The following is a 57,671-nucleotide window of genomic DNA, read 5'->3' on the forward strand; positions in this document are numbered from 1 at the left end:
GAACCGGGCTGGACCGGCGGGATCGTGTTCGCCGTCGCGCAGCTGGCGCTGCTGCCCAACCTGGTGCTGTGGGCGATCGCCTGGCTAGCGGGCCCGGGTTTTGCCATCGGTGAGGGGACGAGCTTCACGCCGTTCGGGACGATCTCCGGCCCGCTGCCCGCCATCCCGCTCCTCGGGGCGCTGCCGGGGGAGGACTGGGCCAACCCGATCAGCGCCTGGGCTCCCGTGCTCGTGGTCGCGTGCGGGGTGGTGGCGGGCCTGTTCGTGTGGCGCCGGCTGGAGCCGTCGCTGGTTCGCTGGTCCGACGTCGGCTGGGTGCTGGGCGGCATGGTCCTCACCCCGGCCGTCGTCATGCTACTCGGGCAGTGGATGGCGGCGGGTGCGGGTGGGCCGGGCCGGCTGGCCGACGTCGGCGCGAACGCGCTGCTGACCGCCGGCCTGGTGGCCGCTGAGGTCGGCGGGGGAGCGGCCGCGGTGCTGCTCGGCGCCAAGCTGGACGCCGTCGGCCTGCCCGCGCGCCTGCGGGACCGGGTCGAGGAGGCGGGGAGGGAGCCCGAGAGCTCAGTGGTCGACCTGCTGCATGACGAAGGTGCCGACGATGTCCCCGAACGGTCCGACGGATCCGGCGAGCCCGACCGACCCGAGCACGACGGGCCCGAGCCCGACGGAGCCGACGAGTCGGCAGTGCCTGACCGATCCGAGCAGTCCGACCGGCCAGACGAGGGCGCGGGCGGCGCATCGACCGACGGTTGGGCCCGCGGACCGCTGTCCACGTAGGCTGGTCGGCGTGCAGACGCCCTCCGGTCACCCCGTCGAGTCCAGTTCCGCCAAGCGCCTGGTGGTGCTCGCCTCGGGTGGTGGATCCAACCTCGCCGCGCTCCTGGCCGCGCACGACGACGCCGCCTACGGCGCGCGCGTGGTCGGCCTCGTGACGGACCGTCCGGACGCCGGCGCCCTCGATCTCGCGCGCGACGCGGGGGTGGCTTCCGCGGTCGTCGCGATGAAGGACTTCGAGGACCGCGCGGCCTGGAACGACGGCGTGCTCGAGGCTGTCTCGGTGTTTCAGCCGGACTACCTGGTCCTGGCCGGGTTCATGCGCATCCTCGCGCCGAGTGTCGTGCGGAAGTTCGAGGGACGCATGATGAACACGCACCCTGCCCTCCTACCGAGCTTCCCCGGCGCGCACCCCGTCCGTGACACGCTCGCTCACGGCGTCAAGGTCACCGGCAGCACGGTGCACCTGGTGGACGACGGCGTGGACACCGGCCCGATCATCGCGCAGACGGTGGTGCCGGTCCTCGACGACGACGACGAGCCGACCCTGACCGAACGGATCAAGGTCGCCGAGCGGGCGCTGCTCGTCGAGACCGTAGGCCGGATCGCCCGCGAGGGCCTGTACGTCGCAGGTCGGAAGGCCTCGATCGGCCGCTGAGCCGGTTCTCGCCCCCTCCCGGTCCGGCAGGATCGACCAGCCGAGACGCGGACATTTCACCCGCTCGACACACCTGACCACTACGTTGTGCGGCGTGATCGCAGAGACCCGGACGGCCGGGGCCGAACCCGCGCAAGAGGTTCCGCTCCGGCGCAACCGTGCCTACCTGCTCCTGACCACCGGACGGTTCGCCCAGGCGATCGGGGCGGGCGTCGGCACGTTCGCGGTGCCGCTGCTGGCGTTCGAGCTCACCGGTTCGGTGGCGCAGGCCGGCTTGATCAGCGGGATCGGCCAGGTCGGCGCGCTGGTGGCGACCCTGCCGGCGGGCGTCGTCGCGGACCGGATGGACCGCCGTCGGCTGCTGGTGCTCGCCGCCACCGCGGGAACGGCCCTCTGGGTGACGGTGCTGGTGGCCGGCCTCGCCGGCGCCCTGAGCGGCTGGCACCTCGCGGCGGTGCTGTTCGGCTCCTCGATGGTGAGCGCGTTCGTCAACCCCGCGTCGGGGGGTGCGCTGCGCGCTGTCGTGCCGCCTGCCCAGATGGCGAACGCCATGGCCGTGAACCAGGGGCGGATGGCGGCGGTCGGGCTGTTCGCGGGGCCGATCGGGGGACTGCTCTACGGCATGGCCCACGTGCTCCCGTTCGTGGCCTCCGTCGTCGGGCACGCGATCGAGGCGGTAGCGGTCTCGCTGGTGCGTCAGCCGCTCAACCGCGAGCGGACCGAGCTGAGCCATCCGCTGGCCGACCTGCGCGAGGGGCTGCGCTTCGTGGCCGCCGTGCCGCTCTTTCGTGCGGTGCTGGTGCTGATCACGCTGCTGAACCTGACGGCGATCGCGCTGATCGTGGTCGTCAACCTGGAGCTCGTCCGGACCGGCACCGATCCCCGGCTCATCGGGCTGGTGGACGCGTGTGCTGGCATCAGCATGCTCGTGGGAGCCGTCGTCGCCGGACCGATCGTGCAGCGCACCAGGGTGGGCCGGTTCGGGCTCCTGACCATCGGCCTGCTCGCCGTCGCACTGGCCGTCATGGCGCTCGTGCCGACGTACTGGGTCTTCGTCTCGATGCTGGCGTTCGGGGTGTTCCTCTACCCGGCACTCAACGCGGGCTTCACGGGCTACCTCACGGTGATCGTCCCGGACCGGATGATGGGCCGCGCCACGTCCCTGCTCGGGCTGACCGGGCTGATCGCCGCACCGGCCGCGCCCGTCCTGGGCAGCGCGCTGCTGGAAGGTTTCGGCATCGGCACCAGCCTGTGGGTGATGGTGGTGGCGATGGCGTGCGTTCTCCTGGCGCTCAGCCTCACGCGGCCGCTCATGCGGATCGGCAAGCCGGACACCTGGGCGGCCGACGCGGTCGACCGGTACGGTGGAGTGGATACCTCTGGAGTTGTCACAAGTCGGTAAGGATTCACCCTCACAACGGGCGGTCGACGGATCGCGGCATAACAGATCGTTAGCGTGAACAATTCCAATTGCCTAGGAGATATCCAAAGCGAAAGGCATTACATGTCTGACGACCAGAACACGGTCACGAAAGATGCTCCCGAACGTGCAACACCCAGGCGCAAGCTGATACCCGCGCCGCGGGTCTTCTACCCGGCAGCCGGCCTTCTGCTCGCCTTCGTGGTGATCACCGCGATCATCCCGGAGCAGATGGGCAACCTCATCGCCACGGCGAACGCGACCGTCGTGCAGGACCTGGGCTGGTACTACATCGGCCTGGTGGCGGCATGCGTCTTCTTCGCCATCTGGCTCGCGGTGTCGCCGATGGGCAGCATCGTGCTCGGCAAGGACCCCAACGACGAGCCGGAGTTCAAGCTCGGCTCATGGTTCGCCATGCTGTTCGCGGCCGGTATGGGAATCGGCCTCGTCTTCTGGGGAGTCGCCGAGCCGCTCAACCACTTCAGCGCGACGCCACCGGGAGCCGACGGCAGCACGCCCGCCGCGGCGGCTCGCTCGGCCATGGACATCACGTTCCTGCACTGGGGCCTTCATGCCTGGGCCATCTACGTGGTCGTCGGCCTCGCGATCGCGTACTCCGTGCACCGCATGGGCAACCCGGTCTCGATCCGCTGGGCACTCAAGCCGCTCCTCGGGGACCGGATCAAGGGTTTCTGGGGCGATGTCATAGACGTGATCGCCGTGCTCGGCACGCTGTTCGGCGTCGCGACCTCGCTCGGCCTGGGCGTCACCCAGATCGGCGCCGGCCTCGGCTACCTCGAGGTGATCGACGAGCCGAGCACCTGGTTGCTCGTCGCGCTCATCATCGTCATCACGGCGCTCGCCGTGACATCGGTGATCACGGGTGTGGACAAGGGCATCAAGTGGCTGTCGAACATCAACATGGGCCTCGCCACGGCGATCCTGGTGTTCGTGCTGATCGCGGGCCCCACGGTATTCATCCTGAGCGACTTCGTCACCCAGATCGGCTCGTACCTGCAGAACTTCTTCAACCTCACGTTCAATGCCCGGCCGTTCCAGGAGGAGGGCGCTACGTGGCTCGGCGGCTGGACCACGTTCTACTGGGGTTGGTGGATGAGCTGGGCGCCGTTCGTCGGCGTCTTCATCGCCCGTATCTCGAAGGGCCGCACGATCCGCCAGTTCGTGACGGGTGTGCTGCTGGTGCCCACGCTGGTGACGTTCCTGTGGTTCTCGGTGCTGGGAGGTACGGCGCTGTACCGGGAGGTCTTCGGCAGCGGTGGCCTGATCGCCGAGGACGGCACGGTCGCCACCAACACGGCGCTGTTCCAGCTGTTCGACACACTGCCCGGTGCCGCGATCCTGAGCGTGCTCGGAATCCTGCTGATCGTGATCTTCTTCGTCACGAGCTCGGACTCGGCGTCGTTCGTGGTGGACATGCTCTCCTCGGGCGGTGACCCGAACCCGCCCAGGTGGAGCCGCGCGTTCTGGGGCGTCGTCGAGGGCGCGGTCGCGGCCGTGCTGCTGGTCGTGGGTGCCCAGGCGGTGGCGGCGAACCCGGGGGCGGACATCAATCCGCTGGCCGCGTTGCAGACCATGGCGATCCTGTTGGCGCTGCCGTTCAGCGTCGTCATGGTGCTGCTGGCCGTCTCCACGGCCAAGGCCCTCCTGAGGGAGCAGAAGGTGCGGCAGCAGAAGCAGCGCGAATGGTTCGCGGAGCGGGTCGCCGAACACATCGAGAGTCGCTCCTGACGGACCCCGCGTGTCAGGCCCTCAGGTCACTCGAGTGACCTGAGGGTCTGACACCTTGGCGGCGGGATGGATCAGACGGCGGACCAGCCGCCGTCCGAGGCGATGATCGCGCCGTTGAGGTTCACCGAGTCCGTCGACAGGAGGAACGTGATGGAGGCGGCGAGCTCCTCGGCCATGGCCAGGCTCGGGATGTTGCCCTGGTAGGGCCGCAGGACGCCGGCGCCGAAGTCTGCGGCGCCGGGCACCGGGATGCCCGTGGCGACGCCGCCGGGCGCCACGGCGTTGGTGCGGATACCGCTCTTCGCGTACATCACGGCGGACGACTTGGTCAGGCCGACGACCGCGTGCTTGGAGGCGGTGTAGGCGACGCCGGCGGCCGAGCCGCGCAGCCCGGCCTCGGAGGCGACGTTGACGATGCGTCCCTCTTTCGCCGCCAGCATGCCCGGCACGACGGCGCGGGTCAGGCGCATCGTGCCCTCCAGGTTCACGCGCAGCACGCGCTCCCACAGGTCGTCGCTGACCTCGTGGATCGCGGACATGTCGTCCATGATCCCGGCGACGTTGGCCAGCGCGTCGATGCGGTCGCCCGCTGCGAGGACCACGCGCTCGACGTCGCCCTGGTCGGAGATGTCGCCGGCGACGGGGATCACCTCTGCCCGGGCCGGGAGGCCGGTCAGGGTGGCCGCGAGCTCGTCGAGCCTCTCCTTGGAGATGTCGGCGGCGACGACCCGGCCGCCCTCGCGTGCCACGCGGATGGCGACGGCCCGGCCGATGCCGGACGCCGCACCCGTCACGATCACCGTCTGGCCGGCGAAGCGGCCGGGGGTGAGCTGCTCGACCCAGCCGGTCGGCTGCTCGCTGCCGGTGTCTGCCTGGGCGGCCTCCTCGGGCGCCGCTTCCCGGTAGGCCCCGACCAGAGCGTCGAGTGCCTCGGCGGGGAACTTGCCGCCGGACATGGCGACGAGCTGTCCCAGCGGCAGGCCGCGGGCGGGAGCCAGCGAGTTCGCCGTCGCGCCGCCCTGCGCGAGGAAGCCGGCGAGGATCTGACCACCGACCGGGTGATCGAGCCATTCGCCGACGGTGGAGTGAACGGTCAGTGCCATGGTGCGCTCCTGGGACGGGGACGATACCGGACAGTGTTGTCCGGTATCTAGGATAGCGCCATGACCGGTGTACTTCGTGACCCTCGGCGCGGCGACGTCCCGCACGTACCCGCGCGCCGCGGGGGAGTGCCCAACCTGGGGCCGCGCGCCGCGGCGGGCAACCGTGCCGCGCTGCTGGCGGCGGCTCGTGAGGTCTTCGGGGCCGCCGGGACCGGCGCGCCGCTGAGCGCGGTCGCCAAGCGTGCGGGCGTCGGGCAGGGCAGCCTCTACCGGCACTTCCCGGAGCGGATCGATCTCGTGGTCGCCGTCTTCGAGGAGCAGGTGGCCGTTGTGGAGGAACTCGCGGCGACCCCCGGCGTCGGGCTGCCCGACCTGCTCGGGATGGTCACACGACATGCCGTCGAGTCGGTCGGGTTCGTGGACCTGGTCCGGTCAGGCGTGCCCGACGGGCGGCTGGCCGGTCTGGGCGACCGGGTCGTCGCCGCGCTGGGGACCCGGCTCGAGGACGCGACGGCGGCCGGCGACGTCCCGCCCGGGACGACGTCGGATGACCTGCTGCTCGCCGTCTCGATGGTGGCCGGCGGGCTGTCCGGGGTCGGTGCGGCCGACCGGGTCCCCCGGGCGGCGCGCGCCTGGGAGATGCTGGGGTTCGAGGTGCGGATCCCGGCCTGAGCGCTACGCGCTCCGGGCCGGCGTACCGGTGCGTCGGAACGTGCTCGGGCTGACGCCGCGGACCCGCTTGAACGCCACGCTGAAGGCGAACGGGTCGGAATAACCGACGACGCGGGCGACCTCTGCGACGGTCGCGCTCTCGCGTTCGGTCAGCAGGTCGGCGGCGAGCGTCATGCGCCAGCCGGTGAGGTAGGTCAGTGGCGGTTCGCCGACCAGGTCGCTGAACCGCTTGGCCAGGGTGGACCGGGACACCCCTGTCCGGGCGGCCAGCGTGGCGACCGACCAGGGCGCCGCCGGCTCGGCGTGCAGGAGGCGCAGGGCGTCACCGACCACCGGGTCCCGCTGGGCGACGTACCAGGCCGGGGGCTCGCCGCCGGGCCGGTCGAAGTAGTCGCGCACCGCGCAGACCAGCAACCAGTCCAGCAGGCGGTCCAGGACCACCTGCTGCCCCGGGGTGTCAGCGGCGACCTCGGCGGCGAGGTGGTCTAGCACGGCGTCGCTCGCGCCGCCCGCGCCGACGCGCAGCACCACGGGCAGCGCGTCCAGCAGCCGCCGGCTGATCTCCCCTCGCACCGGGTAGGCGCCGACGACCAGCGTCGTCGCGCCGTCGCCGCAGTCGCTCCAGCCGCGGCGGTACGTGGTACCGCCCTGTTCGGGCACCGTGCAGTGCTCGCCGCACGCCACCGGTTCGGCGGTCGTGCCGACCTCGTCGACGAACAGGAACGGCGCGGGGCCGCGCACGACCGCCGTCTCGCCGGCGCGCAGCCGTACCGGCGGCCGGCCCTCGGTGACTATCCAGCCCGCGCCGCTGATGACCGCGCACAGGGTCAGCGGCGCGCCGTCGACGAAGTCCAGCGCCCAGGGCGGCGACAGCGTCGAGCTGCCGAACAATGAGCCCTGGGCGCGCATCCCGCGGAAGAGGTCACCGAACGAGTCCATCCACCGAGGCTAGACGATCACAAAGGCAATCCGGTTGATCACCCATGGATTCGTCCCGCCCGACCGCGTTGAATCGCCGTCATGACCAACAGCACGAGCCTGACCGCCGAGGACCTCGAGTTCCTCGCCCGCCCCCTGCACGGGTTCCTGTCCGTCGCCGGCGGGACGCAGCCGCCACAGCCCCGGCCTCTCTGGTTCGAGGCAACGACCGAGGGCACCGTCCAGCTCATCACCGAGCCGGGTGCCCTCAAGGTGCGCCGGCTGGCCCGCGACCCGCGCGCCTCGCTGGTCGTCGCCGCACCGGTCGGCGAACGCGAACGCTGGATCTCCGTCGCGGGCCGCACCACGGTGGAGACCGAAGGGGCGCACGACCTGAGCTCCCGGCTCGCCGCACGCTACTGGGACCTCACCGACCCGACCCGGGCCGCGCAGCTCGCCGGGATCCTCGCCACCGAGCAGGTCCGCGTCGTCATCCACCCGGAGACCGTCCACCGCTACGCGTACTGACGTCCGGCTACACTTCTGGTGGCCGTGACTGGCGAGGGTGGGTCACCACCGGGGAGCGGCCGAGCGACCCGTGATGCGCGCCGCCCGCCTGGGTGCCAGGGTTTTCCGCGAAGCTAACTCCGAGGAGAACCGCCATGTCCGGCGCCCCATCCGTACCCGACGTTCAGCTCACCGACGACTCGCAGCGCCCCGTCCGGCGCGCCCTGCTCAGCGTCTACGACAAGACCGGCCTGATCGAGCTCGCGACCGCCCTGCACGACGCAGGGGTCGAGCTGGTCTCCACCGGCTCCACCGCGTCGCGGATCGCCGACGCCGGGATCCCCGTCACCCCCGTCGAGCAGCTCACCGGGTTCCCCGAGTGCCTCGAGGGCCGGGTCAAGACCCTGCACCCCCGCGTACACGCCGGCATCCTCGCCGACACCCGCAAGCAGGACCACCTCGACCAGCTCGTCGAGCTCGAGATCGCGCCGTTCGAGCTGGTCGTCGTGAACCTCTACCCGTTCGCGGCCACCGTCGCGTCGGGCGCCGGGCCGGACGCCGTCGTCGAGCAGATCGACATCGGCGGACCGTCCATGGTGCGCGCCGCGGCGAAGAACCACCCGTCGGTAGCCGTCGTCGTCGACCCGGCGCGGTACGACGACGTCGTCACCGCCGTGCGGGCCGGCGGCTTCACCTACGCGCAGCGCAAGGCGCTCGCGGCGGCGGCCTTCGTGCACACCGCCACGTACGACGTCGCCGTGGCGTCCTGGATGGGCTCCGTGCTCTCGCCCACCGACACGGTGGACGGCGCAGAGGGCCCGGTGTCCACAGGCTTCCCGGCCTGGGCCGGCGGCACCTGGGAGCGCGCGGACGTGCTGCGCTACGGCGAGAACCCGCACCAGCGCGCCGCCCTCTACACGCGCGGCGACGGGGTCAAGGGCCTGGCCCAGGCCGAGCAGCTGCACGGCAAGGCCATGAGCTACAACAACTACGTCGACGCCGACGCCGCGTGGCGGGCCGCCTGGGACCACGAGGGCCCGGCGGTGGCGATCATCAAGCACGCCAACCCGTGCGGCATCGCCGTCGGCGCCGACATCGCGGAGGCGCACGCGCGGGCCCACGCGACCGACCCGGTCAGCGCGTTCGGCGGCGTGATCGCCGCCAACGGCGTGATCTCGGCGGCCGCGGCCGCGCAGATCGCCCCGGTGTTCACCGAGGTCGTCGTGGCGACCGGCTTCGAGCCGGAGGCGCTGGAGATCCTGCGGGCCAAGAAGAACATCCGGCTGCTGGTCGTCCCGGAGGCGCCGTCGGGCGCCGTCGAGACCCGGCCGATCTCCGGCGGCCTGCTCATGCAGGCGACCGACCGGTTCCAGGCTCCTGGGGACAACCCGGAGGAGTGGACCCTGGCGACCGGCGAGGCAGCGGAGCCCGAGGTCCTCGCCGACCTCGCCTTCGCCTGGAAGGCCGTGCGGGCCGCCAAGTCGAACGCGATCCTCCTGGCCAAGGACGGTGCAGCCGTCGGCATCGGCATGGGCCAGGTGAACCGTGTCGACTCGTGCCGCCTCTCGGTCGAGCGCGCCAACACCCTGGCCGACGGCGAATCGGGCCCTGTCGAGCGTGCCCGGGGCGCCGTCGCGGCGTCCGACGCGTTCTTCCCGTTCGCGGACGGCCTGCAGGTGCTGCTCGACGCCGGCGTCACCGCCGTCGTGCAGCCGGGCGGCTCGATCCGCGACGAGGAGGTCATCAAGGCGGCAGAGGCGGCGGGCGTGACGATGTACCTCACGGGCACCCGCCACTTCGCCCACTGACCCACCCGCCGAGGTGGAGCGTCTGTCCGGACAGGCGCTCCACCTCGGCGAACTGGGTCAGACGACGGTGTCCTTCAGCTTCGTTGCCGGGTTTCGGGCGCGGTCCAGGTCCAGCTCCAGCGGGACGCCGCGGTTCATCAGCTTGCGGACCTGGCCCACCTCGCGCGGGGAGTCGACCAGCAGCACGGCCCGGACGGTCGCCACCCGGTGGCCGTCCGTGGTCTGGCGAGGATGGCGGTCCAGTGCGTTCTCCAGGTAGAGCGCGGCCCAGCCGCCCGACGCCGCGGGGTCGCCCCGCAGCACCACCTCGTCGAACGGCGACGGCGCGCCGAACAGCGCCAGGTCGTGCCCCAGCTGCTGCGAGAAGACGTACGGCGCGTGCGCCGGGATCGGTGCGAGCCCGAGCCGTGCGCGCACCCGCTCCGGCTCGGCGGCGCGCTCGTCGAGTCCGAGCAGGGCACGGACCGTCACGTCGGGGTCGTGCAGGGCCGCCGACCAGTGCCCGCCGGGGACCGGCCCGAACACCGGGTGCTCCCGCGTCGCGATGTCGCCCACCGCCCAGACCCGGCGCAGCGCGTCGAGGTGCAGCCCGCCCGCGGGATCGGTGGGGGAGCGCAGCCCCATGAACCGGCCCGCGCGGTTGACCCGCAGCCCGCCGTTCGACTCGCGCGGCAGGGAGCCGGCGAGCCAGCCCGACGCCGGCCGCGCACCGACCGCCGCCAGCACCAGGTCCGCCTCGAGCACCTTGCCGTCGGCCAGCGTCACGCGCGCGCCGTCCCGCGTACCCTCGTGCGACCCGGACAGCACCTCGTCGACGGCGACGCCCGTGACCAGGGTGACCCCGGCGGCGTCGTACCAGGGGGCGACCAGACCGCCCACCCGGCGGCCGAGCTGCCGCTCCAGCGGTACCGGACCCGCCTCCACCACGGTGACGCGGGCGCCGGCGCCCGCGGCGACGCCCGCGACCTCCGCCCCGATCCAGCCCGCACCCACCACGACGAGCCGCATCCCCGGCACGAGGGCCGCGCGCAGCCGCTCGGCGTCCGCGGCGGTGTGCAGGGTGACGGCGGCGTCCCAGCCCGCCGGCCGGACGGGTTCGCTGCCGAGGGCGAGCACGACGACGTCGGCCGTCACGTCGTCGCCGGACGCCGTCCGCACCACCACGCGCTCCCGGTCCACCGTGAGCCGGACCGCCGGGTCGGCGAGCCGGAGGTCGTCGGTGAGGGCGTCCAGGTCGATGCCGAGGTCGTCGGCGAGCCAGAGCGGCTCCGTGCGCTTGAGCAGCTCCTTGGACAGCGGCGGCCGGTCGTAGGGCGGCACGCCCTCCGCGCCGAGCAGCGTCACGTGACCCTCGAAACCGTGCTTCCGCAACGCCGCGGCGGTTTGCGCGCCGGCCAGTCCCGCACCCACGACGACGACGCTGCTGGGAACCTGTGCTGAAGGCGTGGGCATAGACCTCACGGTAGTCGGGAGGGCCGTCAACCTGGGAACGGACTGGTATTCAGGTTGCAAGCAGGTCACGGCTCTGCAGAATCGCGACGTTTCGGTTGTAGTCTCGTGCCGTGGATCTCAGTGAGACGCGGACTGCCTCCGGCGCACCGGGTGGCGCTACGGCGCTCCTCGAGCCGGTCACCGCCGGAACGGCTACGCTCGAACGAACCGGAGAGGTACGTCTGACGACTACCACCACGACGACCAGCCAGGAGCTCGACCGCAGTGAGCCCTCCAGCGGCGAGGCATCCGACATGACGTCACCCGAGCCCCAGCGCAGCAATCTCGCGATCTGGCTCGTGCTGCTCGGCGTCGCCCTCTCGGTGCTGCTCGGTATGACCGCCGGGGCACGCGTCGGGGCGATCGGTATCGGCGTGGTCCTCGTGGTCTGTGCGATCTTCCGCGCGGTGCTCGACAGCCCGGTCGGGCTCGTCATCCGCACGCGGACCGTCGACATAGTGCTGTACGGCGCGACAGCGGTGCTGATCGGCGTCCTCGCCGTGGCGACGCCCAGTATCTGACGCCGTTCCGCCGGGCAGCCGTCCCGCCGGGCGGCGGGTGCCGCCCGGCGTGCGTCAGCGAGCCGCGCCCTTGAGGGAGCCCGTCACCGGCTGCTCCGACTCGACGACGCACAGGATGCGGCGGTCGCCCTCGGCCCAGCTCTCCTCCGACGGCGCGATCGGCCAGTACAGCAGCTCCGACCTGGCCCACCGCATGCCGACGAACTTCGTGAACTCCGGGTAGCAGTACGCGTCGGCGGCATCCCAGAGCGCCTGCTGCGTCGGCGCGGAGCCGTTCCGCGCGAGGCTGTCGGGCGCCGTCGTCTCGGCGTAGATCTCGCCGCCGTGCGCGGTGCTGCAGGGGACCACCGGAACCCGGTAGAGCGTCGTCTGGCCCGACGTCGCTGACGTGTCGAAGCAGTCGCCCACCGCGAGGTCGGGGATCTCCGCCCCGGCCGTGGCCGTCTCGTCCGCCTCCGGGATCGGTTCCCCGGCGAGATCCGTCTGGTCGTCGGCCTCGGGCGTCTCTCCGAGGTCGTCCGCCGGGACGTCCGCGTACGGGTCGGTGGCCGACGGGTCCGGGTCGAGAGGGACGGCATACGGGTCGCTCGGGTCGGGGGACGACGTCGGCGCGGCGACCTCAGGACCGTCGTCAGGCAGGGTGATGCCGAGCGGGCCGGCCAGCGCCGGCGGGACGAAGGACCGGACCGCCGAGACGAACCCCGCCGGGAGCGACGACGCGTAGGTGGGGGCGGCGACGATGCCGACCGCCAGCCCGACGATGCCGAGCACACCCAGCGTGACGGCGCCGAGGGCGAAGTCGAGCGTACGGACCGAGGACTTCTCCGCCCGGCGGACGTTCCCCGTGCCGTTGGCCTCGGCGGTCCGCATCGACAGCACGAGCGCCGGGATCGCCAGCGGCCAGAAGAGCAGGAACGCGGCGACCACCCAGCCGACCCGGGTCGGGAAGGGGCCGGTGGGCCGCTCGTCGGCGTCGGCCTCGTCGGCCTCGTCGGCGCCGTCGGCCTCGGCCTCGTCGGCGCTGGAGCTCGCCGGCTCGGCGTCAGCCAGGGCGGGCGTCACCTCCGCAGCATCGTCCGCGACGTCGTCTGCCGGGTCGTCTTCTGCGGCGTCCGTCGCGCCGTCCGCTGCGCCGTCCGCTGCGTCGTCCGTCGTGTCGGCGGCGAGGTCGGCGGCGAGGTCGTCGGCGGGGTCGTCCGTCTCGGGTTCCGTAGCCGGCTCCGGCTCGTCACCGGGGGTCTGCTTCTTGTCGGCCATGATCCGCGATCGTAGCGCCGGGGAGAGCTGACCCGGCAAACGGCTGCCGATCGACGCACGGTCTGCACAGTGCCCGCACGACGCCGGGGCCGCACCTCCCGTACGGAAGGTGCGGCCCCGGCGTCGTGCAGGTGCTGCGGTGGATCAGGCCTTGTCGTCGGCCTTCTTCGCGGGCTCGGGCGTGACCGCCTCGTCCTCGGTCTCCGCCTCCGCCTTGGCGGGGGTCTCCGCTGCGACGATCTCCGTCTCCTCGACCACTACGACGTCGTCGTCATCGAGATCGTCGTCGTCCTCGTCGAGGTCCAGCTCCTCCGTCTCCTCGGTCTCGTTCGAGCCGAACGCGCGGTAGAAGAGGGCGGCCAGGGCGGCGCCGACGAGCGGGGCGACCCAGAACAGCCAGAGCTGGCCCCACTCGCCCGCGAAGATCGCGGCGGCGGTCGAGCGAGCAGGGTTCATGCCGGTGTTGGTGATGAACCACGAGATCAGGGTCAGCGCGGCGATGGCGCTACCGACGGCGAGCGGACCGTAGCCGAGCGGGCGGCGCGGGTCGTTGGCGCCCAGGTACACGCCCACGAGCACCGCGGAGATGATGACCTCGACCAGCAGCGCCGGGAACCAGTCGAACTGGGCCCCGCCCTGCGTCTGCAGGTAGAGCGGGGAGAGCTCCCCGAAGCCGTTCACCGCCGAGCTGAAGACGCCCTGCGTGTCCTCCTTGCCGAGCAGCTCGACGAGGGCGCGGGGAAGCGTCGTGAAGAGCACGGCAGCGGCCAGGATGGCGCCGACGAGCTGCGCACCCCAGTAGCTGAACATGCTGCCGACCGAGATACGCCCACCGAGCCAGGCGCCCAGCGAGATCGCCGGGTTGAAGTGCGCGCCGGAGATGCGACCGACGGCAGCGGCACCCGCGATGTACGCGAAGGCACCACCGAGCGCGATGCCGAGCGCCTGGGCCGAGTTCAGCGGGCCGTAGACGAGCATCCCCACGATCACGAGCGTCAGCAGGAACGTGCCGAACGTCTCGGCGAGCAGGCGAACGAGCAGGCTCGGAGACCGCTCCTCGACCTCGGTGACGCCGCGGGTCGCGGCGAGGTCCTGGGACATGAAGTCAGATCCTTTCAGTGGCACACCGATTCGGTGCGCGTTGTGGCGGCGTGCGTGCGATGTCGCGCACATCCTGCCATTACCTGGCTGAGCAATACCTGAATGCCCGCAGGTATTTTCTTCACCGTACTCATGCTGTGCCCTACGGCATCGTCTAGGTCCGGTCTTCGACGGCCGCCGGGGCCTTGCGGACGGATGTTGCGTGGGGGCTGGGCGAGGCGGGCCGGTCGATGCAAGAGTGGGGTCATGACTGAACCCGTGAATGTCACCGTCACCGGAGCCGCTGGCCAGATCGGGTACGCGCTGCTCTTCCGCATAGCCGCGGGCGAGATGCTCGGCGCGGACACGCCAGTACGGCTCCGCCTCCTCGAGATCCCCCAGGCCGTCGCCGCCGCAGAGGGTACGGCGATGGAGCTCGACGACTGCGCCTTCCCGACCCTGGCCGGCGTCGAGATCTTCGACGACCCGGTCAAGGCCTTCGACGGGGTGAACGTGGCGCTCCTCGTCGGTGCCCGTCCGCGCGGGGCCGGTATGGAGCGCGCGGACCTCCTGGAGGCCAACGGCGGCATCTTCGGCCCGCAGGGTCGTGCGATCAACGACGGCGCCGCCTCCGACGTCCGTGTGCTGGTGGTCGGCAACCCCGCGAACACCAACGCGCTCATCGCGGCGACGAACGCGCCCGACGTGCCGGCCACGCGGTTCACCGCGATGACCCGGCTCGACCACAACCGCGCGCTCTCGCAGGTCGCGTCCAGGACCGGGACCGCCGTCGCGGACATCAAGAAGCTCACGATCTGGGGCAACCACTCCGCCTCGCAGTACCCCGACCTGTTCCACGCGGAGGTCGGCGGGCGGCCTGGGGCCGAGATCGCCGCGGACACGACCTGGCTCACCGACGACTTCATCCCGACCGTGGCCAAGCGCGGGGCGGCGATCATCAAGGCGCGCGGGGCCTCGTCGGCGGCGTCGGCGGCCAACGCTGCGATCGCGCACGTGCGCGACTGGACGCTCGGCACGCCCGAGGGCGACTGGACCTCGGCGGGCCTCTGGTCCTCCGGCGAGTACGGCGTCCCGGAGGGGCTCGTCTCCTCCTTCCCCGTGACGTCGGACGGCACCGGCGAGTGGAAGATCGTCGAGGGCCTCGAGATCGACGAGTTCTCCCGCGCACGGATCGACGCGAGCGTCGCCGAGCTGGCCGAGGAGCGCGACGCCGTCCGTTCCCTGGGTCTGGTCTGACCCACCGCCGCCCGACGTGTCAGACGCCCAGGTCACCCGAGTGACCTGGGCGTCTGACACGTCGGGCGTGAGGTGCGTCTCGCGATTCTGGGACGAGGGGTCGGCTCAGGTATCTTGATGTCGAGAGATCGGCACATTCCAACACCCGGGGAGTCAGCCACACCCATGTCCAAGATCATCTATACCCACACGGACGAAGCCCCGCTTCTGGCGACGTACTCGTTCCTGCCGATCGTCTCGGCATACGCGGCAAAGGCCGGTGTGGACGTCGAGACCCGCGACATCTCGCTCGCCGGCCGGATCATCGCGCAGTTCCCGGAGCGGCTCACGGACGAGCAGCGTCAGGCCGACGCGCTCGCCGAGCTCGGCGAGCTCGCGCACGACCCGTCCGCCAACATCATCAAGCTGCCCAACATCTCGGCGTCGCTGCCGCAGCTGAAGGCCGCCATCGCCGAGCTCCAGGGCCTCGGCTACGACCTGCCCGACTTCCCGGAGAACGCCCGGACCGACGCCGAGAAGGACGCGCGCGAGCGCTACGGCCGCGTCATGGGCTCCGCCGTGAACCCGGTGCTCCGTCAGGGCAACTCCGACCGCCGCGCACCGGCGTCGGTCAAGAACTACGCGAAGGCGCACCCGCACCGCATGGGTGCGTGGACGCCCGACTCGAGGACGAACGTCGCGACCATGGGCCACGACGACTTCTTCTCCAACGAGAAGTCGGTGGTCATCGAGGCCGACGACACCCTGCGCATCGAGCACGTCGCCGCCGACGGCACCGTCACCGTGCTCAAGGAGTCGCTGCCCGTCCTCGCCGGCGAGGTGGTGGACGGTACGTTCATCGACGGCGCCGCGCTGGACGCGTTCCTGCTCGAGTCGATCGAGCGGGCGAAGGCCGAGGGCGTGCTGTTCTCCGTGCACCTCAAGGCGACGATGATGAAGGTCTCCGACCCGATCATCTTCGGCCACGTGGTGAGGTCCTTCTTCAAGCCGGTCTTCGAGAAGTACGGCCAGGACCTGGCCGCCGCCGGCCTGTCGGCGAACGACGGCCTCGGCGGCATCTTCGCCGGGCTCGCCGAGCTGCCGAACGGCGCCGAGATCCGCGCCGCGTTCGACGCCGCGCTGGCCGACGGCCCGAAGATGGCGATGGTGAACTCCGACAAGGGCATCACCAACCTGCACGTACCGTCCGACGTCATCGTCGACGCCTCGATGCCCGCCATGATCCGTATCGGTGGCCACATGTGGGGGCCCGACGGCGAGGAGGCCGACACCCTCGCGGTGATCCCCGACTCGTCCTACGCCGGGATCTACCAGACCGTCATCGACGACTGCCGCGCCAACGGCGCCCTCGACCCGGCCACGATGGGCTCCGTCCCGAACGTGGGCCTCATGGCGCAGGCCGCCGAGGAGTACGGCTCGCACGACAAGACGTTCGAGATCACTACCGACGGCACCGTGCGCATCGTCAACGGCGCCGGCGACGTCGTCATCGAGCACGCGGTCCGTGTCGGCGACGTCTGGCGTGCCTGCCAGACCAAGGACGCCCCGATCCGCGACTGGATCAAGCTGGCCGTCACGCGGGCCCGCGCCTCCGCGACCCCCGCCGTGTTCTGGCTCAACTCGCGCCGCGCGCACGACGCGAACCTGATCAAGAAGATCGAGCAGTACCTGCCGGAGCACGACACCGAGGGCCTCGAGATCCTGATCATGGACCCGGCGGAGGCGACGGCGTACTCGCTGGCCCGCATCCGCCAGGGCCTGGACACCATCTCGGTGACCGGCAACGTGCTGCGCGACTACAACACCGACCTGTTCCCGATCCTCGAGGTCGGCACGTCGGCGAAGATGCTGTCGATCGTGCCGCTGATGAACGGTGGCGGCCTGTTCGAGACGGGCGCCGGCGGCTCCGCGCCGAAGCACGTCCAGCAGCTCGTCGAGGAGGACTACCTGCGCTGGGACTCGCTCGGTGAGTTCTTCGCGCTGGCCGCGTCCTTCGAGCACCTCGCGGTGAACGAGGGCAACGCCCGGGCCCAGGTCCTGGCCGACACGCTCGACCGGGCCACCGGGACGTTCCTGGGCGAGGACCGCTCCCCGGGCCGCAAGCTCGGCACGATCGACAACCGCGGCTCGCACTTCTACCTGGGTCTGTACTGGGCGCAGGAGCTGGCCACGCAGTCCGACGACGCCGAGCTCGCCGCCACGTTCAAGCCCCTCGCCGAGGCGCTTGCCGCGAGCGAGCAGGCCATCGTGGAGGAGCTGCTCGCGGTCCAGGGCAAGCCTGCCGACATCGGTGGGTACTACCGCCCGGACGAGGCGAAGGTCAACGCGGTGATGCGCCCGAGCAAGACGTTCAACGAGGCGCTCGCGTCCCTCTGACGAAGTAGAAACCTCGGCGAAGTAGAACCGGGGCGAAGTAGAACCAGGGCGAGACAGAACGGCGGCGACCACCGCCGATCTGTCTCGCCCTGGTTCTGTCTCGCCAGGGTTCTACTTCGCGGGGCGGGCGTGACGCTCGTCGCTCTGCGGAAAAAGAGGCGGGGACTGTCGGTGTCTCGACGTAGCCTCAGGAAACCATGATCGACGCACCGCAGACCCCTGAGACCACGCCCTTTCCCGAGGCGTCGCCTCGCCCTGCGCCCGTGCTGACGGACGACCCGGACCGCCGGCTCGACTGGCGCCGGCTGCGCGGTCCGGCCGCGGTGATCGCCCTGCTCGCCCTCACCGCGGGTGCTGTGGGTCAGGCGCTCGGCACGGTTGCGGCCGGGCAGCTGGCGGCGGACGCGACCGTCGTCGGGCTCGTGCTGCTCGCCGTGTGCGTGGTGGGCGGCGCGCTGTTCGACGGCGTCGGGCAGGTCGTCTGGGCCAGCGTCGTGGACCGCGCAGAGGGCAAGCTGCGGAGCGACCTGCTCAGCGCCGCGCTGCGCCAGCCGCTCGCGACGCTGTCCGAGCAGGCGGTGGGTGAGGTGCTCGACCGGGTCGACGACGACACGCATGCCGTCGGCACCCTCGTGCGCCGTCAGCTCTGGGGCGCCGGCCGCACGGTGGTCGGGGTTGTTCCCATGTGGATCATCGCCGGCGTGACCTGGTGGCCGGCCTGGTTCCTGTTCCCCGTGCTGGGCGGAGTCGTCGCGCTGCTCACCCGGCCGCTGCTCGGCGAGATCTCGCGCCGCAAGGTGATCGAGGAGGCGGCGTGGACCGACCACGCTGCGGCCTTCGAGGAGGCCGTCGCCGCCCGGAACGACCTGCGCACCAGCCTGGGGCAGGCGTTCGCCGTGCGGCGCGTCGCGCAGCTCTCGGCGGTGGTGCACGACAAGTTCAAGGCCGTGGTACGCGTCGAGGAGACGCTGCTGCGGCGTGCCGGTCTGGTGATGTACGCGCTGCTGGCAGGGACCGCCGTCGTCTGTGCGGTCGTCGCCTCCGGCGGCGGCTTGTCGGTGGACCAGCTGGTCACGCTGTTCCTGGTCACCGCGATGTTCGTGGGCCAGATGGACAACCTTGTCCACCACCTGCCGGACATCCAGGAGGGCCTCGGCGCGGTGCTGCGCATCCGCCAGATGCTCGCGGTCGAGCCGGAGCCCGACGGCGGCGACGAACTGCCGGACGGGCCACTCGGGCTCGAGGTGCGGGACCTGACCTTCGCGTACGCCGAGGGCACGTTCGCGCTGAGCGGCGTGGACCTGTCCGTACCCGCGGGGGAGACGATCGCGCTCGTGGGCCGCACGGGCTCGGGCAAGTCGACGCTGGCCGCGCTGATGTCCCGCGCGGTGGAGCCGGACCCCGGTTCGGTCTTCCTCGGCGGTGCAGACGTGCGCGACCTGGATCTGCAGAAGCTGCGCGGCGCCGTGGGCGTCGTCACGCAGCGCACCGAGATCATCGCGGGGACGCTCGCGGAGAACATCGCTCTGTTCGCCGACGTGCCGCGCGCCGACATCGAGGGTGCGGTGCGCGAGCTCGGCCTGACGGACTGGGTCGAAGGCATGCCCGATGGCCTGGAGACCCTGCTCGGGCCGGGTGGTACCACGCTGTCGGCCGGCGAGGAGCAGCTCGTCGCGTTCGCGCGGCTCCTCGTGCGGCACGTGCAGCTGGTGGTGCTCGACGAGGCGACCGCGCGGATGGACCCGCTCACCGAGGCGCGCGTGGTGGCGGCGTCGGACCGGCTGCTGACCGGCCGTACCGGCGTGCTCATCGCGCACCGCCTCGGCACCATCGAGCGAGCTGGTCTGGTCGCCGTGCTGGACCACGGCCGCGTGGTCCAGCAGGGGCGGCGCGCCGAGCTCGCTCGTGTGCCCGGTCCGTTCCGCACGCTGCTCGAGGCCGGCGCGAGCGACGGTTCGCTGGACGGCGCCGCGGCGGGTAGCGAGACCGACTCCGCTGCCGAGGTGCGGGCCCAGACGGTCGCAGCCCCCGAAGCGGCAACGGCTGAGCCCGGCGCAGTCGCCGCGAGCGACACCGCCACGGCAGAACCCGACGCCGTCGGTGGCCGCCGACGGGCCGGGACACCGCCCGACCTGCCCGAGCCGGGCACCGGGCCGAGCCTCGCGCGGGGTGTGCTGCACGCGCTCTTCGTGCGCCCCAAGTGGGGCCTGTTCGGGGCCGTCCTGTTCCTCCTGGCGAGCCTGGTGGCGGCCCAGGGCGCGGTCACCGGATTCTTGTGGGGCCGCACCGTCGAGCGCGTCGGCACCGGCGAGCTGCCGGTGGACCTGCTGGTCGCGCTCGCCGTGCTGCTGCTGATGCAGCCGCTGTTCATCTCCCGCGCGCTGGGCGTGTACCCGCGCTGGTGGGTCGAGGTGCTGCTGCGGATCCGGATGTCCGTCATGCACGGCCAGACCCGGCAGTACCGGCTCCCGGCCACGCCGCCGGGCGAGGTGGTGGCCCGGTCCATGGACGCCGACCGGTTCGTGCGGTACGCGGACCGCTGGGTCGACTTCGTCAACGGCCTCGCGATCGTCGCGGTCACCGCGCTGATCAGCGGCACGTGGACCGCGGGCGCCGTCCTGCTGGCGGTCATGGTCGTGTCGGCGCTGGCCTCGGCCGTCGGACGGCCGATCGCCGGTCGGTCGGCCGCGGGTTCCTCCGCGGCGCGTGCACGCTTCGGCCGAGCCCTGGTCTCGGCGCTCGACTCGGCGCGCACGGTCAAGCTGGCCGCCCGCACGCCCGACGTGCGCAGGCACCTCGGCGAGATCGACGCAGGCCGCGTGACGGCGGCGATCTTCGAGCACCGGGTGCAGGCGGTCCTTGACTCGGTGCCGCTCGTGACCCTGTACGCGGGTGTCGTCGCGGCGTGGTCGTTCTTCCTCACCGACCGGTGGGACCTGGCCACGACGCTGCTCGTGGCGAGCGCCGTGATGGGCTTCGCCTGGTTCGGCGTCGTGGCGGGTGCGGTCGTCACCGAGGCCCCCGGTACCCGGGCCTGGCAGGTCGCCACGGCCCGGTTCGCCGGCGGCACCGACCTCGTGTCGCGGCAGCGCGACGTGGACCTCGTGACGGGCACCGCGCCCGCTCCCGAGCCCACCCGGCGCGAGCCCCTGGACCGCCTGGAGCTGTGCGACCTGACGGCCGTGCACGACGACGGCACGATCGGCGTCTCCGACGTCGACCTCGAGATCAGGCGTGGCGAGCTGGTGCTGCTCCTGGGCCAGGTCGGCTCGGGCAAGTCGTCGCTGCTGTCCGCGCTGGCCGGCCTCATGGAGCACACCGGCGAGGTCCGGTGGAACGGCACGGAGGTGACGGACGCCCAGGCGTTCTTGCGTCCCGGTCAGGTGGCGCACGTGGCCCAGGTGCCACGGGTGCTCTCCGGCACGTTCTCGGACAACGTGCGGCTGGACCACGCTCGCGACATCGTGGGCCCCGTCCAAGGCGCACGGCTGGCACAGGACATGGAGGAGGCCGGCGGCCCGCACGCGCTCGTGGGGCACCGCGGCGTGCGCCTGTCCGGCGGGCAGGTGCAGCGGCTCGCGCTCGCGCGGGCGCTGGCCGCCGACACCGAGCTCCTCCTGGCCGACGACGTCTCCAGCGCGTTGGACGCCTCGACCGAGATCGAGCTGTGGACCGCCCTGCGCGAGCGGGGCACCACGGTGGTCGGCGCGACGTCGAAGCGTGCGGCGCTCGCGCGTGCGGACCGCGTCGTCGTGCTGGTGGACGGCAAGGTGGCCGACGTTGGGCCGTGGGCCGCTCTCGCGCCGAGGTGGAGCCACCTCGCGGGCTAGCTGGGTCGTACCCGGTCGTCCGCCCGGCGCGGGAGTGTGAAGACCAGCAGGAAAGCCGCCACGGCGAGCGCGGCGCTCGTCGCCATCGCCATCGCCATCGTCGCTCCGTGCGCGAAGGCGTCGGCGACCACCTCGGGTGTCGGGCGTCCGGGCGGGAACGTGAGCGACCCGAAGAGCACCGAGCCGACGACGGCGATGCCCGCCGCCGAGCCGACGCGCTGCATCGTGCCGATCACGCCGGACGCCGCGCCCGCCTGGTCACGATCCACGGTGGCGACGATGAACTGGGCGTTCGGCGCGATGAACAGGCCGCTGCCGATGCCGCCGACCAGCAGGGGCGCCGCGAGGGTCCAGTGGGTGAGGTCGCCGGTCGGCACCAGCCAGAGCACCAGCCAGAGCGACACGAGCCCGAGCGCGACCATGCCCGTACCGATGACGAGCACGGTCCGGCCGAGGCGGTGTGTCAGCCGTTCGCTCTGCGACGCGCCGACTATCGACCCGATGGCGAACGGCACCGACACGATCCCCGACGCCAGTGCGGAATGACCCAGGCCCGACTGCCAGAAGATCGAGATCGTGAAGAAGATGCTGGTGAACGCCGCGAAGTAGACCAGCGCGAGGATCACGCCGCCGGTGAACGCGGCGTGCGCGAACAGGCGGGGCGGCACGAGCGGGCTGCCGCCGCGTCCCGCGACCCGGCGCTCCCAGAACGCGAACGCGACGAGCAGCAGCAGGCCGCCCACCAGCGACGCCCAGGTCCACCACGGCCAGCCGGCGTCCTCACCCTCGATGAGCGGCACCAGCACGGCGACGAGCGCGACCGAGATCAGCAGCAGCCCCACGACGTCGACCCCGCGGGCGGAGCTGCCCACGACGATGCGGGGCAGCAGCACGATCGCCGCGGCGACGGCGATCACCCCGAAGGGCAGGTTGACGAAGAAGATCGAGCGCCAGCCCTCGTTCTCGCCGAACGCCTCGATGAGCAGGCCGCCGACGATCGGCCCGAGTGCGGTGGAGAACCCGATGGCCGCGCCCATCACCGCGAACGCCCTGCCGCGCGTGCGGCCGGCGAACATGAGCTGGATCAGCGCCGTCACCGCCGGGAAGAAGATGCCGCCGCACAGGCCCTGCACCACACGGGCCACGATCAGCTCGGTGGCGCCGTCCGCGAGCCCGCACCACAGGCTCGCGAGCGTGAAGCCCGCGAGGCCCACGACGAACACCCACTTGTGGCCCACCCGGTCGCCCACCCGGCCGGCCGGGATGAGGGCCAGGCCGTAGGCGAGCGCGTACCCGGAGATGATCCACGAGAGTGTGCCCTCGGACGCGTCGAGGGACGTGCGGATGGTCGGCAGCGCGACGTTGACGATCGTCGTGTCGAGCAGGGCCATCGAGACGCCGAGGATGAGCACGGCGAGCGCGATCCAGGAGCTGCGCGGCGTCGCTTCCGGGCTGGCGGACGCGGGAGAGCTGGTCACGGAAGATGCGCCTCTCGAGAAGTGGAACAACCCCTCGATCGTAGGGTGCCTTCCATGGACATGATCTTTCGAGAGGCGAAGCGCGACGACCTCGAACGCGTAGTCGAGCTCATCGCCGACGACGCCGTCGCCGCCCGTCGCACCGGCAGCTACGGCGAGCCGCACGTCAGAGGCTTCGAGGCGATCGCCGCGAGCCCGGACAACGAGCTGGTCGTTGCCGAGCTCGACGGAGAGGTGATCGGCGTCATGCAGCTGACGTTCATCCCGGGGATCTCGCGCAACGGTGCGAGCCGCCTCCTGGTCGAGGCGGTGCGGGTGGACCGCGTGCTGCGGGGCCAGGGCATCGGCCGGCGGCTGATGGAGCACGCGCACGAGCGCGGCCGGGCCCGGGGCTGCGCTCTGGCTCAGCTCACCTCGGACAAGCAGCGCCCCGAGGCACACCGGTTCTACCGGAGCCTCGGTTACGAGCAGTCGCACGAGGGCTTCAAGCTGCCGCTCTGACATCCGACCCCGCAGAGCCTTGCTGCAAGGTTCTGCAAGCATTACAGTCGCAGCGGCTCACACTGGGTTCCGGACGACGAAGGGGTCATCCATGTCTCGCACCGCGCGCCTGCGCTCCACACAACTAGGCGCTGCCGCCGTCGCGGTAACCCTGGTGACATCTATCGGGCTTGCCGCGTCGACGTCGGCCACCGCGTCGACGTCCGACACCGCGACGGAGGCGGCGGACCGTACGGCCGCCCTCGTGGGCAGCCTCCAGGACGAGCTCGGCTGCGCCGCCGACTGGGATCCCGCGTGCGCCGAGACGGAGCTCGTCGCGCAGGGCGACGGCACGTTCGTCGCCGAGTTCGAGGTCCCGGCCGGAACCTACGAGTACAAGGTCGCGCTGGACGACGCGTGGGACGAGTCCTACGGCCGCGACGGCGGCCAGGACAACGTCCCGCTCCATCTCGAAGGGCCCGCGACGCTCCGGGTCACGTACGACGACGCCACCCACCGCACCGCCCTGACCCCGCTCACCCTCGCGGGCGAGTACACGGAGCAGGACGGCGCCCTGGTGCGCGAGCCCGTGCGGCAGCCCGGCAGCGACGAGCGCTTCTACTTCGTGATGACCGACCGGTTCGCCAACGGCGACCCGACCAACGACGAGGGCGGCCTGACGGGCGACCGGCTCGACACCGGCTTCGACCCGGCCGACAAGGGCTTCTACCAGGGCGGTGACCTCGCGGGCCTGCGCCAGAACCTCGACTACATCGAGGATCTGGGCACGACGGCGATCTGGCTCACCCCGAGCTTCCTCAACCGCCCCGTACAAGGCGAGGGCGACGACGTGAGCGCCGGGTACCACGGCTACTGGATCACGGACTTCACACGCATCGACCCGCACCTGGGCACCAACGCCGAGCTCGAGGCGCTGATCGACGACGCCCACGCGCGGGGCCTCAAGGTCTACTTCGACATCATCACCAACCACACGGCCGACGTCGTCGACTACGCCGAGGGCACCTACGACTACGTGGACCAGGCCACCGCCCCGTACACGGACGCCGACGGCAACCCGTTCGACCCGGCCGACCACGCAGGCACGGGCAGCTTCCCCGAGCTCGACGCCGCGACGAGCTTTCCGTACACGCCCGTCATCGACCCGGCCGACCAGGACGTCAAGGTCCCGGCCTGGCTCAACGACCCCACGCTCTACCACAACCGGGGCAACTCGACGTGGGAGGGCGAGTCCGTCACGTACGGCGACTTCAGCGGCCTGGACGACCTCATGACCGAGCACCCGACGGTCGTGGACGGGTTCGAGGAGATCTACAAGGCGTGGATCGACCTCGGCATCGACGGGTTCCGCATCGACACGGTCAAGCACGTGAACTTCGAGTTCTGGGAGGAGTGGTCGACCGAGATCGAGGAGTACGCCCACGCCCAGGGCAAGGACGAGTTCTTCACGTTCGGCGAGGTGTACGACGCCGACGCCGCCAAGACCTCCCCCTACGCGCGGCGCACGGGCATGAGCTCCGTGCTCGACTTCTCCTTCCAGTCCGCCGCCACCAGCTACGCGAGCGGCAACAGCGCGCAGCGCCTCGCGGACCTGTACGCCTCGGACGACCTGTACACGACGCCGCACCGCAGCCCCGCCGCGCTGCCCACGTTCCTCGGCAACCACGACATGGGCCGCGTGGGCTACATGCTCGCGGGCTCCGACGACCCGCTGGCGCGCGACGAGCTGGCCCACGAGCTGATGTACCTCACGCGCGGCCAGCCGGTCGTCTACTACGGCGACGAGCAGGGCTTCGCGGGCACCGGCGGCGACAAGGACGCCCGGCAGACCCTGTTCGCCACCCAGGTCGACGAGTACGCGAACCAGCCCCTGGTGACGGGCGAGCAGGCCGGGAGCGTGGACCGGTACGGCACCGACGCGCCGCTCTACGAGCACATCGCGGCGCTCGCCGACCTGCGCGAGGAGCACCCCGCGCTCGCCACGGGCGCCCAGATCGAGCGGTACGCCGCCGACGGCGCGGGCGTCTACGCGTTCTCCCGCGTGCACCGCGACGAGCTGGTCGAGCACCTGGTCGCCACGAACAACGCGGCCGCCGGGCGGACCGTCACCTTCGACTCCCTCACCCCTGGCGCGACGTTCGCCCCGCTGTACGGCACCGACACGGAGATCACCGCCGACGCCGACGGCGCGGTCACGCTGACCGTCCCGGCGCGCTCCGCGATCGCGCTGGTCGCCGACCGCACGGTGGGCGCCGACTCCGCGGGCGCCGTCGCCGTCGTCCCGGGTACCACCGCCCGCCCGGGCGCCGCCGTCTCCGGCGTCGCTCCCGTCGCCGCGGGTGTCGACGACGCCTGGGCCGAGACCTCCTTCGCCTGGCGCGCGGTCGGCACCGACGAGTGGCACCACCTCGGCACCGCCGAGGACACGACCCCGCGGGTGTTCCACGACGTGAGCGCCAACGGTGACGCCCTGCCCGACGGCACCCTCGTCGAGTACCGCACGGTGACCAAGGACGCCGACGGCGACCGCGCCGCGGCCAGCTCGTACGCCTCGGTGGGCGTGGACGTGAGCGGCGTGGTGGACGACGGCACCGACCCCGAGATCGACATGGTCACCGTCGCCGGCTCGCACAACAGCGAGATGGGTTGCGCCGGCGACTGGACCCCGGACTGCGAGGCCGCGCGCCTCGCGCTCGCCGACGACGGCACCTACACCGGCACGTTCGAGCTGCCCGCGGGCTCGTACGAGTTCAAGGTCGCGCTGAACGGCTCCTGGGCGGAGAACTACGGCGCCGACGGCGTGCGCGACGGCGCCAACGTCCCGTACTCCACCGGCGGCGGCCCGGTGACGTTCACCTGGGACCCGGAGACCAAGGTGCCGACCGTGCAGGTCGGCACCCCGGGAACGCCGGGGGAGGGACAGCAGGCGGCGCACTGGGTGCGCGAGGACCTGGTCCTGGTGCCCGCCGAGGACTTCGGCGCCGGCGACCGCTGGACGCTTCAGACCGGCGATCCGGAGGATCCGACGTCGTACACCCTGGTCGCGGGCGAGGTTCCCGCGGACGTTGCCGAGGACTTCCCGCACCTCGCCGAGCACGTCGCCCTGGAGGTCGAGGGTATGGACCGCGCCGCGGCGGCGTCGGCCCTGCGGGGAGCGCTCAAGGTGACCCGGCACGACGGCGAGACGCTCACCGCGGCCACGGGAGTGCAGATCCCCGGCGTGCTGGACGACCTGTTCGCCACCGACCGCCCCCTGGGTGTGACGTGGCGGGGCAGCAAGGCGTCGTTCGCGCTGTGGGCCCCGACGGCGCGTGCGGTGACGCTGCAGGCCTGGCCTGCCGGCGCCTCGCTCGACGCCGAGCCGCGCACCTTCGAGATGAAGCGGCAGCGTGACGGCGCGTGGACGTACGACGGCGGGCGGAATCTCGACCACCGGCGGGGCTGGCAGGGGGCTCGGTACCGGTACGCCGTCGAGGTGTACGTGCCGAGCACCGGCCAGGTCGAGACCAACGTCGTGACTGACCCCTACTCGGTGGGCCTCACGCTCGACTCGACGCACTCGGTGGCGGTGGACCTCGACGACGCGGACTGGCGGCCCAAGGTCTGGCGCGGCGCGCCCGCGCCGGTCGTCGAGAACCCCGTCGACCAGACGATCTACGAGCTGCACGTGCGTGACTTCTCGATCACTGACGAGACGGTCCCGCAGCGGCTGCGCGGTACCTACGGCGCGTTCGGCGTGAGCCGCTCGGACGGCATGACACACCTGCGCTCGCTGGCCGACGCCGGGCTGACCACCGTGCACCTGCTGCCCACGTTCGACATCGCCTCGATCCCCGAGGGCCGTGCCGACCAGGCCACGACCGGCGACCTGTCGGGCTTCGCGCCGGACAGCGCGGAGCAGCAGGCCGCCGTCGCCGAGGTCCAGGGGCAGGACGGCTTCAACTGGGGCTACGACCCGTACCACTTCATGGCCCCGGAGGGCTCCTACGCCGTGGACGCGGAGGGCGGCGCCCGCGTGGCGGAGTTCCGCTCGATGGTCGGCAACCTGCACCGGGCCGGTCTCCAGGTGGTGCTCGACCAGGTGTTCAACCACACGGCGGCTTCGGGTCAGGACCCGAAGTCGGTGCTGGACCGCGTGGTGCCCGGCTACTACCACCGGCAGAACCCGGTCAGCGGCGCGGTCGAGACCAGCACCTGCTGCCAGAACGTCGCGACGGAGCACGCCATGGCGCAGAAGCTGATGGTGGACTCGGTGGTCACCTGGGCCCGTGACTACCGTGTGGACGGGTTCCGGTTCGACCTCATGGGACATCACTCCCGCGCCAACATGGAGGCGGTCCGGGCGGCCCTGGACGAGCTCACCCTGCGGCGTGACGGTGTGGACGGCAAGAGCGTGTACCTGTACGGCGAGGGCTGGAACTTCGGCGAGGTCGCGGACAACGCGCGGTTCGAGCAGGCCACGCAGGGCCAGCTCGGCGGCACCGGGATCGGCACGTTCAGCGACCGCCTGCGCGACGCCGTCCACGGCGGCTCGCCGGTCGACGGCGCCTCCCTGTTCACGCAGGGCTTCGGGACCGGGCTGTTCACCGACCCGAACGGCAGGGACGCGCGGCTCGACGACCCGTCGACCGTCAATGACGGCGGGGCCGACGAGGCGGCCGACCTGGCACACCAGAGCGACCTCGTGAAGCTCGGGCTCGCCGGCAACCTGCGCTCCTACGAGGTCACCACGTCGTCGGGGGAGCGGGTCAGGGGTGACGAGCTGGACTACCGGGGCTCACCGGCGGGGTACGCGGACTCGCCCGAGGAGGTCGTCACGTACGTCGACGCGCACGACAACGAGACGCTGTTCGACCTGCTCACGCTCAAGCTGCCGGCGGACACCCCGATGACCGACCGGGTCCGGATGAACACGGTGTCGCTCGCGACCGCCGCGCTGTCCCAGTCGCCGTCGTTCTGGCACGCGGGCACCGACCTGCTGCGGTCGAAGTCGCTGGACCGCAACTCGTACGACTCCGGGGACTGGTTCAACGCCATCGACTGGTCGGGGCAGGACAACGGGTTCGGGCGTGGCCTGCCGATGGCGGCAGACAACGAGGACAAGTGGCCCCTCCAGCGCCCGCTCCTGGCCGACCCCGCCCTCAAGCCCACCCCTGACGACATCGCGTTCGCGTCGGCGCAGGCGGGCGAGCTGCTGGAGCTGCGGCACTCGACGGACCTCTTCCGGCTGGGCTCCGCCGAGCTGATCCGGGAGAAGGTCACGTTCCCCGGTTCAGGTCCGGAGGCGGTCCCGGGCGTGATCACGATGTCGATCGACGACCGTGCGGGCAGGTCCGACGTCGACCGGCGGCTTGACGGGGTGCTCGTGGTGTTCAACGCGTCGCCGACGTCGGCCACGGTGGAGGTGCCCGAGCTCGCGGGCCGCGACTACGCCCTCTCGCGGGTGCAGGCGCGCGGGGCGGACGCCGTCGTGCGGCAGACGGAATGGGACGCGGCGGACGGGACCGTCACGGTCCCGGCGCGGACGGTAGCGGTCCTGACGGACCCCCGAGGCTGACCACCCGACTGCAGACTTGGTTGCGGTGACAGGCCCTGTAGCCGCAACCAAGTCTGCAGTCGTCGGAGCGGGGCCCGGCTGACAGCGCTGACAATCAACCCTTGACTCTGACCCGCCGGGGGTGAATCGTGTGCCTCAGATGGTCCGGCAGTGCTGCCGGACTTCGCACGACGCAAGGGAGCTTCATGCGCACGGCACGATTCTTCGTCGCACCCGTCACGGCAGTGGCACTCGCCCTCTCGCTCGGTGCCTGCGGCTCGGGCGGAGGCGGCTCCGACGACGGCACGATCAAGGTCGCCTACCAGAAGTTCGGCAACTTCACGCAGGCCGACGAGCTGTTCAAGGACGTCAAGGCCGACTTCGAGAAGGCGAACCCGGACGTCACCGTCGAGCTCGTGCCCATCGAGGCGCAGCAGAACGACTACTTCACGAAGCTCGCGCTGATGAACCGGTCGCCCAGCACCGCGCCCGACGTCATGTACGAGGACACGTACATGATCAAGTCCGACGTCGAGGCCGGATATCTCCAGCCGCTGGACGACTATCTCGCTGAGTGGGACGAGTGGGACCAGTTCGTCGACAGCGCCAAGGAAGCCGGCGCGGGCGACGACGGCAAGACCTACGGCGTCTCCATGGGTACCGACACCCGCGGCCTCTGGTTCAACAAGGACGTGCTCGCGAAGGCGGGGCTGCCGGAGGACTGGGCGCCGAAGTCCTGGGACGAGCTGCTCGAGGCGGCCAGGGCCATCAAGGAGTCCGACCCCGACGTCGTGCCGTTCAACATGTACTCCGGCAAGCCGCAGGGCGAGGCGGCGGTCATGCAGGGCTTCGAGATGCTGCTGTACGGGACGGGCGACACCCTCTACGAGGACGGCAAGTGGGTGCTCGGCTCCCAGGGCTTCGTCGACGCCCTCGGCTTCGTCGGCACGGTGTTCTCCGAGGGCCTCGCGCCCACACCGCAGCAGGCGCTCGACACCAACATCGGCAACACGGTGCAGGCCGAGTGGCTGCCCGAGGGCAAGGTCGGCATCGCGCTCGACGGTTCCTGGGTGGCCGGCAACTGGCTCGACTCCGGCGTCGCGCCGTGGCCCGAGTGGTCGGAGAAGATGGGCGCCGCGCCCATGCCGACCCAGGACGGCGCCGCGCCCGGTGCGGTGAGCATGTCCGGCGGCTGGACCCTCGCCATGGGGTCCGGCTCCACGAACCCGGATGCCGCGTTCGAGTTCATCTCGATGGCCCTGAACCGCGAGAACTCCCTCTGGTTCGACGTCGCGAACAGTCAGATCGCCGTACGGACCGACGTCGCGGAGGACCCCGAGTACACGAAGACCAACCCGACCACCGAGTTCTTCACCGGCCTCGTCGACGTCACCCACTTCCGGCCCGCCACCTCGGACTACCCGAAGGTCTCCAACGAGATCATGGTCGCGATGGAGTCCGTGATGACCGGGCAGCAGACGCCTGAGGAGGCTGCTGCGGTCTACGACGAGGCCGTCACCGGCATCGTCGGCGAAGAGAACACGACCCAGGGCTGACCTGTGGCCGTCACGTCCCGCGGCGCGGCGCGGGTGATCCCACTCGCGCCCGCCGTCGTCCTGCTCGTGCTCTTCATGCTCGGCCCGGTGGTGTGGTCGTTCTACGGCTCGTTCACGAACGCCGCGCTCACCGGACCCGCCGCTCTCAACCCGGAGTGGATAGGGCTCGACAACTACACCGCCCTGTTCGGCGACCCGGACTTCCCGAAGTCGCTGTGGCTGACCGTCGTGTTCGTGTTCCTCTCCGCGGTGGTGGGGCAGAACATCATGGGCATCCTGCTCGCCGGGCTGCTGCGCTCGGCGGTCAAGCCCGTGCGGTCCATCGCCTCGACGGTGGTGGTCGCCGCCTGGGTGCTGCCCGAGATCGTCGCCGCGTTCGCCGCGTACGCGTTCTTCCACTCCGAGGGCACGCTCAACGCCATGCTCGGTGGCATCGGGATCACCGGACCCGACTGGCTCTACTCCACCCCGATGCTCGCGGTGATCGTCGCGAACATCTGGCGCGGCACCGCCTTCTCGATGATGGTCTACTCGGCGGCGCTCGCCGAGGTGCCGCCGGAGCTCACCGAGGCCGCACAGCTCGACGGCGCGAACGGGCTGCAGCGACTGGCGTGGGTGACCCTGCCCGTCATCCGGCGCAGCATCTCGACCAACCTGATGCTCACGACGCTGCAGACCCTCTCCGTGTTCACACTGATCTACGTGATGACCGGCGGCGGCCCGGGCACCGACAGCTCGACGCTGCCGATCCTGGCGTACCAGGAGGCGTTCAAGTTCGCGCAGGTCGGCTACGGCACGGCCATCGCGACGGTGATGATCATCGTGGGCGCGGTCTTCTCCGTGATCTACATCCGCGCGCTCCGACCGGAGGTGGACTGATGACGGACACGATGACGAGGCCCGCCGCATCGGCCAGGGGCGGCGCCGGCCAGCTGGCGGGCCCGCGCGCCAAGGCCACCAAGGTGGCCGCGAACGTGGTGCTGCTCGTGATCGCGCTGCTGTTCGTGCTCCCGATGGCATGGGTGCTCGTCGCGTCGTTCGACGCGGAGGCGACGCTCTCCTTCGGCCTGCCCGACGCCGTGACGACCGCCAACTTCTCCGCGATCCTGACGCCGGAGCTGACCTGGCTGCCGCTGTGGAACGCGTTCGTGCTGTCGGCGGGTTCCGGGGCCATCACGGTGGTCGTGGCGGTGCTCGCGGCCTACCCGTTGTCGCGCTACCGCATGCGGTTCGGCAAGTACTTCCTGTACTCGGTGCTGTTCGGGACGTGCCTGCCGATCACGGCGATCATGGTCCCGGTGTACGCGCTGTTCGTGCAGCTCAACCTGCTGGACTCGCTGCCAGGGACCATCTTCTTCATGGCGGCTACCTCGCTGCCCATGGCGATCTGGATGACCAAGAACTTCATGGACTCGGTGCCGATCTCGCTGGAGGAGGCGGCATGGACGGAGGGGGCGTCCGCGATGCAGGCGCTGCGCCGCGTGGTGCTCCCGCTCATGCGGCCGGGCATCGCGGTGGTGTTCATCTTCGTGTTCGTGCAGGCGTGGGGGAACTTCTTCGTCCCGTTCGTGCTGCTGCTCTCCCCGGAGAAGCAGCCGGCAGCCGTGAGCATCTTCGCGTTCTTCGGCCAGTACGGGAGCGTGGCGTACGGCCAGCTCGCGGCGTACTCGCTGCTCTACGCCGCGCCGGTCCTGGGCCTGTACGTCCTGGTCACCAGAATCTCGGGCTCGGCGTTCGCCCTGGCGGGCGCGGTCAAGGGCTGACGCGCCGCGGACCGCCCTGCCCACCGCTCGCGGCGGCGCAGTCAGCGGAAGACGACCGTGCGGCGCCCGTCCATCAGTACCCGGCGCTCCGCGTGCCAGCGGACGGCGCGCGCCAGCGTGCGCCGCTCGACGTCCTCGCCGATGCCGACCAGATCCTCGACCGTGCGGGAGTGGTCGACGCGCTCGACGTCCTGCTCGATGATCGGGCCCTCGTCGAGGTCGCCGGTCACGTAGTGGGACGTGGCGCCGATGATCTTGACGCCGCGGTCGTGCGCCTGCCGGTACGGGCCCGCGCCCTTGAACGACGGCAGGAACGAGTGGTGGATGTTGATGATCTGCCCGCTCAGGTCGCGGCACAGCTCGTCGGACAGGATCTGCATGTACCGAGCCAGCACGACCACCTCGACGTCCAGCTCCTTGACCAGGTCGCGGAGCCTCGCCTCCGCCTCGGGCTTGGTGTCCTTGGTGACCGGGACGTGGTGGAACGGCTTGCCGTAGAACGTGGCGATGTCCTCGAGGTCGCGGTGGTTGCCCACCACGCCGACGACATCGATCGGCATGCGCTGCGAGCGCTCGCGGTACAGCAGGTCGACGAGGCAGTGCGCGGCCTTGGACACCATGATCAGCGTGCGGATCCGCCGGCCGACGACGTCGAGCGTCCACGTCATCGTGAACCGGTGCGCCACCTGCGTCATCGCGGTGGTGAGCTCGTCGCGGGACGCCGTCGACTCGACCTGCACGCGCATGAAGAACAGGCCCGACGTCGGGTCGCCGAACTGCTGCGACTCGGTGATGTTCCCGCCGTGCTCGGCAAGCATTCCCGCGACCGCGTGCACGATTCCCGGCTGGTCCGGGCAGGACAGGGTGAGGATCCAGTGGGTGGCTGCGGTCGCGTCGTTCACGCGGTCAGGCTAACCCGCCGCGGCCGAGGCGGCTCCGCCGTCCGCGGTGAGCTCCTTGCGCATCACCCAGCGTCGCCTGCCGCCGCTGACACCGCTGGTCTCGGCCGCGCGTTCGAAGCCCGCCTCCTCGAACATCCGCACGGTCCCGACGTACCCGCTGATCACGTCGACGCGGTCGGGGCCGACGTCGGCCGGGTAGCCCTCGACCACCTCGGCGCCGTGCGCCCGGGCGTGCTCGACCGCCCCGGCGAGGAGATCGTGCATGAGCCCGCGCTTGCGGTACCCCGCGCGGACCACGAAGCAGACCGCCACCCAGGCGTCCCGTTCGTCGACGAACGGGATGGTGCGTGAGTTCATGAGCCGGCGGTACGTGGAACCGGGTGCGATCGAGCACCAGCCCGCCACGACGTCGTCCACGTAGACCAGCACACCGGGGCCGGGCTCGCTCTCGCAGAGGTCCCGCATGTAGCCGGGACGCTCGTCGTTGCTGGCCCGGCTGTCGCGGTAGCTCATGCACCAGCAGCCCCCGCCGCCCGGTTTCTTGACCCCGACCACCTCGGCGAAGTCGTCGAACCGACCGACGGCGGGACGCACCTCGATTCGCGGGCGGGCCTCCGCCGTCTGCTGGGCTCCTGATCTCCCCATGCCCTGAATCTATGCGGAGCCGCTGACACGACCATCTGTACCGCGAACACCGTCGACCCGGGTGCGCCAACTCTGCCACCATGGACCCATGAGCAACTCCACCACGACGATCGCGCTGGTCGAGGACGACCACGCGGGCGAGCTCCTCACGTTGCGGCGCGCCGCGTTCGTGACCGAGGCCCAGCTGTACGACGACCCCCACATCCCGCCCCTGACCCAGACGCTCGCCGAGCTGCGGGACGACCTGGCCCGCGACGACGTCGTGACCATCGGCGCGTGGGAGGGCCACCGGATGATCGGCTCGGTGCGCGTCGAGATCGAGGGCGAGAAGGCGACGCTCGGCCGGCTCGCCGTCGCGCCGGACAAGCAGGCCCGCGGCATCGGCACCGAGATGCTCTTCGCGGTGCTCCCGTACCTGCCGGAGCAGACCAAGGAGATCTGGGTCTTCACCGGCAAGGACTCGAAGCAGAACCTCGCGATGTACACGAAGCACGGTTACGAGGAGCAGTACGACAAGGCGGCGGGCGACCTGACGTACACCTACCTGCGGCGCGTGCTGGGTGCCGCGGGCGCGCAGAGCGTGCCCCAGGACAGCACCCCAGGACAGCTCTGAGTCAGTAACCCCAGGCGTGGTAGGACTCGATCTCCAGCCACGCGTCGAACCGCGGGTTCTCGCGGTTCGGGTACGGGCTGCCCGTGTAGTGGGTCGCGAGCCGGTCGATGCCGGCCAGGCTCTCGTCGGGCGTGATCGTCACGCGGCCCTGGATGCTGATGTGCCGGTACCAGGTGTCGCCGTCGAGCACCGTGAGGGAGACGCGCGGGTCCGCGCGCAGGTGCTCCAGGCGCTTGCGGGTGCCGTCGAGGTTGAGCAGGACCCGGCCGTCGTCGTACAGGTACCAGGTGGCCACGGAGACGGGCGCGCCGTCGGGCTGGACGGTCGCCATGACGGCGGGATTCGGCTGGGCGAGGATCTTCGCGATGTTCTCGGGGACCGGGGGCGTGGCCACTGTGTGCTCCTTCGACGTCGGACGGTCCGAGCAGCCAATCAGGTATCGAGGCCCAGGCCAAGCGTGTCGAGCGACCGGAGCAGCAGGTTGCGGCGTCCGTCCTGGTGGTCTGCCCGGTCCAGGGCCAGCCGCGTGGCCCGGATCCCGGCGGCCGCCACCGGTTCGGGCGGGAACCGCACAGGCAGCTGCCGAACGATCCGGAGCCCCGTGCGTTCGGTGTCGGGGGCGCCGTCCATGACGTCGAGCCGGTCGAGCATCACCTGAGCGGCGAAGTGGCCGGCGCCGGCGCCGAGCCCTGCCAGCCCTCCGGTGTGCTGCACGCGACCGCCCGCGGCCTGCGCGAAGTACGCGCCCGGCCGCGTGGCCGTGTCGACGGTGCCCGACCACCTGTGCGTGAGCCGGATGCCCTCGAGCTGCGGAAACGTGGTCAGGAGGTGCTCGGTGAGCCGCCGGAACGTCGCGGGCCGGTCCTCGTACGTCCTGCTCATGCGCCCGCCGTAGTGGTAGACGGCGTCGTGGCCGCCGAAGACTATCCGGTCGTCCGCCGTGAGCCGGTAGCGGTGGGACCGGTTCGCCAGGTCGGCGAGACCCTGCCTGCCGCGCCAGCCGATGGCGCCCAGCAGGTCGGCGGGCAGCGGCTCCGTGGCGATCGCCGACGTGTAGACGGGCACCGTGTGGTGGCGGTAGCGCCGGAGCAGCGGGGGGAACGCACCGGTCCCGAGCAGCACGCGGTCCGCCAGCACGCTTGCCTCACCGCCGGGCGAGAGGGTGCGCAGCACGACGTCGTGCGCGCCACGGCGCGGCGGGACGAGGGCGGTCACCCGGGTGTGCTCGAAGATCTCCACGCCGAGCTCGCTCGCGGCCCGCGCCAGCTCCGCGGCCAGCCGTGCGGGGTGCACCAGCGCGGCGTCGTCGGGCCGGACCAGACCGGCCTCATAGGTGGGGCTCGCCACCTCGGCGCGCGTCTTCGCCCGGTCGAGGAAGGTGTGCGGGGCGCCGGTGCGGGCGGCCCACGCGGCGGCGTCGAGCAGCCAGTCGATCTGGTGCGGCTCGATCGCGAGGTCCACGATGCCGGTGCGTTCCCACTGGCAGTCCAGGCCCAGGGCGTGCACCGTCGCCCCGATGGCCGCGAGGTTCTCGTGGCCGAGCCGGCCCAGGAGAGTGTGCTGGCCGGGTTCGGCACGGCGGTCCGGGGCGTCCGGCGGGCGGCCGTGCGTGAGGTTCGCCCCGCAGAACCCACCGTTCCGGCCCGACGCGGCCCAGCCCACCGATCGGGCCTCGACCAGCACGACGCGCGCCCCGGGGTGACGCTGCTTCGCGCGGAGCGCGGACCACAGGCCGGTGTACCCGCCGCCGACCACCGCGATGTCGGCCCGGACCGGAGCGGACAGCGCCGGACGGCTCGCCCGCTCACCCAGGTCGTCCAACCAGAACACCGCGTGGTGCGTCATGCCCAGCGCGTGGTCGACGACGGCGCGGGCCGGGACGTTGCGCTCGAAGACGGTCTGGTGGAGACGTGCCATACGGCGAATCTAGCCAATGTCCGGTGACTGCCGGTTTCGCCGGGATGAGCGTCAGATGACGGTGCAGGTCAGGCTCAGGCGCCGAGGCAGATCGTCTCGTAGCTGCGCTGCGCGTCGAAACCGAGCGGGAGCTCGTCCTTGGTGCCCTCTGGGCACTCGACACCCCCGACCATCAGGCCGGTGACCGGGCGCGCGCCGTCGGACGAGCAGGCCAGCTCGGCACCGTCGCCGTCCACGCAGTCCCCGATCACGAGCTGCCCGCCACCCATCCCTGGGTCACCCGGATGGTCGTCGGACAGGTTGCGGGCACAGACCGCCTGGGTCTCCCCGCCGGCATTGCCGTCCTTCTGGAAGACGACGTCCGTGCCCTCCGGGCAGTGCAGCTGGCCCACCGACACGGCGTCCTGGATGTCGAGGACAGTGACGGTGGCAGCCGGGTCGTCGCAGGACAGCGCACGGTAGGTGGTCGTCTCCGCCTCGGCGTTCTCCGCGGCCGTGCTCTCCGCGGCCGGGTCGGGTCCGGCACACGAGTCGACCGCCCAGGTCGCGGTGGGCTCCTCGGCGGAGTCGGGGCCGAAGAAGTAGAAGCCGACGGCGCCGATGACGGCCGCGGCCACGAGGAACGCGACGATCGCCCAGACCCGGTCCCGCCTGCCGCTCTTCCGGCGACGGCCGCCATCGTCGCCGGTCCCTACAGGGCCGGTGGACGGCCAGCCGGGCTCCGGCTCCTGACCCGAACCGGGGCGGGCAGGGAACTGGCCCGACGGTGGTCGGCTCGCCGCGAACGGGCCGGACGGCGGCTGACCGCCGTTCCACGGGCTGTCCTGGCGGCGCGGGTCCGGCTGGTGTTCCGGAACGCCGGCGTCCGGTGACACGGGGTAGGGCATGGGCCGCACCATAGCCACGTCCTGCTGAATCGCGAAAGGGTCTCAGGTACTTTCCTTGCAATACCGGGCTTTTCGCTCCGCATCGTCGAGGACGGGATCACCGGGCGGTCGTCGAGCACGGGATCGTACCCGCCGCTGCTACGATCTTCGGGTCGCGACTGGCGTCAGGTGGATCACCACCGGGGAGCGACGAGTCATGCCGACGAGGGGTCGTTCGCCTGGGCCCCGGGTCACCTCGCGAAGGTGTGCGCCCGGGCAGTCGTGTCGTGGTGCGTGCGCTTTCCACCGCCGTCCGACAATCCCCGTCCCGCATGAATCGAGGAGCTATGAGCGCATCGACTCCCGACCCGCTCTCCACCCCGCTCGCTGAGCTCGACCCTGAGATCGCCGCCGTCCTGGACGGAGAGCTGGCCCGCCAGCGCGACACTCTCGAGATGATCGCGTCCGAGAACTTCGTGCCGCGTGCCGTCCTGGAGGCTCAGGGTTCGGTCCTGACGAACAAGTACGCCGAGGGTTACCCGGGCCGCCGTTACTACGGCGGCTGCGAGCAGGTCGACATCGCGGAGAACCTCGCGATCGCCCGCGCCAAGGACCTGTTCGGCGCCGAGCACGTCAACGTCCAGCCCCATTCCGGCGCCCAGGCCAACGCCGCGGTGCTGCACGCCCTGATCAACGCCGGTGACAAGATCCTCGGTCTGGAGCTGGCCCACGGCGGCCACCTCACGCACGGCATGAAGATCAACTTCAGCGGCAAGCTGTACGACGTCGGCGCCTACGGCGTGGACCCGGAGTCCTACCGCATCGAGATGGACGAGGTGCGCAAGAAGGCGCTGGAGCACCGCCCCGACGTCATCATCGCCGGCTGGTCCGCCTACCCGCGGCAGCTCGACTTCGCCGCGTTCCGCGAGATCGCCGACGAGGTCGGCGCCAAGCTCTGGGTCGACATGGCGCACTTCGCCGGGCTCGTGGCCGCCGGCCTGCACCCGTCCCCGGTGCCGCACGCCGACGTCGTCTCCTCGACGGTGCACAAGACGATCGGCGGGCCGCGCTCCGGCTTCATCCTCTCCAAGGGTGAGTACGCCAAGAAGATCGACTCCGCGGTGTTTCCTGGCCAGCAGGGCGGCCCGCTCATGCACGTGATCGCCGCCAAGGCGGTCTCGTTCAAGGTCGCGGCGACCGAGTCGTTCAAGGACCGCCAGGAGCGCACGCTGCGGGGAGCCTCGATCATCGCCGAGCGCCTCTCCCAGCCGGACGTCGCGGCAGCCGGTGCCTCCGTGCTGACCGGCGGCACCGACGTGCACCTGGTGCTCGTCGACCTGCGCAACTCAGCTCTCGACGGTCAGCAGGCCGAGGACCTCCTGCACGACGCCGGGATCACCGTGAACCGTAACGCCGTCCCGTTCGACCCGCGTCCGCCGCGCGTCACCTCGGGCCTGCGGATCGGTACGCCTGCGCTCGCCACGCGCGGGTTCGGCGACGCCGAGTTCACGGAGGTCGCCGACATCATCGCGACGGCCCTGAAGAACGGCGCGACAACGGACGTGGACGCCCTCTCGGCCCGCGTGGCAGCCCTGACGACAAAGTTCCCGCTCTACCCGGGTCTCTGACAATTCCGCTGAGTGCTGGGTATTTGCCCATCTGAACTGTTTCAGAGGGCAAATACTCAGCACTCACCGAGGGAGGTATGTGTGAGCGCTCAGATTCTCGATGGGAAGAGTGTTGCCTCGGCCATCAAGGGCGAGCTGAAGGAACGGGTCGCGGCGCTGCGTGAGCGGGGCGTCGTGCCCGGGCTCGGCACGCTGCTGGTCGGCGACGACCCGGGGTCGCAGTGGTACGTCGCGGGCAAGCACCGCGACTGCGCCGAGGTCGGCATCGCGTCGATCCGGGAGGATCTCCCGGAGACCGCCACGCAGGAGGAGATCGAGGCCGCGGTACGTCGGCTGAACGAGGACCCGGCCTGCACCGGGTACATCGTCCAGCTCCCGCTGCCGAAGGGCATCGACACCAACCGGGTGCTCGAGCTCGTCGACCCCGACAAGGACGCCGACGGTCTGCACCCCACCAACCTGGGGCGGTTGGTGCTGCGGGTCAACGAGGAGGTCACCTCCTCGCTGCCGTGCACCCCGCGCGGCATCATCGAGCTCATCGAGCGGTACGGCATCAAGCTCGCGGGCAAGGAGGTCGTCGTGCTGGGCCGCGGGACCACGGTCGGCCGGTCGATCGGCCTGCTGCTCACGCGGCGTGCGGTGAACGCCACGGTCACCCTGACGCACACCGGCACGCAGGACCTCGCCGGGCTGGTCCGGCGGGCCGACGTCGTCGTGGCCGCCGCGGGCGTCAAGGGCATCGTCTCCGGCGACATGGTGAAGCCGGGCGCCGTGCTGATCGACGTCGGTGTCTCCCGCGAGACCGACCCGGAGACGGGCAAGTCGCGCGTGGTGGGCGACGTGTCGCCCGAGGCCGCGAAGATCGCGGGCTGGGTGTCGCCCAACCCGGGCGGCGTCGGCCCGATGACCCGCGCGATGCTCCTGTCCAACGTGGTGGACTCGGCGGAGCGAACGCTGACGCTCTGACGGCGCGGCCCGACGTCGGCCCGCGTTGACCACAGCGGCTGCTGCCAGGATCTGCCGGATCCTGGCAGCAGCCGCTGTGCTCAACGCCGTGGCCGAAAGGCGCCAGACCTGGCCAGGGCCGGGCGGCAGGGTGGGGGTATGCACAGGACTCTCGATCTCAAGGTCATGTACTTCGGCACGCCGGTGGTGCTCGTCTCGACCCGGAATCCGGACGGGACGGCGAACCTCGCGCCGATGTCGTCCGCCTGGTGGCTCAACGACCACTGCGTGCTGGGCCTCGGCGACTCCGCTCGGACCGCCGCGAACCTGCACCGTGAGCAGGAGTGCGTGCTGAACCTCGTCCCGTCCGGCATGGTCGACGTCGTGGACCGGCTCGCGCTCACCACCGGGTCTCCCGAGCTGTCGCCGCGCAAGGCGGCGATGGGGTACGAGTTCGTCCCGGACAAGTTCGCCAGGGCCGGCGTCACCGAGCAGGCATCCGACCTGGTGCGGGCGCCCCGGGTCGCCGAGTGCCCGGTCCAGCTCGAGTGCGCACTGGTGCAGGAGAGCGTGCTCGGCTCGCCGGGCTCCGGAGCGGCGGTCTTCCAGGTGCGCGTGCTGCGCAGCCACGTCGCCGAGGGGCTGATCATCCCGGGGACGCACTACGTGGACCCGGTGGGCTGGGACCCGCTCATCATGAAGTTCTGCGAGTTCTTCGGCGAGGGCTCGGCGGTCCGGCCTTCGCGCCTGGCCGAGGCGTGGGAGATGCCGCACGCCGGGGTGCTCACCCGTTGACGCCGATGAGTTTCCGGACGGCGCCGGGTCGGAGTAGGTGAAGGGACCGACGACGGTCCCCACCGACTCAGGAGGACACGATGGCTACCGTTCGAGCGCATCTCTGGTTCGCGAACAACAACGCCGGCGAGGCGGCCGCGTTCTACGCCGAGCACATCCCCGGCTCGTCGGTGGACAACGTCGTGAAGGCGCCGGACGACGCGCCCGGTGCCGAGGCGGGCACCGACTTCGTCGTGGAGTTCACGGTGGGCGGGCTGCCCGTGACCGGGCTGAACGCAGGCCCGCACTTCACGCTGAACGAGGCGTTCTCCTTCTACCTGTCCGTCGAGGGCCAGGAGGAGGTCGACCACTACTGGGACCTCCTGACCGCCGACGGCGGCGAGCCCGGCGCCTGTGGCTGGTGCAAGGACAAGTTCGGGGTCTCGTGGCAGGTCATCCCCAAGGAGCTCGAGCAGCTGTCGGGCACCTACTCGACCCCGGCCGAGATCGCCACGATGAACGCGATGCTCAAGATGGGCAAGATCGACGTCGCCGCGCTGCGGGCGGCGCACGACGGGGCGTAGGTCGCTCAGCGCCGCCTGCGCCCCGTCGTGCGCCGCACGACAAGTGCCTGCTGCTCGGGGAACCTCCAGCCGTACCGTACGGCGAGCAGGCGCACCACGGTGGTGAGCACCACTGCGGCGACGGCGGCCCACAGCACGGGTACCCCGAGCGTCATGAGCGCCACGAGCAGTGCTGCGCCGCCGGCCGCCGCGACCGCATAGAGCGACCCGACGTGCAGCAGAGCGACCGGGAGGTTGAGGGTGACGTCGCGGAGCACGGAGCCGCCGACGGCCGCTGCCGTACCGACGAAGATCGCGGGGACGGCGGGCACCCCCAGAGCGAGGGCCTTCGAGGTGCCGATCGCGCCGAACAGGCCGATGACGACGGCGTCCAGCGGCAGGATGATCGGGTCGAGGCGAGCGAAGATCCGCTGCAGCGACAGCCCGGCCAGGGCAGTGACCGCCGCGACAAGCACGTACCAGGGCCCGTAGATCACCACCGGCGGTTCGCCGAGCAGGATGTCGCGCAGCAGGCTCCCGCCGAGCGCTACCCCGATTCCGACGAGCACCGTGCCCAGCACGTCGATGCGGCGGTCGGTGAACGCGCCGGCGAAGAGGGCGCCCTGGAGTGCGCCCAGCGCCACCGCCGCGAGCTCGGCCCAGAGCGGGATCCCGAAGGGGATGATCGTGTCCATGCGGGTGCTCGTTCTCCGTGCTCGTTCTGTGCCTCGTGCCCGCTGCCGGTCCCGTCCGCTCCGTGCGGAGCGTGTCGGGACCGGCGAGACGGGTCAGCGCGCGGTGGACCGTGCGGCCTCGAGGATCACGTCCGTCACGGACTCCGGCCGGGAGACCGTCACGGCGTGCGAGGCGTCGACCTCGACGAGCGTGGCGGCCGCGCGATCCGCCATGAAGCGCGAGAGCTCCGCGGGGACGGCCAGGTCCTTCGTGGCAGCGAGTACCCACGACGGGATCGACTTCCAGGCCGCGGCGCTGGCCTGCGCCTCGAAGGCGGCGAGCCCGAGCGGACGCTGTGTGGCCGCCATGTGCTCCGCCGTGGTCGCGTCGACGTCGCCCGCGAACAGCTCGTGGAACTGCGCCGGGTCGATGTAGAGCTCCGTTGCCGTCCTGCCGTCGGGCGTGGTGTACGGGAACGGCTGCGCCGCGCCGCCGAGCCTGGCCCCGGGGAACTTCTCGACGAGGTCAACGAGGCTCTCGCCGGGCTCCGCGAGGAAGCTCGCGACGTAGACCAGGGCGGTCACGTTCGAGTTGCCCTCAGCCGCGTGGCTCATCACGTGCCCGCCGTAGGAGTGGCCGGTGATGACGACAGGTCCGTCGATCGTCTTCAGCACGTCACGCAGGTACTGCGCGTCCTGCTCCAGGTCGCGGAGCGGGTTGGCGACCGCGATCACGCGGTGGCCGGCCGCGCGGAGCGCCGTGATCGAGCCGTTCCAGCTCGACGAGTCGGCGTAGGCGCCGTGGACCAGGACGATGGTCTGCTTCGTGGCGGTGGTGTTCATGATGCCCTCTCTCGGATCGGTCCTGCTTCGTCGAAGACTTCTGTCTTCGTCCCCCCGCGTAACGCATCGTGAATGCAATATATTGCATGTTGGCCGACGAGGCGAGGGTGAACCGAGACACAGCAGCCGCGCGGAGCGCGTGACCGGACCGTGTCAGGGGCTCCGGTTAGGCTTCCCGGGTGCCTCTGATCGTCGCTACAGCCAATGTCAACGGGATCCGTGCCGCCGTCCGCCGCGGCATGGATTCCTGGATCGCCACCCGAACGCCGGACGTGCTGCTGCTGCAGGAGGTGCGCGCCCCCGACAAGGTGGCCCGCGAGCTGCTCGACGGCTGGCACGTCGCGCACGCCGAGTGCGAGGTCAAGGGGCGCGCCGGGGTGCTCGTGGCATCCCGACTGCCGCTCGGCGAGGTGCGGACGGGCCTGGCGGCCTACGGGCCGGACGGCGAGGTCGAGGCCGGCGGCGACACCGGCCGTTGGATCGAGGCGGACATCGAGCTGCCCGACGGCGGGACGTTCACCGCCGTCTCCGCCTACCTGCACTCCGGGTCCACGAACCCGGGCCAGGAACACACGATGGTGGCCAAGTACGCCTACCTGGAGAAGGTCACGGCGCGCCTGGCGGAGCTCTCCACGGCGCGGGCCCCGGCGGTGGTGGCGGGCGACCTCAACATCGCCCACCAGAACGCGGACATCAAGAACTGGAAGGGCAACCTGAAGAGCGCGGGCTTCCTGCCGGAGGAGCGGGCCTACGTGACCCGTTGGCTCGACGAGCACGGCTGGGCCGACCTCGGACGGGTGCACGCCGGCGACGGTCCCGGCCCGTACACGTGGTGGTCGTGGCGCGGCGCGGCGTTCGACAACGACTCCGGCTGGCGCATCGACTACCAGCTCGCGAACAAGGCGCTCGCGGGTGCGTGCCGCAAGATCGAGGTCGACCGTGCGCCCACCTACGCGGAGCGCTGGAGCGACCATGCCCCGCTGGTGGCCACCTACGAGCTCTGAACTGCCCTATCTCTCAAGAGATGAAATATCTCTAGAGCCTGAACCTGGCCAGCACGGTGCGGCGCCCGGTAGGGTCCGCCCACCGACGGACCGCATTATCGGCCAAGCGGGCCGCACGATCGAAGGGACAACGCTGTGGGAATCATCGGGTGGATCCTCATCGGCTTGATCATGGGCGCCATCGCGCGCGCCATCCTGCCCGGCAAGGCCAAGGGCGGCTGGCTCATCACACTGGTCATCGGGGTGCTCGGGGCTCTCCTGGGCGGCTGGCTCGGCGGCGAGCTCTTCGGCGTCCGGACCAACGACTCCTTCTTCTCACTGACCACCTGGTTGTGGGCCCTCATCGGGTCGCTGCTCGTGCTGGCCATCTGGGGCGCGGTCACGGGCAGGAAGCGCTGAACTCTGACCCCGTCGCTGGTCGAGCTCGTCGAGACACGTGTCTCGACGAGCTCGACCAACGGTGGGCGTCAGTAGCGGATCGCGTCGATCACCTTGACGCGCACCGCGTAGATCGCCGGGATCAGACCGGCGAGCGCTCCGATGCCGATGGCACAGGCCATGCCCACGAGAGCGGCGTCGAACGGGAAGCCCGGCAGGTCGTCGATCGGGCGGCCGAAGATGAGGTCGATGGGGATGTTCTTGATGATCGCCACGGCGATCACCACACCCACGACGCCGGCCACGGTGGTCGCCACCACCGACTCCATGAGGACGCCGAAGAACACCCGGCCGCTCGTGGCGCCGAACGACCGGCGGATGCCGATCTCCCGGATCCGGTAGCGCACGGTGACGAGCGCGATGTTGAGCAGTCCGAGCCCGCCCAGCAGCAGCGCGAACCCGCCCACACCGAGCACGAGGTACTGCAGCACCCGGTCGATCGCGAAGACCTCGACCGGCGGCTTCTGGACGTCGAAGGGCACGCCGGCCGCCGCCAGGTCGCGGGGCAGCACCTCGGCGAACTGGCCGGCCAGCTCCGGCGGAACCCAGAACCGGTAGCCGTCGGCCGTGACCCGGTTCGGGAACCAGCGAATCGCCTGGTCGAACAGCATCATGGCCCGCGGCTCCTCACCGTTCCACTGCACGGGCACCTCGCCGATCACCGTGGCGGCGACCGGCGTCTCGCCCTCGATCACCACTGACGGGTGCGCGCTTGCGGGGGCGCCGTCGGCATAAGCGTTCAGGAAGGCCCGGTTGACGACGAGCACGGGGGCCAGCCGCTCGCTGTCGGAGTCGGTGAACCACCGACCGTCCTCCATGTCCTGGCGGGTGATGGTCCCGCTGTCGACGTCGACGGCGGACCAGTCGACGTAGGTGCCGGTTTCCGCCCCGCGGACCCGCAGGTCGGCGGTGGCGCGCACGGAGTAGTACGAGATCTGGTGCCGGTCGGCGACGCCGTCGACCACCGCGTCCACCTCGGCCGCCGACATCGTGCCGCCGCCCATGGACCACGCCTCCAGGGTGGTGTCCCGGCCGCCCATGCGTTCGGTCTCCTCCTGCATGGCCTGGCCGACCATCGTCACCGCCGCCGAGATGCCGGTGATCGCGGTGACGGCGCAGGCGACGCCGATCAGTGCGAGCAGCACCCGCACCCGATGGATCCGCAGTTCGTCCCAGGCCTCGATGATCGCCCCGACGACGCCGGTCATGCGGTCAGTCCGGCGGTCTCGGCGACGGCGATGGTGGCGTTCTCGGCCACCGGCACGGGGGCGTCGAGGTGGATGGGGACCAGGACGCCGTCGGCCAGCCGGAACTGCCGGTCCGCGCGCGCCGCGATCGCCAGGTCGTGCGTGATGGTGACGAGGGCGGACCCGGTCTCGTTCGCGGCATCGTCCAGGAGGGTCATGATCGCCTGGCCGGTCTCGACGTCGAGGGCGCCGGTCGGCTCGTCGGCGAGGATGACGCGCGGCCCGCGGACGAGCGCCCGGGCGATGGCCACCCGCTGCTGCTCACCGCCGGAGAGCTTCTCGGGACGGGTGTCGAGCCGTCCGCCCAGACCGACCCGCTCCAGCGACTGCGCGGCGAGCTTGTTCCGGTTCCAGAACTGCTTGCCGCGCGCGTACAGCAGGGGCGCCGCGACGTTCTCGAGGGCCGTGCGGCCCTGGAGCAGGTTGAACTGCTGGAACACGAAGCCGAAGTCGTCGCCCCGGCGCCGGGCGAGGGCCCGGCTGCGCAGGCGGCCGACGGGCTCACCCTCCAGCAGGTACTCGCCGGACGTGGGGGAGTCGAGCAGGCCGAGGATGTTCAGCAGCGTGGACTTGCCGGTGCCGGAGCGGCCGACGATGGCCACGTGCTCACCAGGGCCGACCGTCAGGTCGACGCCGCGGAGGATCTCGAGGGTGCTGCCGTTCGGCAGCTCGACGTGCCGGGTGACGCTCTGCAGGTCGACGAGGGGGGCGGGGGTCATCCGAAGCACTCCTCCTCGAACGCCTGCATGGTCTCCATGTCGCCTTCCATGGACGCCTGGTCGTACGCGGACGTGTCGTCGCAGTTGACGCCGCCCTCAGTACCGTCGTCGATCGGCGTGAACTCGAGGATCTGCTCACCGGCCTTCAGGCCCTTGGTGATCTCGACTTGCAGGCCGTCGGTGAGGCCCAGCGCCACGTTGCGCGCCTCGGGCTCCGCGCCCTCCTCGGCGACCGTCCACACCTTGCCGCTCTGCGAGGTACCGAGCACCGCGCTGATCGGCACCACGACCACGTCCTTCGCGTTGCCGTTGGTGATCTCGATCTCGCCGCCGAGACCGGAGAACGCCTTGATCTTGGCCGGGATGGCGCAGCGGACGGAGCCGGTGGCCGCCTCGGGGGCCTCCTCCATGACCAGTTCGTCGCCGCCGCTGGCACCGGCGCCGCCACCCGCGGCCTCGCCGATGGTGAGCCCGGTGCAGGTGAACGGCGCCGGACCGCCCTTGAGCGTCACCTCGGCCGTGCCGGTTGCCCCGACGAGCCGGTACTGCTGGTCCGCGGTGAGCGTGCCGGAGACGGAGAGAGTGCCGGGAGAGACGGTGCCGATGGCCTCGCCGACCGTGACCGCCTGGTCCTTGAGCACAAGGATGTCGACCGTGCCGGTGACCGGCGCGAGGATCGAGGTCCATGTGACCTTCGGCTCCTGCTCGGTGATGGTCTCCTCACCGGTCTCCTCGTCGACCTCGACGACGGGCTCGACGGCCTCCTCGCTCTTGATCCACAGGACGCGCGTGTCCTTGTCCACCTTCTTGTCGTCGACCTCGATCTCGGCGATGACACCGTCGGCGGTGGCCTTGATCTCCACCGGCGGGTCGGTGACCACGGAGCCCGGGACCGTCACCGAGTTGGTGACGGACCCCTTCTCGACGGCGATCACCGACTCGGTGATCTCACCGGTGGGCTGGAGCGCGTCCGGTGGGTCGAGCTCAGCGCCCTTGAGGGCCAGCACGACGAGCGCTGCGGCGATCACCGCCCAGATGATGATCCGGACGGTGGGGAAGACGTACTGGCGGACGGCACCCATGGGGGCTCCTCGCGGCGGCGCTTGACGGAGATCGAACTCTGCGGACTGGTAGCCCGGGGACATTAGCGCAGGTCGCCGACGAGACGGGATGAAAGTAGCGGGTGAATACGGGGCCTCGCGGTCGAGCTCGTCGGGACGGGGTCCCGACGAGCTCGACCAGCGGAGACGGCGGTCAGGCCGCCGGTGCGGAGGGCGGCGCCAGCAGGAACGCCGGGGCCGTGAGGCCGGCGTCGGCGAAGGCGTCCGCCACGGCCTGGGCGACCGCGTCGACGTCGGCCCGGTCGACCAGCGCGATCGCGCTGCCGCCGAACCCGCCGCCGGTCATCCGCGCGCCGAGCGCACCGGTCGCCATCGCCGTGTCGACGACGAGGTCGAGCTCACGGCAGGAGACCTCGTAGTCGTCCCGCAGGGAGACGTGCGAGGCCAGCATGAAGGGGCCGACGTCGGCCGCGCGGCCCTCCCGCACCAGGTTCGCGAACCGCGCCGTGCGGTCGGTCTCCGACACGACGTGCCGCACCCGGCGACGCAGGACGCCGTCGGCGTCGTGCGGCTCGAGCTCGGCCAGCGCCCGGTCGATGCCCATGCCGCCGAGGGCCGGCGCGATCTCGCGGAGGGAGTCCAGGCCGAGCAGCTTCGCGGCCTGCTCGCACGCCGCGCGACGGGCGCCGTACTCGCCGTCGACGTGCGAGTGCTCGGCCTTGGTGTCGACCACGAGGAGCGTGAGCCCGGCCGTGTCCAGGTCGAACGGTACGGGCACGCCCGACTCCAGGGCGCTGAGCCCCGGGCGGAAGTCGAGCAGCAGCGCATGACCCTCGCGGCAGCGCAGCGACGCCGACTGGTCGAGACCACCCGTGGGTGCGCCCGCGATCTCGTTCTCCGCACGGCGGGTCGCGTCGACCAGCTCGGAGCGCCCGGCGTCGGACGCGGCGAGGCCGAGGCCCGCTACCGCGTCGAGGGCCACCGCGACGGAAGCCTCCAGGGCTGCCGACGAGCTCAGCCCGGCCCCGAACGGTACGCACGAGTCGACCGCGGCATCGAAGCCGCCGATCTTGTGGCCGGCCTCGGCCAGGGCCCAGGCGACACCGGCGACGTAGGCGCCCCAACCGCTGGCGCCGGGAGCGATCTCGGAGAGGTTCGCCCCCCATACGCCCTCCGCCTGCGCCGATACCAGGCGGACCCGGTCGTCCTCACGCGGTCGCAGCGCGATGAACGTGCGGTGCGGCAGCGCCGTGGGCAGGCAGAGCCCGGCGTTGTAGTCGGTGTGTTCACCGATGAGGTTGACCCGGCCCGGGGCGGACCAGACGCCCTCGGGGGAGCCCTCGAACGAACTGGTGAAGAGCTCGTCGACCCGGCGCGCGCCTTCCTCGACGGGCCAGGCTTCGAGCCACTGCGGTTCAGTCATGGGAACTATTGTCTCTCGCCGTCAGCGGGTGGTGGTACGCAGCACACGGACCGCACCCGCGGGGACGTCGGCGGAGCCCGCGAAGGCGTCGCCGGTGAGCAGGTCGGTGGCAGGTCCGCCAAGGGGCAGCTTCACCTCGCCGTCCGTGTGATTGATCGCCACCGTGTAGGTGGCGTCCTCGCCGGTCCGGCGCACCACCTCCAGTCCCTCCACGGTGCCCGACGGCGCCAGGCCGGCGCTCGCGTACACGTCGGTCATGACCGTGGCCAGGGCCTCGACGTCCAGGTTCGTCGACACGTACCAGCCGGTCCCCGCGCCGTGCCGGTGGCGGGTGATCGCCGCGCCGCCCGGCTTGGGGCCGTCGATGTAGGACCCGACGGGCTCAGCCCCGTGGAGCACGAGATCGTCGGCCCAGACCGTGCCGGGGAGCTCCGTGCTGTCGGTGGTCGCGGCGCCGGCTCCCGCGGCCCCCGCCCGGTAGGTGACGGTGAGCGCCTCGCCGTCGCGCAGCGGGAGGAACTCCTCGACCTGCACGCCGAGCGCATCGCGCAGCGGAGCCATGAAGCCGCCCGGGTGCACGGCGTCGTGCTCGTCGACGATGCCGCTGAAGTAGCTGACCAGCAGCGTGCCGCCGGCCGCGACGTACGCCGTGAGGTTCGCCGCGGCCTCGGCCGTGAGCAGGTACGACGCCGGGGCGACGACCAGCTTGTACCCCGACAGGTCCTGGCTCGGACGGGCCAGGTCGACCGTGTGGCCGTCCCGCCAGAAGCGGTCGTAGTAGGTGTCGACGCGCTCGCGGTGGCGCGCGCCCTCGCTCGGCCGGAACTCGAGGTCCTGCGCCCAGAACGACTCGTAGTCCCACAGCAGGGCCACGTCCGCCGTGACCCGTGAGCCGCGCAGCTCGCTCAGCCGGCCGAGGTTCGCGCCCAGCTCCGTGACCTCGCGCCACACCCGCGACCCCGTGCCGGCGTGCGGCAGCATCGCCGAGTGGAACTTCTCCGCGCCGGACCGGGACGCGCGCCACTGGAAGAACATGATCGCGTCCGCGCCACGCCCCAGGTGCGCGAACGAGTTGCGGGCCAGCTCCCCGGGCCGCTTGGCGACGTTGCGCGGCTGCCAGTTCACCGCCGACGTCGAGTGCTCGAGCAGGAGCCACGGCTTGCCGCCCGCGACGGACCGCGTGAGGTCGGCTGCCAGGGCGAGCCCCACGTACCCGCGTGGGTCGGCGGCCCGCAGGTAGTGGTCGTTCGAGACGAGGTCGACCTCCTTGCCCCAGGCGAACAGGTCGGTGGACGGGCAGCTCGCCGCCATGAAGTTCGTGGTGACCGGCGCGGAGGAGTACGCGCGGACGGCGTCCCGCTCGGCGACGAAGCAGGCGCGCAGGGCGGCGTCGGAGAACCGGGCGAAGTCGAGCTGCTGGGCCGGGTTCACGGCCTCGGGCGCCGCGGCGGGGACCTGGACGTGCTCCCAGTCCGCGTAGTGCTGACCCCAGAACGCGGTGCCCCAGGCGGCGTTCAGGGCGTCCAGCGAGCCGTAGCGTTCGCGCAGCCACTCGCGGAACGCGCGCTGGGCGTGCACCGAGTAGTCGAGGGCGACGGGAGCGCCGTACTCGTTGTGCACGTGCCACCCGACGACAGCGGGGTGCGCGCCGTAGCGCTCGGCCAGCGCGACGGTGATGCGCAGGGCCGCCGTGCGGTATGCCGGGGCGGTCGGCGCCATCAGGCCGCGTCCGCCCGGGCCCATGGGGGTGCCGTTCCGGTCGACCACGCGGGCGTCCGGGTGCGCGGCATACAGCCACGCGGGCGGGGCCGCCGTCGGCGTGGCGAGCAGCACCCGCACGCCGCCGTCGTGCAGCAGGCCGATGATGCGGTCCAGCCAGGCGAAGTCGAACTCGCCCTCGCGCGGCTCCAGCAGCGCCCAGCTGAAGATGCCGAGGCTGACGAGGTTCACGCCCGCCTCGTTCATCAGCCGGACGTCCTCCGCCCAGACCTCCTCGGGCCACTGCTCCGGGTTGTAGTCGCCGCCGTAGCCGATCTGCTCGACGTCGGTCAGCCACCCGTCGTACTGCGGTCCGGGGATGAAGGAGGTCTGGGGCATGAGGGGTCCTTTCGAGGGTTTGGTCGTGAGCGCGATCGTCGTGACTGCACGCCCTTTTCAGGCGCAGTGGTCGCGCCCACGACCAGGAGGGGGTCAGGGGTGGTGGGGGCGGACGTGGATGGTCGCCTCGACCGGGCCGTGGGGGGTGGTGCCGGTGACGGTGAGCGTGCCCGGCTGGGCGGTCGCGTCGTCGGGCACGTCCTGCCACGTGACGCGGACGCCGTCGACGTCCCCGTCGGCGGGAGTCAGGACGTCGACCCGGCGGGGGAGCCGGACGTCGTCGCCCACCGCGGCCACGACGTGCACGGTGTCCTCCAGGACGTGCGTGACGTCGCTGTCGTGGAAGACGTCGAGCGACGCGTTGGCCTCGGGGAACCAGCCCTGGCCGGTCTCGACCCACGTGAACATGGGCTGCCAGTTCGCGGGCTCCCAGACGAGCACGCCCTGCACGCGGTTGCCGGGCACGTCGTTGGCGACCTGGAAGACGCGCTGGATCGCGTCCGCCTGACCCTGGACGGTCACGGGGAACGGGGAGTTCGGCAGGGGCGTCGGGTCGCCGGGCGGCCAGCTCTCGGCCGGGTAGGCGGTCTCGGCGACGTCGAGCGCGTACTGCGGGAAGGTGTCGGCGATGGTGTGCAGGTTGTGCTCCAGCGCCTCGGGGCTGCCGTGCCACTCGGGGTAGTAGGACAGCGCGAGCACGTCGGGGGCGGCGTCCGCGGCCTCCAGGCGGGTGAGCAGCTGCGTCCAGAACTCCATGGTCTTGGGGAGGCGATCCTTGTCGACGATCGCGTGGATCTCGACCTCCGACTCCGGGGACGCCTCGCGCACCGCGCGGATGCCCGACGCCATGAGCGTCCCGAACCGGTCCCACTGCTCGACGTAGGCCTGCTGCTCGGCGGGGTCCTCGCTGCGCCAGTAGTCCCAGAGCAGGCCGCCGCCCGGCTGCGACTGGTAGACGTCCGCCTCCTCGACGAAGTAGGCGGGCGCGGTGGTCCCGATGACCTCGGCCTCGCTGCCGTACATGAAGCCGTTGATCACCTCGTTGCCCACCGCGACCTTGGCGGGCGTGGTGCCCTGCTCCACGAGCTGGGTCAGGTAGTCCGCGGTGAAGTCGTGGACCTCCTGGGTCAGCTCGTCGAAGGGCAGCTCGGCCCAGGCGCGCGGCTTGGGCTGCTTGCTCGGGTCGGCCCAGCTGTCCGCGTAGTGGAAGTCGATGCCGAGGCTCATGTCGTGGTCGGTGATCTCCTCGGCCACCGTGAGCGAGCGTTCCGGGCCCTGGTACGCCGGGTCGGTCTCGACGCCGGTGGTCTCGTCACGGGGGTCGTTCCAGATGCGCAGGCGCAGGTGCTCCATCCCGCGGTCCTTGACGACGTCGAGCAGGTGCGGGCCGGGGTCGCTCTCGTCGGCGAGGGCGGCCTCGGCGTCGAGGTAGTACGGCTGGTCGCGTTCCTGGTCGGCATAGGAGAGGTCGGCGCCGAGCCTCAGGTCGTCGCGCAGATAGTTGTAGGCACGCAGCTCGGCGACGCCGTTCGTGCCCGGCCGCGCGCTGGTGAACCGGACGCGCAGGTACCGGGTGCCGTCCCTGTCGACCAGTGCGGTGGTGCCGGCGGCGCCGCTGCGGCCGTCCCGGTGGTCGGCGAGGGTCGTCCAGCGCTTGCCGTCGGCCGAGGCCTCGACGACGTAGCGCGCCGGTGTCGCGTCCGCGAGCACCACCTCCACCTTGTGCAGCCCGTCGTACGCGCCGCCGAGATCGACCGTGAGGGCCTGGTCCCGCTTGCCGTGGCGGCTGCCCGACGCCGACACGGCCGGGCGCCAGGCGGTGCCGTCGTCGCCGTCGAGCGCGCTGGCGGCATCGAAATCGTTGCTGGTGGCGCGGGCCGTGACCCAGTCCTTGCCGGCGAGGTCGGTCTCGACGGGCTCGATCACCGCCTCGCCGTAGCCGGCCGCCGACGGTCCGATCGCGAGGCCCGCGGTCGTCAGCGCGACGGCGATCGCGGCGCCGCCCGCGAGGGCGCGCCTGCGGTGTGTGCTGTGCGTCATGAGGACTTCCTTGTCCTTGTCGGGGGCGTTCGTCCGGGGTGCCTTGGCGTACGGATTGTATCGATTTACCACCAGGCTTGGACAGATGGAGATTTGCCGCCAGTAGATTCGCGTCTCCGTCGTCGCGTGGACGGCAGAACGTGCGAGCGGTGACAGGCATCAGCCCGCCACCGCTCGCTCACGTGGACGAGCAGGCGTGTGAATGCCCTCCGGAACGGCGGCTCGCACCGCCGAGCAGTACCCGTTACCGGGCCGGGGCTCGAACCCGTACTGCCATCACCAGGTAACCGAAGAGACTCCGGCCCGCTCTACGAGGCACGGGTAGGCGTGTTGACGATCGCCGACGTTGACGCTCTACCTCTTGAGCTACGCCGTCCTGACGGACGACCGCGGGACTCGAACCCGCAACCTCCCCATTGGAAGTGGTAACCGACGGTCTCCGGCCCACCCGCGCTCGTGCCATGTTCTGTTCTCGAGTCAGGACCCTATTTGCCCGAGGGCTGCGCTGGCCAGGAATTATTTCCGACCTACGCCCGCCGGAGATTCGCCACCAGCAGATTTGCGTGGTCCTCGTCGCCGCTATGCGGTTCGGTGGGCACATGCGAATCCTGGTTCTCGGTGGAACAGCCTTCCTCTCCCGCGCGGTCGCGGAAGCGGCGGTGGCCCGCGGGCACGACGTCACGTGCGCGGCGCGCGGCGTGAGCGGCGCGGTGCCCGACGGCGCCACCCTCGTCCCCTGGGACCGCGCCGACACGGTGCCCGCCGACCTCACGGCCACGCCGTTCGACGCCGTCGTCGACGTCTCGCGCATCCCGTCGCACGTCCGCCGCGCGGTCGCGGCTTTCCCGGACGCCCACTGGACGTTCGTCTCGACCATCAACGTCTACGCGGACACCGCGACGCCGGGCGGCACGCCGGCGAGTCTGCCCCTGCTCGACCCGATAGAGACCGACGAGGACCCGGCTTCCGGCCCGGAGACGTACGGCGCCATGAAGGTGGCGTGCGAGAACACGGTCCGCACCGGTGCCGTGGCCGCGCTCGTGATCCGGCCCGGCCTGATCGTGGGCCCGGGCGACCCGAGCGGCCGGTTCACCTACTGGCCCGCCCGGTTCGCCGAGGCGGCTCGGGACGGCCTGCCGGTGCTGGTCCCCGAGCCGGTGGACGCCCCGGTCCAGCTCGTCGACGTCCGTGACCTCGCGGAGTGGATGGTGACGGCGGCGGAGGCGGGCACCACCGGAGACTTCGACGCCGTCTGCCCGCCGGTGCCCCGGTCGGAGCTCCTTGCCCAGGTGGCGGACGGCGCCGGGGCGGACCCGGAACTTGTCCCCGTGACCCCCGAGGTGCTCGCCGAGCACGAGGTCGTCCCGTGGTCCGGCCCCCGCTCGATCCCGTTCTGGTCCGCCGACCTGGCCGACTCCGGCTTCATGGCGCACGACGTCACGTCGTCGCTGGAGGCAGGCCTGACGATCCGGCCGTTCGCGGAGACCACGCGCGACACGCTCGCCTGGCTCAGCGCCACGCCGGACGCCAAGGTCACGGGCCTGACTCGCGAGGAGGAACAGGAGGTGCTGGCGGCCGTCCGTGGCTGAGCACCCAGAGGTGACGCATTGACGCAATGATTGCGTCATTACTATGATGGCGTCATGCTCTTCCCGACCCCAGACCTCTCGCCGGGCGACGCGCGCGTGCTCGATGACATCGATCACGCGCGCGACGACCTGCGCCTGCAGGTCCGGTCGACACCCACGAAGTGGACCGACGATCTCCGCCGTTTCCTGACCGCCGACGCGGTCGCCGCCTCGAACTCGATCGAGGGGTTTCGGGTCTCGACCGTCGATGCCGAGGACCTCATGGACGGTGAGCGCGACGTCGATGTCTCGGAGGTGAACCGCGAGGAGACCCTCGCGTACCAGCGGATGATGACCTACATCCAGTCGCTGCACGACGCTCCGGACTTCGATTACAGCAAGGGACTTCTCAACGGGCTCCACTGGATGCTCCAGGGGCATCACCACACACCGCTGCGTCCTGCGGGGCAGTGGCGCAAGGGCTCGGTGTACGTCACTGACACCCGGGACCCGAGCATCGCCGTCTACACGGCGCCCTCGGTCGACGAGGTGCCCGGACTCATGGCCGAGCTGGTGGACTGGCTCAACGCCGATGACGGCACCCACCCCGTCGTCCGGGCAGCGATGGCGCACCTGCACCTGGTCTCCATCCACCCGTGGTCGGACGGGAACGGTCGCATGTCGCGCTCGCTGCAGACGCTCGTCACGGCGCGGTCGGGTGTCCTTGCCCCCGAGTTCTCGTCGATCGAGGCGTGGCTCGGCAGACCGGGCAACACGTGGGAGTACTACCGGCAGCTCGGTGCCCGGGGCGCCACCTATCTGCCCGATCAGGACGTCTCCGAATGGGTCAGGTTCAATCTCGTGGCGTCCCACCAACAGACCCAGTCCGTCCGGCTGCGGCTCGAACGATCGACCCGTGTGCTCCAGGAGCTGGACACGTTCGTGGATTCCATGGGACTCAGCAGCCGGGTCGTCAGCGCGCTGCACGATGTCGCGCTCTCGGGCCGGGTGCGCCGCAGCCGGTACGAACGCTCGGAGAACCTGCGCCTTCAGCAGGCGCAGCGCGATCTCCGCGACCTCGTCGCGGCACGGGTGCTCGAGCCGGTCGGCCGGACCCGCGCCCGCTACTACGTTGCCGGCGAGCAGTTTCCGCAGGCTGCGCTGGAGGAAGCCCGTACACCGTTCACGCTCACGGACCCGTACGCGCAGTAGGGGTCTGCCTCTGGATATTGCCTGGTCAGAGCGCAACCAGCTCTCTAGGGTCCTGGTTCGGCGCTCTCTTCTGCCCGTCGCCAGAACTATCCATCCCGAGAGGAGCTTCGCCATGGACATCCTGCGCGCCGTCAACCGCCGTCGGACTCCCCAGAACCAGCCCGCCGACCTGCGCCAGGAGGCGAACTCCGCCGGCGGCTACACCTTCGTGCTCGACGACGCCGCTCGCCTGCGCCGTTTCCTCACGCTCGGCGTCGACGGCGGCACGTACTACGCCTCCGCCGGCCCGCTGGCGCGCGAGAGCGCCGAGGTCGTGGGCCGGATGGCGGCCGCCGACCCGGTGACGCTGGTCGACACGATCGTCGAGGTGTCGACGAGCGGTGCCGCGCCCAAGCAGAACCCCGCCCTGTTCGCGCTCGCGTACGCGGCGTCGGTCCCCGAGTCGGCGGCGCTCGCGCTCGCCGCGCTGCCGCAGGTCGCGCGCACGGGTACGCACCTGCTCCTGTTCGCCGGCTACGTCGAGCAGTTCCGCGGCTGGGGCCGGGGGCTGCGCCGCGCCGTCGGCGGCTGGTACACGGCGAAGGACGCCGACGCCGTCGCCTACCAGGCGGTCAAGTACCGGCAGCGCGAGGGCTGGTCGCACCGCGACCTGCTGCGCCTGGCGCACCCCGTCACGGCCGACCCCGCACTCCGGGCGACGTTCGACTGGGTGGTCCGCGGTGCGACGGGCGAGGAGACTCCCGCGCTGATCGAGACGTTCCTCAAGGCTCAGGAGGCCACGGACTCCTCGACCTGGTCGGCGCTCGTCCGCGAGGGCGGCCTGACCTGGGAGATGTTCCCTGACGCGGCGCTCGCGGAGCCTGCGGTGTGGGACGCGCTGCTCGACGTCGGCATGCCCGCGACGGCGCTGCTGCGTCAGCTCCCGCGGCTCACGCGGCTGGGGCTGCTGCCCGACGTCGGCGGGCGCACCGACGAGGTCGCGAGCCTGCTCGCGGACCCCGAGCGGCTGCGCCGTGCCCGCGTGCACCCGGTGAGCGTGCTGGTGGCGCAGCGGACCTACGCGTCGGGCATGTCGGCCCGGGGCACGGGTACGTGGGAACCCACGCAGCGCATCGTCGATGCTCTCGATGCCGCGTTCTACGCGGCGTTCGGGGCCGTCGAGCCGGCCGGCAAGCGGATGCTGCTCGCCGTGGACGTATCGGGTTCGATGGGTGCTTCGATCGCCGGTATGCCGCTCACGGCGCGCGAGGCCTCGGCGGCGCTGGCGCTCGTCCAGCTCGCGACCGAGCCGGGCTCGTCGGCGATCGGCTTCGCTGCCGGAACGGACGGCTCGTGGGATCCGCCGGCGATCAAGCCGCTGCGCATCTCGCCGCGCCGTCGGCTCGACGACGCCCTGCGCGTGGTCGACGAGATGCCGATGGGCGGCACGGACTGCGCCCAGCCGATGCTGTACGCGCTGGCCGAGGGGCTGGAGGTCGACACGTTCGTGGTCTACACCGACAACGAGACCTGGCACGGGGACATCCACCCGCACCAGGCGCTGCGGCAGTACCGGGAGCGCACGGGTATCCCGGCGCGGCTCGTGGTGGTGGGCATGACCGCCACCGAGTTCTCGATCGCGGACCCGTCCGACCCGGGGATGCTCGACGTCGCGGGCTTCGACGCGGCGGTGCCGTCCCTGATCTCGCAGTTCGCGCACGGGCTCTGACAAGCGGAGGTGTCAGACGTACAGGTCACCCGGGTGACCTGTACGTCTGACACGAACGTCAGGCTGTCGCCTCCTCCTTCAGGAAGTCCGCGCAGCGTTCGCCGATCATCATCACCGTGATGTTCGGGTTGACCGTGGTGATCTCCGGCATGACCGACGCGTCCGCGACCCGCAGCCCCGTGACCCCCTTGACCCGCAGCCGCGGGTCGAGGGGCGAGCTGTCGTCGTCGACCGCGCCCATCCGCACCGACCCGGTCGGGTGGTAGACGGTGTTGTGCGTACGAGAGATGTAGTCCGCGATCTCCTCGTCGGTCCGCACGTCCGGCCCCGGGTACAGCTCCGCGCCCGCCCACTGCGCCATCGCGGGCTGGGCGACGATCTTCCGCGCGAGCTTGATGCCCTCGACCATGACCTTCATGTCGTACGGGTCGGTGAAGTACCGGGGGTCCACCATCGGCTTGTCCCGGAAGTCGCGCGACCGCAGCCGGACCGTGCCGCGCGAGCGCGCGTGCGTCACGTTCGGGGTCAG

General features: G+C 71.4%; 46 protein-coding genes and 2 riboswitches (2 of these 48 running past the window's edge). Of the genes, 26 read left to right on the forward strand and 20 right to left on the reverse strand.

What is annotated here, in order from left to right:
• The 4 genes from ACQEVI_RS16190 to ACQEVI_RS16205 form a co-directional block, all read left to right on the forward strand.
• Positions 1-777: the end of a cell division protein PerM gene (locus ACQEVI_RS16190; RefSeq protein WP_432900598.1), read on the forward strand. Its footprint begins 807 nt before the window's first position; the window shows 777 of its 1,584 coding nt (coding positions 808-1,584); its start codon lies beyond the left edge, outside the window; its stop codon occupies positions 775-777.
• A 10-nt stretch (positions 778-787) separates the two neighbouring features.
• The gene (gene purN, locus ACQEVI_RS16195; RefSeq protein WP_432900600.1) at positions 788-1,432 is read left to right on the forward strand and encodes a phosphoribosylglycinamide formyltransferase; all 645 of its coding nucleotides are present in this window, start codon (positions 788-790) and stop codon (positions 1,430-1,432) included.
• Positions 1,433-1,526: 94 nt separating this feature from the next.
• Entirely contained in the window at positions 1,527-2,834 is a 1,308-nt protein-coding gene (locus tag ACQEVI_RS16200; RefSeq protein ID WP_432900602.1) for an MFS transporter, read from the forward strand.
• Between the two features lie 102 nt (positions 2,835-2,936).
• Positions 2,937-4,601, forward strand: a complete 1,665-nt coding sequence (locus ACQEVI_RS16205; RefSeq protein ID WP_432900604.1) for a BCCT family transporter — start codon at positions 2,937-2,939, stop codon at positions 4,599-4,601.
• 71 nt (positions 4,602-4,672) lie between these two features.
• On the opposite strand, the gene ACQEVI_RS16210 is transcribed toward ACQEVI_RS16205, so the two are convergent.
• Positions 4,673-5,704: an SDR family NAD(P)-dependent oxidoreductase gene (locus ACQEVI_RS16210; protein WP_432900606.1), complete on the reverse strand. Its 1,032-nt coding sequence runs from the start codon at positions 5,702-5,704 to the stop codon at positions 4,673-4,675.
• 60 nt (positions 5,705-5,764) lie between these two features.
• On the opposite strand from ACQEVI_RS16210, the gene ACQEVI_RS16215 reads away from it, so the two are divergent.
• The gene (locus tag ACQEVI_RS16215; protein WP_432900608.1) at positions 5,765-6,376 is read left to right on the forward strand and encodes a TetR family transcriptional regulator; all 612 of its coding nucleotides are present in this window, start codon (positions 5,765-5,767) and stop codon (positions 6,374-6,376) included.
• Between the two features lie 3 nt (positions 6,377-6,379).
• Here ACQEVI_RS16215 and ACQEVI_RS16220 read toward each other — a convergent pair whose 3' ends face one another.
• The gene (locus ACQEVI_RS16220; protein ID WP_432900610.1) at positions 6,380-7,315 is read right to left on the reverse strand and encodes an AraC family transcriptional regulator; all 936 of its coding nucleotides are present in this window, start codon (positions 7,313-7,315) and stop codon (positions 6,380-6,382) included.
• Between the two features lie 81 nt (positions 7,316-7,396).
• Here ACQEVI_RS16220 and ACQEVI_RS16225 point away from each other — a divergent pair, with 81 nt between their 5' ends.
• Positions 7,397-7,822 carry a pyridoxamine 5'-phosphate oxidase family protein gene (locus tag ACQEVI_RS16225; RefSeq protein ID WP_432900613.1) on the forward strand — a complete coding sequence of 142 codons (426 nt, stop codon included), beginning with the start codon at positions 7,397-7,399 and terminating at the stop codon, positions 7,820-7,822.
• A 14-nt stretch (positions 7,823-7,836) separates the two neighbouring features.
• Positions 7,837-7,923: riboswitch (ZMP/ZTP riboswitch) on the forward strand.
• Positions 7,924-7,956: 33 nt separating this feature from the next.
• Entirely contained in the window at positions 7,957-9,609 is a 1,653-nt protein-coding gene (gene purH, locus ACQEVI_RS16230) for a bifunctional phosphoribosylaminoimidazolecarboxamide formyltransferase/IMP cyclohydrolase (RefSeq protein ID WP_432900615.1), read from the forward strand.
• A 57-nt stretch (positions 9,610-9,666) separates the two neighbouring features.
• On the opposite strand, the gene ACQEVI_RS16235 is transcribed toward purH, so the two are convergent.
• Complete coding sequence (locus tag ACQEVI_RS16235; protein WP_432900617.1) at positions 9,667-11,061, reverse strand: NAD(P)/FAD-dependent oxidoreductase; 1,395 nt, start codon at positions 11,059-11,061, stop codon at positions 9,667-9,669.
• Positions 11,062-11,171: 110 nt separating this feature from the next.
• Between ACQEVI_RS16235 and ACQEVI_RS16240 the strand changes: the two genes are divergently transcribed.
• Complete coding sequence (locus tag ACQEVI_RS16240; protein ID WP_432900619.1) at positions 11,172-11,621, forward strand: DUF3017 domain-containing protein; 450 nt, start codon at positions 11,172-11,174, stop codon at positions 11,619-11,621.
• Positions 11,622-11,675: 54 nt separating this feature from the next.
• On the opposite strand, the gene ACQEVI_RS16245 is transcribed toward ACQEVI_RS16240, so the two are convergent.
• Together ACQEVI_RS16245 and ACQEVI_RS16250 are read right to left on the reverse strand one after the other, a co-directional pair.
• The gene (locus ACQEVI_RS16245) at positions 11,676-12,878 is read right to left on the reverse strand and encodes a septum formation family protein (RefSeq protein WP_432900621.1); all 1,203 of its coding nucleotides are present in this window, start codon (positions 12,876-12,878) and stop codon (positions 11,676-11,678) included.
• 144 nt (positions 12,879-13,022) lie between these two features.
• Complete coding sequence (locus tag ACQEVI_RS16250) at positions 13,023-13,979, reverse strand: MIP/aquaporin family protein (RefSeq protein ID WP_432900623.1); 957 nt, start codon at positions 13,977-13,979, stop codon at positions 13,023-13,025.
• 246 nt (positions 13,980-14,225) lie between these two features.
• On the opposite strand from ACQEVI_RS16250, the gene ACQEVI_RS16255 reads away from it, so the two are divergent.
• The 3 genes from ACQEVI_RS16255 (at position 14,226) to ACQEVI_RS16265 (ending at position 21,421) form a co-directional block, all read left to right on the forward strand.
• Positions 14,226-15,215: a malate dehydrogenase gene (locus tag ACQEVI_RS16255; RefSeq protein ID WP_432900624.1), complete on the forward strand. Its 990-nt coding sequence runs from the start codon at positions 14,226-14,228 to the stop codon at positions 15,213-15,215.
• A gap of 165 nt (positions 15,216-15,380) precedes the next feature.
• Entirely contained in the window at positions 15,381-17,591 is a 2,211-nt protein-coding gene (locus ACQEVI_RS16260; RefSeq protein ID WP_432900626.1) for an NADP-dependent isocitrate dehydrogenase, read from the forward strand.
• A gap of 197 nt (positions 17,592-17,788) precedes the next feature.
• Complete coding sequence (locus ACQEVI_RS16265) at positions 17,789-21,421, forward strand: ATP-binding cassette domain-containing protein (protein ID WP_432900628.1); 3,633 nt, start codon at positions 17,789-17,791, stop codon at positions 21,419-21,421.
• Here the strand turns inward: ACQEVI_RS16265 and ACQEVI_RS16270 are convergent.
• Positions 21,418-22,899: an MFS transporter gene (locus ACQEVI_RS16270; RefSeq protein WP_432900630.1), complete on the reverse strand. Its 1,482-nt coding sequence runs from the start codon at positions 22,897-22,899 to the stop codon at positions 21,418-21,420. The genes ACQEVI_RS16265 and ACQEVI_RS16270 overlap by 4 nt on opposite strands.
• 54 nt (positions 22,900-22,953) lie before the next feature.
• On the opposite strand from ACQEVI_RS16270, the gene ACQEVI_RS16275 reads away from it, so the two are divergent.
• The 5 genes from ACQEVI_RS16275 to ACQEVI_RS16295 all read left to right on the forward strand — a co-directional run bounded on the left by ACQEVI_RS16275 (position 22,954) and on the right by ACQEVI_RS16295 (position 32,255).
• On the forward strand, positions 22,954-23,400 hold the full coding sequence (locus tag ACQEVI_RS16275) for an N-acetyltransferase family protein (RefSeq protein ID WP_432900632.1): 447 nt from the start codon (positions 22,954-22,956) through the stop codon (positions 23,398-23,400).
• A 91-nt stretch (positions 23,401-23,491) separates the two neighbouring features.
• The gene (gene pulA / locus ACQEVI_RS16280; protein WP_432900634.1) at positions 23,492-28,957 is read left to right on the forward strand and encodes a pullulanase-type alpha-1,6-glucosidase; all 5,466 of its coding nucleotides are present in this window, start codon (positions 23,492-23,494) and stop codon (positions 28,955-28,957) included.
• Between the two features lie 185 nt (positions 28,958-29,142).
• A complete protein-coding gene (locus tag ACQEVI_RS16285; protein ID WP_432900636.1) occupies positions 29,143-30,492 on the forward strand; it encodes an extracellular solute-binding protein in 1,350 nt (449 codons plus the stop codon).
• A 3-nt stretch (positions 30,493-30,495) separates the two neighbouring features.
• Positions 30,496-31,371 (forward strand): carbohydrate ABC transporter permease, encoded by an 876-nt coding sequence (locus tag ACQEVI_RS16290; RefSeq protein ID WP_432900638.1) that lies wholly within the window; start codon positions 30,496-30,498, stop codon positions 31,369-31,371.
• Positions 31,371-32,255 carry a carbohydrate ABC transporter permease gene (locus ACQEVI_RS16295; protein WP_432900640.1) on the forward strand — a complete coding sequence of 295 codons (885 nt, stop codon included), beginning with the start codon at positions 31,371-31,373 and terminating at the stop codon, positions 32,253-32,255. Before ACQEVI_RS16290 ends, ACQEVI_RS16295 begins: the two co-directional genes overlap by 1 nt.
• Positions 32,256-32,296: 41 nt before the next feature.
• Here ACQEVI_RS16295 and purU read toward each other — a convergent pair whose 3' ends face one another.
• Both purU and ACQEVI_RS16305 read right to left on the reverse strand, forming a co-directional pair.
• Entirely contained in the window at positions 32,297-33,157 is an 861-nt protein-coding gene (purU, locus tag ACQEVI_RS16300; RefSeq protein ID WP_432900642.1) for a formyltetrahydrofolate deformylase, read from the reverse strand.
• 9 nt (positions 33,158-33,166) lie between these two features.
• Positions 33,167-33,802 carry an N-acetyltransferase family protein gene (locus ACQEVI_RS16305; protein ID WP_432900643.1) on the reverse strand — a complete coding sequence of 212 codons (636 nt, stop codon included), beginning with the start codon at positions 33,800-33,802 and terminating at the stop codon, positions 33,167-33,169.
• Positions 33,803-33,890: 88 nt separating this feature from the next.
• Here ACQEVI_RS16305 and ACQEVI_RS16310 point away from each other — a divergent pair, with 88 nt between their 5' ends.
• Entirely contained in the window at positions 33,891-34,415 is a 525-nt protein-coding gene (locus tag ACQEVI_RS16310) for a GNAT family N-acetyltransferase (protein ID WP_432900645.1), read from the forward strand.
• A gap of 1 nt (position 34,416) precedes the next feature.
• Here the strand turns inward: ACQEVI_RS16310 and ACQEVI_RS16315 are convergent, their stop codons facing one another.
• The 3 genes from ACQEVI_RS16315 to ACQEVI_RS16325 form a co-directional block, all read right to left on the reverse strand.
• The gene (locus tag ACQEVI_RS16315) at positions 34,417-34,809 is read right to left on the reverse strand and encodes a PPOX class F420-dependent oxidoreductase (RefSeq protein WP_432900647.1); all 393 of its coding nucleotides are present in this window, start codon (positions 34,807-34,809) and stop codon (positions 34,417-34,419) included.
• A gap of 38 nt (positions 34,810-34,847) precedes the next feature.
• Positions 34,848-36,332 carry an NAD(P)/FAD-dependent oxidoreductase gene (locus ACQEVI_RS16320; RefSeq protein ID WP_432900649.1) on the reverse strand — a complete coding sequence of 495 codons (1,485 nt, stop codon included), beginning with the start codon at positions 36,330-36,332 and terminating at the stop codon, positions 34,848-34,850.
• Positions 36,333-36,406: 74 nt separating this feature from the next.
• Positions 36,407-37,219, reverse strand: a complete 813-nt coding sequence (locus ACQEVI_RS16325; RefSeq protein WP_432900651.1) for a hypothetical protein — start codon at positions 37,217-37,219, stop codon at positions 36,407-36,409.
• A gap of 144 nt (positions 37,220-37,363) precedes the next feature.
• Positions 37,364-37,450, forward strand: a riboswitch (ZMP/ZTP riboswitch).
• Between the two features lie 95 nt (positions 37,451-37,545).
• Here ACQEVI_RS16325 and glyA point away from each other — a divergent pair.
• The 4 genes from glyA to ACQEVI_RS16345 all read left to right on the forward strand — a co-directional run bounded on the left by glyA (position 37,546) and on the right by ACQEVI_RS16345 (position 41,129).
• Complete coding sequence (glyA, locus tag ACQEVI_RS16330; protein ID WP_432900653.1) at positions 37,546-38,826, forward strand: serine hydroxymethyltransferase; 1,281 nt, start codon at positions 37,546-37,548, stop codon at positions 38,824-38,826.
• 81 nt (positions 38,827-38,907) lie between these two features.
• Complete coding sequence (locus ACQEVI_RS16335) at positions 38,908-39,792, forward strand: bifunctional methylenetetrahydrofolate dehydrogenase/methenyltetrahydrofolate cyclohydrolase (RefSeq protein WP_432900654.1); 885 nt, start codon at positions 38,908-38,910, stop codon at positions 39,790-39,792.
• 138 nt (positions 39,793-39,930) lie between these two features.
• Complete coding sequence (locus tag ACQEVI_RS16340; RefSeq protein ID WP_432900656.1) at positions 39,931-40,566, forward strand: flavin reductase family protein; 636 nt, start codon at positions 39,931-39,933, stop codon at positions 40,564-40,566.
• Between the two features lie 80 nt (positions 40,567-40,646).
• Complete coding sequence (locus tag ACQEVI_RS16345) at positions 40,647-41,129, forward strand: VOC family protein (protein WP_432900658.1); 483 nt, start codon at positions 40,647-40,649, stop codon at positions 41,127-41,129.
• Between the two features lie 5 nt (positions 41,130-41,134).
• On the opposite strand, the gene ACQEVI_RS16350 is transcribed toward ACQEVI_RS16345, so the two are convergent.
• Both ACQEVI_RS16350 and ACQEVI_RS16355 read right to left on the reverse strand, forming a co-directional pair.
• The gene (locus ACQEVI_RS16350; RefSeq protein WP_432900660.1) at positions 41,135-41,803 is read right to left on the reverse strand and encodes a trimeric intracellular cation channel family protein; all 669 of its coding nucleotides are present in this window, start codon (positions 41,801-41,803) and stop codon (positions 41,135-41,137) included.
• Between the two features lie 93 nt (positions 41,804-41,896).
• Positions 41,897-42,625 (reverse strand): alpha/beta fold hydrolase, encoded by a 729-nt coding sequence (locus ACQEVI_RS16355; RefSeq protein ID WP_432900662.1) that lies wholly within the window; start codon positions 42,623-42,625, stop codon positions 41,897-41,899.
• A gap of 179 nt (positions 42,626-42,804) precedes the next feature.
• Between ACQEVI_RS16355 and ACQEVI_RS16360 the strand changes: the two genes are divergently transcribed.
• Both ACQEVI_RS16360 and ACQEVI_RS16365 read left to right on the forward strand, forming a co-directional pair.
• Positions 42,805-43,629, forward strand: coding sequence for an exodeoxyribonuclease III (locus tag ACQEVI_RS16360; protein ID WP_432900664.1), 825 nt, complete (start codon positions 42,805-42,807; stop codon positions 43,627-43,629).
• A 135-nt stretch (positions 43,630-43,764) separates the two neighbouring features.
• Positions 43,765-44,028, forward strand: coding sequence for a GlsB/YeaQ/YmgE family stress response membrane protein (locus ACQEVI_RS16365; RefSeq protein WP_432900666.1), 264 nt, complete (start codon positions 43,765-43,767; stop codon positions 44,026-44,028).
• A 68-nt stretch (positions 44,029-44,096) separates the two neighbouring features.
• Here ACQEVI_RS16365 and ACQEVI_RS16370 read toward each other — a convergent pair whose 3' ends face one another.
• From ACQEVI_RS16370 to ACQEVI_RS16395, 6 genes are all read right to left on the reverse strand, one after another.
• Positions 44,097-45,275, reverse strand: coding sequence for an ABC transporter permease (locus ACQEVI_RS16370; protein WP_432900668.1), 1,179 nt, complete (start codon positions 45,273-45,275; stop codon positions 44,097-44,099).
• The gene (locus tag ACQEVI_RS16375) at positions 45,272-46,033 is read right to left on the reverse strand and encodes an ABC transporter ATP-binding protein (RefSeq protein ID WP_432900670.1); all 762 of its coding nucleotides are present in this window, start codon (positions 46,031-46,033) and stop codon (positions 45,272-45,274) included. Before ACQEVI_RS16375 ends, ACQEVI_RS16370 begins: the two co-directional genes overlap by 4 nt.
• Entirely contained in the window at positions 46,030-47,115 is a 1,086-nt protein-coding gene (locus ACQEVI_RS16380; protein ID WP_432900672.1) for a secretion protein HlyD, read from the reverse strand. Before ACQEVI_RS16380 ends, ACQEVI_RS16375 begins: the two co-directional genes overlap by 4 nt.
• Positions 47,116-47,287: 172 nt before the next feature.
• Positions 47,288-48,517 (reverse strand): galactokinase, encoded by a 1,230-nt coding sequence (gene galK / locus ACQEVI_RS16385; protein WP_432900674.1) that lies wholly within the window; start codon positions 48,515-48,517, stop codon positions 47,288-47,290.
• A 21-nt stretch (positions 48,518-48,538) separates the two neighbouring features.
• A complete protein-coding gene (locus tag ACQEVI_RS16390; protein WP_432900675.1) occupies positions 48,539-50,614 on the reverse strand; it encodes a beta-galactosidase in 2,076 nt (691 codons plus the stop codon).
• Positions 50,615-50,707: 93 nt separating this feature from the next.
• Complete coding sequence (locus tag ACQEVI_RS16395; protein WP_432900676.1) at positions 50,708-52,654, reverse strand: glycosyl hydrolase 53 family protein; 1,947 nt, start codon at positions 52,652-52,654, stop codon at positions 50,708-50,710.
• Between the two features lie 599 nt (positions 52,655-53,253).
• Here ACQEVI_RS16395 and ACQEVI_RS16400 point away from each other — a divergent pair.
• The 3 genes from ACQEVI_RS16400 (at position 53,254) to ACQEVI_RS16410 (ending at position 57,142) form a co-directional block, all read left to right on the forward strand.
• Positions 53,254-54,243: an NAD-dependent epimerase/dehydratase family protein gene (locus ACQEVI_RS16400; RefSeq protein WP_432900678.1), complete on the forward strand. Its 990-nt coding sequence runs from the start codon at positions 53,254-53,256 to the stop codon at positions 54,241-54,243.
• 54 nt (positions 54,244-54,297) lie between these two features.
• Complete coding sequence (locus ACQEVI_RS16405) at positions 54,298-55,434, forward strand: Fic family protein (RefSeq protein WP_432900679.1); 1,137 nt, start codon at positions 54,298-54,300, stop codon at positions 55,432-55,434.
• Between the two features lie 112 nt (positions 55,435-55,546).
• The gene (locus ACQEVI_RS16410; protein WP_432900680.1) at positions 55,547-57,142 is read left to right on the forward strand and encodes a TROVE domain-containing protein; all 1,596 of its coding nucleotides are present in this window, start codon (positions 55,547-55,549) and stop codon (positions 57,140-57,142) included.
• A 58-nt stretch (positions 57,143-57,200) separates the two neighbouring features.
• Here the strand turns inward: ACQEVI_RS16410 and ACQEVI_RS16415 are convergent, their stop codons facing one another.
• Positions 57,201-57,671, reverse strand: partial view of a GMC family oxidoreductase gene (locus tag ACQEVI_RS16415; RefSeq protein WP_432900681.1) — the final stretch only. 1,083 nt of this gene lie beyond the right edge of the window; only the last 471 of its 1,554 coding nucleotides appear in the window; its start codon lies beyond the right edge, outside the window; its stop codon occupies positions 57,201-57,203.

Source organism: Promicromonospora sp. CA-289599, from assembly GCF_050936155.1.
Taxonomy (GTDB): Bacteria; Actinomycetota; Actinomycetes; order Actinomycetales; family Cellulomonadaceae; genus Promicromonospora.

Bases quoted from the DNA above. Each gene is read 5' to 3' on its own strand.
- ACQEVI_RS16245 (WP_432900621.1), bottom strand. From the start codon at position 12,878: ATGGCCGACAAGAAGCAGACCCCCGGTGACGAGCCGGAGCCGGCTACG.
- ACQEVI_RS16320 (WP_432900649.1), bottom strand. From the start codon at position 36,332: ATGGCACGTCTCCACCAGACCGTCTTCGAGCGCAACGTCCCGGCCCGC.
- ACQEVI_RS16250 (WP_432900623.1), bottom strand. From the start codon at position 13,979: ATGTCCCAGGACCTCGCCGCGACCCGCGGCGTCACCGAGGTCGAGGAG.
- ACQEVI_RS16220 (WP_432900610.1), bottom strand. From the start codon at position 7,315: ATGGACTCGTTCGGTGACCTCTTCCGCGGGATGCGCGCCCAGGGCTCA.
- ACQEVI_RS16390 (WP_432900675.1), bottom strand. From the start codon at position 50,614: ATGCCCCAGACCTCCTTCATCCCCGGACCGCAGTACGACGGGTGGCTG.
- ACQEVI_RS16205 (WP_432900604.1), top strand. From the start codon at position 2,937: ATGTCTGACGACCAGAACACGGTCACGAAAGATGCTCCCGAACGTGCA.
- ACQEVI_RS16380 (WP_432900672.1), bottom strand. From the start codon at position 47,115: ATGGGTGCCGTCCGCCAGTACGTCTTCCCCACCGTCCGGATCATCATC.
- ACQEVI_RS16225 (WP_432900613.1), top strand. From the start codon at position 7,397: ATGACCAACAGCACGAGCCTGACCGCCGAGGACCTCGAGTTCCTCGCC.
- ACQEVI_RS16395 (WP_432900676.1), bottom strand. From the start codon at position 52,654: ATGACGCACAGCACACACCGCAGGCGCGCCCTCGCGGGCGGCGCCGCG.
- ACQEVI_RS16305 (WP_432900643.1), bottom strand. From the start codon at position 33,802: ATGGGGAGATCAGGAGCCCAGCAGACGGCGGAGGCCCGCCCGCGAATC.
- ACQEVI_RS16260 (WP_432900626.1), top strand. From the start codon at position 15,381: ATGTCCAAGATCATCTATACCCACACGGACGAAGCCCCGCTTCTGGCG.
- ACQEVI_RS16370 (WP_432900668.1), bottom strand. From the start codon at position 45,275: ATGACCGGCGTCGTCGGGGCGATCATCGAGGCCTGGGACGAACTGCGG.
- ACQEVI_RS16410 (WP_432900680.1), top strand. From the start codon at position 55,547: ATGGACATCCTGCGCGCCGTCAACCGCCGTCGGACTCCCCAGAACCAG.
- ACQEVI_RS16210 (WP_432900606.1), bottom strand. From the start codon at position 5,704: ATGGCACTGACCGTTCACTCCACCGTCGGCGAATGGCTCGATCACCCG.
- ACQEVI_RS16340 (WP_432900656.1), top strand. From the start codon at position 39,931: ATGCACAGGACTCTCGATCTCAAGGTCATGTACTTCGGCACGCCGGTG.
- ACQEVI_RS16310 (WP_432900645.1), top strand. From the start codon at position 33,891: ATGAGCAACTCCACCACGACGATCGCGCTGGTCGAGGACGACCACGCG.
- ACQEVI_RS16275 (WP_432900632.1), top strand. From the start codon at position 22,954: ATGGACATGATCTTTCGAGAGGCGAAGCGCGACGACCTCGAACGCGTA.
- ACQEVI_RS16285 (WP_432900636.1), top strand. From the start codon at position 29,143: ATGCGCACGGCACGATTCTTCGTCGCACCCGTCACGGCAGTGGCACTC.
- ACQEVI_RS16350 (WP_432900660.1), bottom strand. From the start codon at position 41,803: ATGGACACGATCATCCCCTTCGGGATCCCGCTCTGGGCCGAGCTCGCG.
- ACQEVI_RS16400 (WP_432900678.1), top strand. From the start codon at position 53,254: ATGCGAATCCTGGTTCTCGGTGGAACAGCCTTCCTCTCCCGCGCGGTC.
- ACQEVI_RS16355 (WP_432900662.1), bottom strand. From the start codon at position 42,625: ATGAACACCACCGCCACGAAGCAGACCATCGTCCTGGTCCACGGCGCC.
- purH (WP_432900615.1), top strand. From the start codon at position 7,957: ATGTCCGGCGCCCCATCCGTACCCGACGTTCAGCTCACCGACGACTCG.
- ACQEVI_RS16405 (WP_432900679.1), top strand. From the start codon at position 54,298: ATGCTCTTCCCGACCCCAGACCTCTCGCCGGGCGACGCGCGCGTGCTC.
- ACQEVI_RS16265 (WP_432900628.1), top strand. From the start codon at position 17,789: ATGATCGACGCACCGCAGACCCCTGAGACCACGCCCTTTCCCGAGGCG.
- ACQEVI_RS16215 (WP_432900608.1), top strand. From the start codon at position 5,765: ATGACCGGTGTACTTCGTGACCCTCGGCGCGGCGACGTCCCGCACGTA.
- ACQEVI_RS16325 (WP_432900651.1), bottom strand. From the start codon at position 37,219: ATGCCCTACCCCGTGTCACCGGACGCCGGCGTTCCGGAACACCAGCCG.
- ACQEVI_RS16345 (WP_432900658.1), top strand. From the start codon at position 40,647: ATGGCTACCGTTCGAGCGCATCTCTGGTTCGCGAACAACAACGCCGGC.
- ACQEVI_RS16235 (WP_432900617.1), bottom strand. From the start codon at position 11,061: ATGCCCACGCCTTCAGCACAGGTTCCCAGCAGCGTCGTCGTCGTGGGT.
- pulA (WP_432900634.1), top strand. From the start codon at position 23,492: ATGTCTCGCACCGCGCGCCTGCGCTCCACACAACTAGGCGCTGCCGCC.
- ACQEVI_RS16255 (WP_432900624.1), top strand. From the start codon at position 14,226: ATGACTGAACCCGTGAATGTCACCGTCACCGGAGCCGCTGGCCAGATC.
- glyA (WP_432900653.1), top strand. From the start codon at position 37,546: ATGAGCGCATCGACTCCCGACCCGCTCTCCACCCCGCTCGCTGAGCTC.
- ACQEVI_RS16295 (WP_432900640.1), top strand. From the start codon at position 31,371: ATGACGGACACGATGACGAGGCCCGCCGCATCGGCCAGGGGCGGCGCC.
- galK (WP_432900674.1), bottom strand. From the start codon at position 48,517: ATGACTGAACCGCAGTGGCTCGAAGCCTGGCCCGTCGAGGAAGGCGCG.
- ACQEVI_RS16375 (WP_432900670.1), bottom strand. From the start codon at position 46,033: ATGACCCCCGCCCCCCTCGTCGACCTGCAGAGCGTCACCCGGCACGTC.